Origin of the sequence: Kineococcus halophytocola (assembly GCF_041276425.1) — a bacterium.
GTDB classification, from domain to species: Bacteria; Actinomycetota; Actinomycetes; order Actinomycetales; family Kineococcaceae; genus Kineococcus; species Kineococcus halophytocola.
Genome location: NZ_JBGFTU010000004.1, coordinates 114,322 through 171,992 on the forward strand (window position 1 = coordinate 114,322; position 57,671 = coordinate 171,992).

Consider the following 57,671-nt stretch of genomic DNA (forward strand, 5'->3'; position numbering starts at 1 on the left):
CGTTCGTCCTCGGCCCGGTACACCACCCCCATGCCCCCGCGCCCGACGCGCCCCAGGACGTGGTAACGCCCGTCCAGGCGTCGTCCGACGAGCGGGTCGGAGAGGGTGGCGTCCACGGTCAGCGAGTCTAGGTCGACTCCGCGCCCGAACCGGCGAGCGACTCAGCGGAAGCGGGCCTGCAGCGTCTGGACGTTGGCCACGTAGCGCCGGGTGTCGTCGTACATGCCGCGCGAGCGCACCGAGGCCTGCCCCTGGTAGTACGACGCGATCGCCACGTCCGGCGGGTTGTTGGCCACGAGCGTGCGCAGGATCGCGACGCCGGCCTTGGCGTTGTCGCGGGCGTCGAACAGGTCGATCGGCTCACCCAGCAGGTTCGAGGCCCACTCCCCGGAGGTGGGGATGACCTGCATGGCGCCGATGGCGTTCGCGTGCGAGACGACCTTCATCTGGAAGCCGGACTCCTGCATCCCGACCGCCAGGGCCAGGGAGGGGTCCACGCCCAGGCGCACGGCCGTGGAGCGGATGATCTCGCGCATCTCGGCCTTGCCCGGCTGGTCGCTGGCCTGGATGCGGGCGCGGTTGACCGAGACGGCGTCGGAGACGGTGGGGGCCTGGGTGCTCGGCCGGGCGGGCTGGGCCGCGCGCTCGGCGGTGCCCGTGCGCAGCGTCTGGCCCTCGACGATGAAGCCGGTCTCGTCCAGGCCGTTGAGCGCCACCAGGTCCACCACGCTCGTCCCGGTGGCCTGGGCGATGTGCGACAGCGTGTCCCCGGCCCGCACGGTGTGGGTGCCGCCACCCGAGGGCGTGCCCGACGACGACGCGGACGACGACGCGGAGGAGGGCGCCGCGCCGGGCAGCGTCAGGACCTGGCCGGCGCGGATGACGCCGCCGGCGCTGAGCCCGTTGGCCTCGCGCAGCGCGCCCACGGTCGTGCCCTGCGCCAGGGCGATGTGGGACAGGGTGTCCCCGTCCTGCACCGTGTACGAGCCGCCCGCGGACGTGCTCTGCGGGCCCGGCACGCGCAGTTGCCGGCCCTCCAGGACGAAGGCGTCCTGGCCCAGGCCGTTGGCCGCCACGACGGCCTCGACGGTGGTGCCGTGCGCGGCCGCGATGGCCCCGACGGTGTCCCCGGCCTGGACGGTCACCACGGTCTCACCCGGCGCGGCGGCCGCGTGGGCGGCCGGGACGAGGGCGGTGGGGGCGGCGGCCCCGACGAGCGCGGCGGCCAGCCACCGGCCGCGACGCGAGCTCGGGGTGGGGGTGTCAGTGGTCTCGTCGGCCATGGCGTCCCTCGCTGGTCGTGACGGGTGGTGCGGAAGTGCACCGGTGGGGCGGTCCGAACCTATCCGACCCGCTCCGGGGGAGTGTCGTCCCACGATCTCCCACCATCTCCCACGAGGTCCCACGATGTCCGAGGCGGGGGCCCGGGTGCGGGAGGTGACCGGGCGAGTCGCGGGGTGGGCCCCTGCGCCGTGGCCCGGTGGTGGCCCGGTGGTGGCCTGCTCGTGCCGGTGCCGGGGACACGGCAGACTGGAGGGGTGGTTGCACCGCTGAGAGCAGAGATCGCCCGGGAGACGAGCACCGAGGAGCTCGACGCCCTCGTCCCGGCCTGGCTGACCGTGCCCGACATCGCCGCGCAGACCGGCCAGGACCAGCGCGTCGTGCGCCGCTGGCTGCAGGAGCGCGAACTCGTCGCCGTCCGCCGCGGGGAGCGGTCGGTGGCCCAGGTCCCGGCGGCGTTCGTCACCACCGAGGGGCCGCTGAACCACCTCAAGGGGACCCTGTCGGTCCTGGGGGACTCCGGGTACACCGACGTGGAGGCGCTGGCCTGGCTGTTCACGCCCGACGACACGCTGCCCGGCACGCCCGTGGACGCCCTGCGGGCCAACCGCAAGACCGAGGTCCGGCGGCGGGCCCAGGCCCTCAGCTTCTGAGGGCCCCTCGGCGCCGGCCCCCGCGGGTCAGGACGCCGTCGTCCAGCGCGCCTCGTCCCAGCGGGCGAGGCGCGCCCGGACCAGGCCCGGCACGGCCACGGCCAGCCGCCGGCCCATCCCGACCTTGACCCGGCGCGCGAGCACGTCGAACCCGGCGGCCTCGACCTCGTCGAGGATGCCGCCGTAGAGCAGGTACGCCGTGCGCAGGCAGTCCCGCGACGTGGGGTGGACCATGTCGATCCCCGGCTCGGCGTAGGCGTACAGCTCCCGCGTCCGGGCGGCCTCGAAGGCGAGCACGTCGCGCACCGCCTGCGGGGTCGTGCCCGCGGCCCGCGCCGCGAACAGGTCCTCGCGGGTCAGGCCGAAGCGGGTCAGGTCCTCCTCGGGGACGTACACGCGGCCCCGGTCCAGGTCCTCCCCGACGTCGCGGACGAAGTTCGTCAGCTGGAACGCCTCTCCCAGGGCCCGGGCCCGCGGTGCCGCCTCCGGGGTCAGCGGTTCCAGGACGGGCAGCATCTCCAGCCCGATGACGGCCGCCGAGCCGTACACGTAGTGGCGCAGGTCCTCGTACGTGGCGTACCCGGTCGTGGTGATGTCCATCCGCATGGACTCCAGGAACGCCTCGACGTGCGCCCGCGGCAGGTCCCAGCGCCGCATGGTCGCCGCCATCGCGCGGCCGACGGGCTCGGGCGCGTCGCGGGAGTCCAGGGAGGCGAGGAACTCCTCCGACCAGCGCACGAGGGCGTCCGGGTCCGGGTCGGTGAGGGAGTCCACGAACTCGTCGGCGTACCGGGCGAAGCCGTACAGCGCCCAGACGTACGGGCGCTTGGCCGGGGGCAGCAGGAGCGTGGCGAGGTAGTACGTCTTGCCGTGCTCGGCGTGCAGGAGGCGGCACGCTTCGAACGCCTCGCGCAGGTCCTCCTCCAGCAGGGCCGGGTCGTCCCGGGCGGCGGCGTCGAGGCAGACCGCGCTGCTGCGGGGGATCACGCGCTCCGCCACGCGCGCGAGCGGTAGGCGCGGTCCCGGCCGGTGACGCGCTCGGCGGCCAGGCGCCCGGAGACCAGGACCATCGGGACCCCCACCCCGGGCTGGGTGCCCGAGCCGGTGAACACGACGTTCTCCCCCCACAGGTTGCCGGGCCGGAACGGGCCGGTCTGGCGGAAGGAGTGCGCGGCCGCGAAGGGGGCGCCGTCGGCCATGCCGCGGCGTTCCCAGTCGGCCGGGGTCGTCACGTCCTCGACCTCGACGCCCTCGGCGAACCCGGGGTACCCGCGCTGCTCCAGCACCTCCATGACGTGCTCGCGGTAGCGCGGCCCGATGCGGTCCCAGTCCAGCCGGGACGAGCCCGCCGACAGCGACGGGGTCGGGAACAGCACGTAGTAGATGTGCTTGCCCGCCGGCGCCAGCGACGGGTCCGAGACCGTCGGGCGGGACACGAGCACCGACGGGTCGCTCATGAGGCGCCCGTCGAGCAGCTCGGCGAACACCTCCTTCCACGCGGTCCCGAAGTGGATCGAGTGGTGCACCGGGTCCGGGTAGTCCTTCGAGGACCCGGCCAGCAGCAGGTAGCAGCTGGGGGAGTAGGACAGGGTGCGGCGCACCGGCTTCCCGAGCAGCTCCTCGCGCGCCACGGGCAGGTCGGGGTTGAGGACGACGACGTCGGCCGGGAACCGGCGCCCGTCCGTCGTGGTGACGGCCCTCGCGCGCCCGCCCTCGCGCTCCACGCGGTCCACCGTGGCGCCGTAGTGGAACTGCACACCGTGCTTCTCGGCGGCCGCCGCCATCGCCGTCGGCAGGGCGTGCATGCCGCCCTTGGGGAAGAACACCCCGGCCACGGAGTCCATGTACGCGATGACCGCGTACAGGGCCAGGGCGTCGTAGGGCGACAACCCCGCGTAGAGGGCCTGGAAGGAGAACATCCGCTGGGTGCGGGGGTCCTTGAGGAACGTGCCGACCTCGGGCGCCAGCTTCTTGAACCCCCCGGCGGCCAGCAGCCGCACGAGGTTCGGCTTGAGCAGGTCCAGCGGGGTGTCGATGTTGCTGTCGATGAAGTCGCGGATCTCCCAGCGGTACAGGTTCGCGACGTGGTCGACGAAGCGCCGGTAGCCGTCGGCCTCCGCGGGCCCGCACAGCTCACCGATCGCCACCGCCGTGCGCTCCACGTCCGCCGAGACGTGCAGCGCGGTGCCGTCGGCGAAGTTGCCCCGGTACAGCGGGTCCACCGGGTGCAGGTCCAGCCAGTCGTGCATGTCCTCACCGAGCGCGTCGAAGCAGTCGGCGATGAGGTCGGGCATCGTCAGGACCGTCGGGCCGGTGTCGAAGCGGTACCCGTCCTTGACGACCAGGCCCGCCCGGCCGCCCGGGACGTCCTCGCGCTCGAGCACCGTGACGTTGCGGCCGGCCCCGGCCAGCCGCATCGCGGCGGACAGCCCGGCCAGGCCCGCCCCGACGACCACGACGTCGTCCGTGCGCCCGGTCACGTGCCGGGTCCGGCCCGGCAGCCAGTCCAGGGCGTTCTGCAGGGCGCTCACGAGCGCCTGCTCGTGGCCGCCACGACCAGGGCGTGCAGCGCCCCGCGCGCGTCCTCGGTGAGGTCGGCGCCGTCGAGGGTCCGGCACGCCACCTCGACCTGCCGGCCGATCAGCTCCTCCACCCCCGCCAGGGCACCGGTGTCCGTCAGGACGTCTCGCAACGTGTCCACACCTTCCGTCGTCAGGTCGGGGTCCCCCAGCAGCCGGCGCACCGTCTCGGCCTGCGCGGGGGTCGCGTGCTGCACGGCCAGTCCGACGAGGACGGTCCGCTTGCCCTCGCGCAGGTCGTCACCGGCCGGCTTGCCCGTCTCGGACGGGTCGCCGAACACGCCCAGCACGTCGTCGCGCAGCTGGAAGGCCTCGCCCAGGGCCAGGCCGAACCGGGAGTAGTCCGCCAACAGGTCCGTCGAGGCGCCGGCCAGGGAGCCGCCGAGCAGCAGCGGGTGCTCGATGGAGTACTTGGCGCTCTTGAACGTCAGGACGCGGCGCGCGCGGTCGACCGCACCGTCGCTGCCGCGCTGGGAGGAGGACGCCTGCTCCAGCATGTCGAGGTACTGCCCGCCCATGAGCTGGGTGCGCATCGTGTTGAAGACGCGGCGCCCGCGCAGCACGGCCTCGGCGGGCAGCCCGCTGCGGGAGAACAGCTCATCGCTCCAGCCCAGGCACAGGTCCCCGGCCAGGACCGCGCCGGCGAGCCCGAAGCGGCTGCGGCTGCCCTCCCAGTCCTGCTCGCGGTGCAGCGCCTCGAACCGGCGGTGCACGGCCGGCTGGCCGCGGCGCGTGTCGGAGTCGTCCATGACGTCGTCGTGGATCAGCGCCGCGGCCTGGAACAGCTCCAGGGCGGCGGCCGCGGTCACGACCCCCTCCTGCGGCGGGGCGCCGGGCACGCCGTGGTAGCCCCAGAAGCAGAACGCGGGCCGCAACCGCTTGCCCCCGCGCAGCAGGGACGAGATCGCGTCCAGGACGGGGTCGCACTCGGCGCCCACCTCCCGCAGGACGGCGGCCTGGTCGTGCAGGAACTCCTCGAGGACCGTCGACACGGCGGTCCGCAGCTCGGCCGTCGTCCGGAGGGCGGCCGTGGTCTCGACACTGGGGGTGGGCGGCACAGGGGGCACTCTAGGCACCACCACCGGCACGGGCGAACGCACGTCGTCGCTGGTCACCGGCAGGTCACGGGGGGTCGTCTCCTACCGTGGGGACCGTGGTGATGGACCGGGAGGCGTACCTGCAGCGCTGGAGCGCGCTGCACGGCGGCACGCACGCCAACGCGCTCGTGCGCGGCTGGCTCAGCGGTACCCACGCCCTCGCCCGCCCGCTGGCCGTGGCCGGCGCACCCCCCTCGGTGGTCACGCTGGCCGGGACCGCCCTGGCCCTCGCCGCCGCCGCGCTCGCGGTCGCCGGGGGGCGCGGCGGGGCCGCCGCCGTCGGGGCCGGGGTGCTGCTCGCCCTCGCGGGGGTCTTCGACAACCTCGACGGCGCCGTGGCCGTGATGACCGGCCGCACCTCGCGCCGCGGTGCCCTGCTCGACGCCACCTCCGACCGGGTCGGTGACGCCGCGTGCGCGGTCGTGCTGTGGGCCTGCGGGGCCCCCGCCTGGCTGGCCCTGCTCGCCGGCGGGCTGGCGCAGCTGCAGGAGTACGTCCGGGCCCGCGCCCAGGGCCTGGGCGTGGAGGACGTCACCATCGTGTCGGTGGCCGAACGCCCCGTCCGCCTCGCCGTCGCGGCCAGCTGCTCCATCGCCACCGCCATCGTCGTCTGGCTCGACTGGGCCACCCTGGGGGCCGGCGTCTGGGCCGTGCTCGGCCTCATCGGCCTCCTCCAGGTGGCCGGGGCCGTCAACCGCCGGCTCTGACCCGCCTGCAGCACCTCACGCGGGGCCGACGAGGTCGGTGACGATGCGCGCCGACAGGCCCACCAGCGGCAGCCCGCCGCCGGGGTGTGAGGACCCGCCCACGAGGAACAGCCCCGGCACGGGGGAGCGGTTGGCCGGGCGCAGGAACGCCGAGCGCGCCCCGTTGCTGGCCGTCCCGTAGATCGCGCCGCCGTCGCTGCCGGTGCGCTCCTCCAGGTCGGCGGGCGTGCGGACCTCCGCCCAGCGCAGCCGGGAGCGCACGTCCAGCCCGCGGCGGGCGAGCGCGTCCAGCACGACGTCGGTGTGCCGGCGCACGAGGTCGCCCGAGCGCCAGTCGGTCCCGCCGTGCTCCGGGTCGTGCACCGGTGCGTTGACCAGCACGAACCACGCCTCGGTGTCCTCCGAGGGGCGCAGCGCGGGATCGTCGGGGGCGCTCACGTAGACGGTCGGGTCCGCCACGGGCCGCCCCGCGGCCAGGTCGGCGAACTCGGCGTCGTAGTCGTCGGGGAACAGCACGGTGTGGTGGCGCAGGCCCGGCGTGCGCCCGTCCAGGGCCAGCAGCAGCACGAACCCCGAGCTGGACCGCAGCCGGCGCGGCGGCCGCAACCGGGGCCGCGGCAGCAGGTCGCCGTAGAGCCGGGCCGCGTCCACCGCCGAGACGACGACGTCGGCGCGCACCTGCGTGCCGTCGGCCAGCCGCACACCCGCGGCCCGGCCACCCTCCTCCAGCACCCGGTCCACGGGGGCGCCCGTCGTGATGCGCGCCCCGCGCTCGCGGGCGCGGTCGGCCACCGCCTGCGCCAGCAGGTGCAGGCCCCCGCGCACGTACCAGGCCCCGAAGGTCTGCTCGACGAACGGGACGGTGGCCAGCGCCGCCGGCGCCCGGCCCGGGTCGGACCCGGAGTAGGTGGCGTAGCGGTCCAGCAGCGTCCGCAGCCGCGGATCGCGCAGGTACTGCCGGCCCACGCCCCGCAGCGAGGACCACGGCGCGACCGTCCGCAGCCCGCCCACGTCCCGCGCCAGCCGCAGCAGCGTCCGCGGGCCCTGGAGCGCCGACTCCAGGAACGGTTCGCGGGCGACGTCCCAGATCTGCGCCGCGCGGCGCTGGAAGGCCGTCCACTGCGCGCCCGTACCCGCCCCGAGCGCGTCGTCCAGGGCGCGGGCGACCTGCGGCAGCCCGCCCCCGGGCAGGTCCAGCTCGGTCCCGTCGGCGAACCGGTAGTGCGCCACCGGGTCCAGCTGCACGACGTCGAGCACGGACTCCACCGGGTCCCCGGTCTTGAGGAAGAGGTCGCGCTGGACCGCCGGCAGCGTCAGCAACGACGGGCCGGTGTCGAAGGAGAAGCCGTCCCGGCTGAACCAGCCGAGCTTGCCGCCCACCTCCGGGCCCTGCTCGAAGACCTCGACGGTGTGCCCCTGCGCGGCCAGGCGCGCCGCGACCGACAACCCGCCGAACCCGGCGCCGACGACGACCACTCGGCTCACAGCGACCGCCCCTTCCACACCAGGCCGCCGCGGCGCCGACGGCGCCAGGAGTCACCGAGCAACCCCAGCAGCAACGCCACCGAGACGGGGTGCCAGAACGCGTCGGGGACCGACCGCCCCCCGGTGCGCTCGGCCGCCGCGTACCGGCCCACCACCCCGGCGAGGTAGCCGACCGCGCCGACCGGGGAGCCGGTCAGGGCCGCGGCCGGCGGGACGAGGTACGTCACCGCGAGCCCGGCCCCCACCACCGCGGCCGCCGGTGCCGAGCCGAACGCGGACCACAACGACTTCACGTACCCCGCCCGCAGGTCACCCCAGCCGTCGTACATCCGGCACGTGGCCAGGGTCGTCCCGTCGGTGACCCCACCGCGCCCGCCGACGGCCTTGACCGCCCGCAGCAGCGCCAGGTCGTCGAGCACCTCGGCGCGCACGCCCCCGTGCCCGCCGGCCCGGTGGTAGGCCGCGGCGTCCACGACGAGGAACTGCCCGTTCGCCGCCGTCAGCGACGGCCGCGGGGAGACCTCCGCCGCCCGCAGGGGCAGCGTCGTCAACCACGACCACTGCAGCAGCGGCTGCACGAGGCGTTCGCTCCACGTCAACGCGAGCTGACGGGGGTAGGGGCACACCACGTCCAGCCCCGCGCGACGCAGCAGGTCCACCGCGGCGGCCACCGCGTGCGGGGCCAGGACGACGTCGGCGTCGACGAAGACGAGGACCCCACCGGTGGCCTGCCCGGCCGCCCGCTCGCACGCCGAGGTCTTGCCCAGCCACCCCGGCGGCGGCCCGGCGCTGCGCACCAGCCGCACCCGCGGGTCGGCCGCCGCGAACGCCTCGACCACCTCCGCCGTCCGGTCGGTGGAGGCGTCGTCGACGACGACGACCTCGTAGTCGGGGACCTGGACCTGGTCCAGCAGGGACGTCAGGCACGCCGGCAGGTCCACCTCCTCGTCGCGCGCGGGCACGAGCACGCTGACCCGCCCCGGCGCCGGCGGCGGGTCCAGCACCGGGACCCGCAGCCCCCGGGCGTTGAGCAGGGAGTGCACGGTCAGCGCCACGGCGCTCGCGGACCCGGCCCAGGTCAGGGCGCGCCAGACCCTCACGGGCGGGTGCCCCGCCCGGGCAGGACCGAGCGCAGGTACGGCAGGACGGTCAGACCCATGGCGACCCCGCCGTAGGCCGCGACCACCGGCCGCCGGAAGAACACGGCGTTGCCGAGCGTGGAACCCAGCCACGTCCAGCCCAGCAGGACGGCCGGGACCGTCTGCGGCGGGACCTCCCCGGTGCCGGGGGTGTCCCGGGTGGTGGCGTGCACGGCCCCGCAGATGGCCGCGGCCGTCAGCAGCCAGCCGGCGTAGTTGCTCAGCGGGATCCCGGGGACCCCCGGCAGGTGCGGTCGCGGCGTCTGGAACGCCCAGTGCCCGGCGGCGGTCATCTGCGGGTCCAGGAAGAGGTCCCAGGAGGCGAGGGTCCACGCCGCGGTGGCGACGGTGGCCACGTCCCGGGTGCCGGCGGGCAGGTCCCGCGCGAGGTGCCGGCCCAGCCGCACCGCGGGGTGGGCCAGCATCGTCCACGCCAGCGGCACCACGACGGGCACGTCGAGCACCTGCGGCCCCAGCGTCCCGGCGTAGCGGTACCGCCCGAACGGCCGGCCCGTGCGCGTCCCCACGGCCTCGGCGAGCAGCCCGAGCCCCCCGGCGACGGCGAGCGTCGTCGCGGCCGCGCGCGGCCCGCCCCGGCGCGCGGCGTCGGTCACCGACGCCGCGGCGAAGGTGACGACCGACCCGATCGTGGTCCGGCGCAGGCTCTCCCCGCGCAGCAGCGGGTGGGCGACCTGGGACAGCACGGCCCCGGCCGTGAAGGCGCCGCTGAGCGTCCGGGACCAGGAGGTGGGCACGTCGAGCACTCTAGGAGCGGGGTCGGACACGGGCTCTCCGGGGCCCGGGCGGCCCGGGCGGGGTCACGGGGTGCGGCCGTCGAGGGTGCCGCGGACCTCCAGCACCGCGAACCGGGCGAACAGCTCCTCGGCGTACCAGCCCTCGGTCGGCGTGCGCCGCATGACGTCGCGGTGGGCGGCCCGCCCGTGGGCGAACCCGCGCAGCGCGTCGGTGGAGTCCCACACCGAGAACGTCCCCTGGTAGCCCAGCGGCGCCTCCCCGATCCCGAACGCGCACCGCAGGCCGGGGACCGTGTGCAGCTCCCGGGCCACCGGCGGCACCGCCCGCCAGAACGAGGCCGCCCTCGCCGGTCGCAGCCGGGCCCGGGTGATGGAGGCGACGGGCCCGTCCTGCGGGGGGTGGGGGGCCGGGCCGAAGGGTTCGCGCCCGGACCACCGTCCCCGGCTGCCGGCCGGGGCGAGGCGGAACTGGGCGTGCTCACGCGCGATCCGGCCCCAGGCCCGTGCCGGGGCCGAGGTGTCGAAGCGGTCGGCGTCGGCGGCGCGGTCCCACGCCACCAGGGCCGCCCAGCGCAGCGGATCGGCGTCGCGGACGGTGAAGGTCGTGCCGTCCCCGGTGCCCAGGAGCTTGGCGAACCCCGCCCCGGGCAACCGCCGCAGCGCGCGGCGGTCGGCCGCCATCCGCCACACGGCGCGCGGAACATCGTGCGCTGCAACGGTCCAGACGTCCAGCGTCACGAGTTCGGGGGGTCTCACGCGGTGAGGCTATCCGCGGTCGGGTCCGTCCACCTGCTCGCGCACCACCCGGGCGCACTCGGCCGGGTGGTCCCACGTCGGGACGTGCCCGCAGTCCGGCCACTCGATCCACCGCGTGTGCGCGGGGGCGGCCTCGCGCCGGCAGAACGACGGGGGCAGCACGCGGTCGCGCCCGCCGGCCACCACGGTCACGGGGACGGTGACCTCGGACGCGCGGGTGAAGGCGGCCGCCGCGATGCCCGCGTCGGCGGCCACGTACCCGGGGGCGGTGGCGATGGCGCTGAGCGCGTCCCGGACCACCGCGACGGGCAGGCTGCGGGGCGCGGTGCTCGTGGCCCCCAGCGCGAGGGTGACACCGAGCCGGGTCGTGACCACCCGGGGTGGCAGCCGGCCGGCCCACCGGGCGAACTGCTGGCCGGTGGGCAGCAACGGGGGCCGGCGGCGGGGCGTGGTCCACAGGCCCGCCGGGGCGAACGCCGTGACGTCGGCCACGACACCGTCCCGGTCCCCGGCCGCGGCCTCCAGCGTCACCCACCCGCCCAGGGAGTGACCCACGAGGTGCACGCCCCCACCCTGCGCCGCGGCGAAGCGGCGCAGGCGCTCACCCAGCGCCCGCGGCGTCATCGAGGCCGGGGGGAGCGGCGGGGCCTGACCGTGCCCGGGCAGGTCGAGCAGCAGGAGACGGTGGTCGGCGGCCAGGTGGGGCACGAGCAGCGACCAGGCGGTCCCGGCGCCACCCAGCCCGTGCACGAGCACGAGCAGCGGGTCCGCGGGGTCGGCCGACCCGGCCCGCCGGACGGCGAACCCCTCGAGCAGTTCGGGCATCCCCGTCCCGTCACCCCAGTTCGACGGGGTGCCCGCCCGTCAGGCGCAGGAGCTCGTCGTAGCGGGTGCGGAAGACCGCGTGCGGGTGGCCCGCCGGCACCCAGACCTCGGGGTGGGGGGCCAAGGCGACGTCGACGAAGGTCGGCAGCGGGTCGGCCAGACCCAGCGGGGAGGCCGCGCCCAGGACCGAACCGGTGCGCCGCAGCACGTCCGCGTCGTCGCCGCGGAACAGCTCGGGTTCGCACAGCACGGCCGCCAGCGCCGGCGCGACCAGCGGGTGCGTCGCGGAGGAGATGACGAACAGGTGCCGGTCCTCGCGCGTGCGCAGCACCGCGGTGGCCGCCACCGCGGCCAAGGGGACCCCCAGGTGCCGGGCCAGCTCCGCCGGGCCCCGCAGGGTGGGAGGGACCTCCACGACCTCGCCGGCCGCGTCGAGGTCGAGCAGGGCCTCCGCCGTGCTCTCCACGGCGGGGACGTCCAGCACGGGGAGGTGGGTGCTCGCGGGCGTGGTCGCCACGGCACCACCCTCGGGGGGGTCCTGGCGCACCGTCCACCTCATGCACCCTCACCGTAGAACCGTTCTCGACCCCCGTCGCGCCGAACGGCCCGCCGGTGTGACGTTCCACCGTCGTGGTCCGCCGGGTCAGCCGTCCGGGTCAGCCGTCCGGGTCAGCCGTCCGGGTCAGCCGTCCGGGTCAGCCGTCCGGGACGGTCAGGACGTTGCGCCCGGCGAGGACGTGGACGCCGACCCCGGGGGAGACCGTGGTGGCCGTGCCCTCGATGGGCCGGTAGGGCAGCCCGGCGATCGTGTACTCCCCGGTCCACGTGGTCGTCAGGGTCACCGCCCGGTCCCCGGGGGTGGTGTAGGTGTGGGTGAGGGTCTGCTGCGGGTAGGGGCGGCCGGGGTCGCTCGTGGGCCCGAGGCGGGTGCCGTCGCCCAGGTCCCACGTCCAGCTCGACGGGGTGGCGCGGATGCGGACGGGGAAGCCGAGGACGGTGGTGTCGCGGACCACCGTCCCGCCCGTGGTGCGCAGGACGAGGGGGACGTTGAGCAGGGCCTGGCCGTCGCCCGGTTGCAGGTGCACGGGGCTGGCCGGCAGGCCCACCCGTCGCAGGTCCGCGACGGTCACGGCGGGCAGGGCCACGGGAGCGGCGTCCGCGGCCTCGGCCGTGCAGCGTGAGCCCTGGTTGATCCACCGGGGATCGGCACCGGTCTGGGTCCAGGTGGTGAGGAGCGCTTGGCCGGGTGGGCAGTTGCTGCGCGAGGCTCTGCAGTCGTTGTCGGTGAATCCTGCTTCCGGTCCGTTGCGGCTGCAGGCGGGGAGTCGGACGACGGTGGTGGGCGGGGATTCTTTTTGGCGCGAACCCTGCTGTGGTGTTGCGGCAGTGGGCTTCGTGGTTCTTCTTGCACCGATCGAAACCTTGTCGTCGGTGGCGATCGCAGACGAGTTTTGCGGGGGGTTCGCTGCTGTCGCGGGTCTTGTGTCGAGTGCTAGGACAAAAAGAAAAGTCAGCAAGGCCAGTGTGAAGACATGGACCCAGGGGCGGGTGAGGAACCAGGTCATTCGACCTCCAGTACCATCCAGTGTTCATCGCGCCAGGCGACTTCAATCCAAAATTCTGCGCCTGGGTCAGCTTCGTCGGAACTAATAAGCGACCCACTTCGGTCGAATGTGCTGTAGCCCGGTCGGTCAACTGTGACGGTGAGTCTCGCGTACCCGGATTCAGGGTCCCAGGCATCGACACTCGTACCGATGAACTGCAGCACGAACTCAGGGGTTGTGTAACCCCTCTTTTGGTACTCGTCGACAACGTCAGCGTAGAATTTGCACCCGGTGCACGAATCAATCGAAATCGAGTGCAGCGTCGAGGAGTCGCCGGTCGCTCGAGCATGGTTGAGGACACGAAGAAAATATGCTGCAAAGAGGCTGGCGCCGGTTTCATCGTGCACATCGATGAGTTCGTCTCGCGCGGGAGGTGGCGGCTGCGAAATGGTCGCCGCGGGGGTTCGGCTACTTGTCGCCTTGAGCGTTCCCGCATCGTGCTCGTGGCGGGTTCCCCCGGTGGCCGTCGCAGTGGCCGGGGCGGCGGGTTCCGGGGCCGGCGGGGTCGCGTTCGAACAGCTCGCGAGCAGACCCGCGAGGGCGAGTCCGGCGGCGGTCGCGACGAGGGGGCGGGCGGGGGTCACGCCTCGCACGGTCGCACGTCGGGGGAGGCGTGCGGAGCCGCTGGACGGGCTGCTGTGGACAGGTGCTGGGCCGTCCGGGTGACGCCTCGCGACTGCTGACCCTCCGTCGCTGGCGCTCGACTCTGCGTCGTGTGGACAACCCGGTTCGCCGTTGACGTGTCCTGAGGTCGGTGGTGTAGCTTCGAGATGTGTTCGAACCGGTGTTCGAACACGATGAGACCGCTCGAGGCGCGGTCCGGGGGGAGGGGAAGCCCCGCGGGCCGCGCCCCGAGTGCGTTCTCGCGGGCCGCTTCCCCCGGCTCGCCGCACCGCGCGCTCCGTCGCGGTGCCGGCTCGAGAGAGGGGAAGGGTGAGCGCGGTGCGACGGTTCTCCGACGAGGTGCACGTCCGCTACGACGACGCGGACGGGGGGCGGGCCCCGGTGCAGTTCATCTGGCGCGGACGGCTCTACGTGGTGCGCGAGGTGCTCTCCCGCTGGCGCGAGCGCAGCGCCTGGTGGGAGCACGCGGCCGTGGCCGCCGTCCACGGCGACGCCGCTGAGGAGGCCGGCCCCGGACCCGCCGGACGCCCAGCCCGCCGGGGCCTGACGGTCGGCGACCTCGAACGGGAGGTCTTCCGCGTCGAGGCCAGCGTCGGCCGGGTCGGCGGGGCCGGCGTCTACGACCTCGCGCGCGCCGTCACCCCGGGGACGGCGGCCGTGTCGGAGGTCGCTGGTACCTCTTCCCCCAGGACGTCGGAGGACTGGCAGCTGCTGCGCGTCAGCGACTGAGGCCGACGGCGACCACCGATCGACCCGACCTGCAGTCCAGACCGCACGACCTGAAGGAGAACGCGATGTCCACCACCGTCGCCGTCCCTGCGGGCGTCCCGCGCCCGCTGACGACGGCCGCCCTCGACCTCCTCGCCCGCTGCGAGGACGAGCTGGTCGCGGCGCTGCGCACCCAGGACGCGGCCGAGCGGTACGTCCACGCCCACCTGGCCGCGCTGCGGGCCGGGGCCGCGATCGTCGCCGTGCACGGCCGGCCCGCCCGCGGCCGGCGCAGCGGGGGCCCCCGCAGCGTCTGGGAGATGCTGCCCGCCCTCGACCCGGCCCTGCAGGAGTGGGCCGACCGGTTCGCCGCGACCGCCGCGGCCCGCTCGGCGGTCGAGGCCGGCCGCACCGGGGTCGTGGACGCCGCGGCCGCCGACGACCTGCTCGTCCACGCCGAGCGGTTCCACCGCGTCGTCGAGACCGCGCTCGGGCTCAGCGCCCTGCCACCGCTCGCCGGCTGACCCCGCCTGCGCGGGCCCCCGCGCAGGCCCAGAACCCCGCACCACCCGGTCTTCCCCACGGGCGCGTTCCGAAGGACGTCCCATGACCACCGCACCACCCGCAGCACCGTTCCCGCACCTGCACGTCGCCTCGGGGTACTCCCTGCGGTACGGCACCTGCACCCCCACCGCCCTCGTCGCCCGGGCCGCCGACCTCGGGATGCCGGTCCTGGCCCTGACCGACCGCGACGGCCTGTACGGCGCGGTGAAGTTCGTCCGCGCCTGCGGCGAGGCGGGGCTGGCCCCCGTCCTCGGGGTCGACCTCGCCACGCGCCCGACGGGGCTGGCGGGCGGTCTGCCCGCCTGGGCCGACCCCTCGGTCGCGGTGCGCCGCAGGGCCTCCCGCGCCCCGGCCCGCGGTGGTGCGGTGGTCGACCCGCGGCTCCCGCGCGTCACCGTCCTGGCCCTCGGCGCCGACGACGCCGGCGCCGGCCGGGGGTGGGCGGCGCTGTGCCGGCTGGTCAGCGCCACCCACCTGGGCGGGGTGCGGGGCACCCCCGTCAGCAGTCCCGACCTCGTCGGCGCCCACGCCGCCGGCGCCGAGGGCCGGCCCGCGCTGGCGGTCCTGCTGGGGCCGGGGTCCGAGCTCGGCCGGGCCCTGCTGGCCCGCCGCGACGACCTCGCCCACGCGGTCCTGCGCCGCTGGCGCGCGGTGCTGCCGCCCGGCTCCCCGCACGTGGAGGTGGTCTGCCACCACGCCCCGCCGGGAACGGCCGGCAGCGTCGAGCACGCCGCCCGGATGCTCTCCTTCGCCCGTGCCGCCGGGGTCCCGGCCGTCCTGACGGCCGCCGCCCGGTCCGCCGGGCCCGAGGGCGCTCCGACGGCCGACCTGCTCGACGCCGTCCGCCGCCTGGTGCCGCTGGACACCCGGCACACCGACCGACTCAGCGGGCAGGGCCACCTCCTGCCCACCGCCGACATGGTCCGCACCGCGGCCGACGTCGCCCACGCCGCCGGCGACCCCTCAGCGGCCGCCGACCTGCTCGCCGCGACCACCGCCCTGGCCCACCGGGCCGTGCAGGACCCGGCGGCCGACCTCGGCATCGGCAGGCACCACCTGCCCGACCCCGAGGCGCTCGGGTTGACCCGCGACACCGACCAGGACGCGGTCCTGCGCGCACGCTGCGAGGCGGGGATCGCCCGCCGCTACCCGGGGGCCGCCCGCACGCTGGAGGCGAAGGTCCGGCGCCGCCTCGACGACGAGCTCGACACCATCACCACGGTCGGGTTCGCCGGCTACTTCCTCACCGTCGCCGACGTCTGCGACCTCACCCGGGCGATGGACGTGCGGGTCGCCGCCCGCGGCTCGGGGGCCGGCAGCCTGGTCAACCACCTGCTGGGCATCTCCGACGTCGAACCCCTCGGGCACCGGCTGCTCATGGAACGGTTCCTCAACCCGCGGCGCGCCCAGCTGCCCGACATCGACCTCGACGTCGAGTCCGCCCGCCGCGAGGACGTCTACGCGGCCGTCCTCGACCGGTTCGGCGGCGACCGCGTCACGTGCGTGTCGATGATGGACACCTACCGGGTCCGGCACGCCGTGCGGGACGTCGGGGCGGCGCTGGGCCTGCCCCCGGTGGAGGTGGACGCCATCGCCACCGCGTTCCCGCACCTGCGGGCCCGCGACGCCCGCAGCGCCGTCGCCGACCTGCCCGAGCTGCGGCGCAGCGGGCTGGGCGAGGAACGTCTCGACGTGTTCTTCGACCTCGTCGAACGCCTCGACGGCCTCCCGCGCCACATCGCCCTGCACCCCTGCGGCGTCGTGCTGTCCAACCCGGCGCTGCTGGACCGGACCCCGGTGGAGGCCAGCTGGAAGGGCTTCCCCGTGAGCCAGTTCGACAAGGACGACGTGGAGGACATGGGGCTGCTCAAGCTCGACGTCCTCGGCATCCGGATGCAGTCCGCGATGGCCCACGCGGTGCGGGAGATCGCCCGCGTCGAGGACGTCGTCGTCGACCTCGACGACCGGTCCCAGGTCCCGCTCGACGACCCGGCGACCTACGCGCTGATCCGCTCCACCCGCACCCTCGGCTGCTTCCAGATCGAGTCACCGGGCCAGCGCGAGCTCGTCGGCAAGTTCGGGCCCCGGACCTTCGACGACATCATCGTCGACATCTCCCTGTTCCGGCCCGGGCCGGTGAAGTCGGACATGGTCACGCCCTTCCTCCAGGCCCGACAGGGCTGGACCGAGCCGCAGTACCTCGACGAACGGCTCAGGCACGTCCTCGAACCCACCTGCGGGGTCGTGGTGTTCCACGAGCAGGTCATCGAGCTGATCCAGGCCACGACCGGCCACGACCTCGCCCTGGCCGACGAGTACCGGCGTCACCTCGGCACCCGGCGCGGGCAGGAGGAGATGGAACCGCAGTTCCGCCGCCGCGCCCTCGAGCGCGGCTACCCCGCCGCGACGGTGGACCGGATCTGGGACGTCCTCACGGCGTTCGCCTCCTTCGGCTTCTGCAAGGCGCACGCCGCCGCCTTCGCCCTGCCGACCTACCAGTCGGCCTGGCTCAAGACCCACCACCCGGCGGCGTTTCTGGCCGGGGTCCTGACCCACGACCCCGGCATGTACCCCAAGCGGCTGATCCTCGACGACGCCCGCAACCTCGGGATCACCGTGCTCGGCCTGGACGTCAACGACTCCGGGGACACCTACCGGGTGGAGCGGGTCGACCCGCCCGACCCGCACGTCACCGGGCACGCGACCGGGGGCGCCGGGACCTGCGACCCCTGGCTCGGCGGCCGGGGCGTGCGCAACCCCGACGGGCTCGGCGCCGGGGTCGCCGACGGCACCGGGTTCGGCATCCGCCTCTCGCTCACCGACGTCAAGGGGATCTCCACGGCCGAGGTGGCACGCATCGTCGCCGGTCAGCCCTACCGGTCGCTGGCCGACCTGTGGCAGCGGGCCCGACCGTCCCGACCGGTCGCCGAACGCCTCGTCCTGGCCGGTGGGCTGGACTCCCTGCACGGGATGCGCCCGGTCGGCCGGGCCGGGCACGCCGCGGTGCGGCGCGGCCGGACCACCCGGCGCGACCTGCTGCTGCAGGTCGCCGAGCTGGACCGCTGGAGCCGGTCCGCCGGTGCCCCGCCCGCCCGCGTGAGCCCCCGGCAGGTCGGCGGGAGGCCGGAGGGGAGGCCGGAGGGCCGGGACCTCGACGTCCGGGCGGCCGCGGCCGCCCAGTCGCGGGCCGCGCGGCCCGTCGCCGGCTCCGCCGGCACGGTGCAGCTGGCCCTCGACCTCGGCGACGCCCTCGAGGAGGTCACGCTCAGCGGGCTGCCCGAGATGACCGGGCCCGAGCGGGTCCGCGCCGAGCTGGACGTGCTCGGGCTGGACGCCAGCGCCCACGTCGTCGACTTCTACACCCCGCTGCTGCGGGCGCTGCGGGTCACCCCCGCCCGGGACCTGCGTTCCCGGCGCAGCCGCGCCGAGCTCCTCGTCGCCGGGGTGAAGGTCGCGACCCAGACCCCGCCGGTCCGCTCCGGGCGCCGGGTCGTCTTCCTCACCCTCGACGACACCACCGGGCCGCTGGACGCCACCTTCTTCGAGGACGTCCAGGGGCCCTACGCCGCGACGGTGTTCCGCTCCTGGCTCCTGCTGGTGCGGGGCGTCCTGCGCCGGACCGGCCCGCGCGGGGTGTCGCTGCGGGCCACCGGCGCCTGGGAACTGCCCGCGCTGTGGGACACCTGGACGGCCGGCGGGGTCGAGGCCGTGCACGAGGTCCTCGCCACCGCCCCGGACCCGCGGTACTCTCGCGCCGCGACGCGGGGCGCGGCCGCGAGCCGGTCCAGCCGGCCCGTCGTGGCCTCCCCTCCCACGCACCCGCCCGTGCACCCGTCCCCCGGGGAACCCGGGGGACCCGAACAACCCGGGCCGGCGGACGGCGGGCCGGACCGGCGGCGCGTCCTCGTGCACGCCAGCGGCTTCCGGCAGTCGCCGTACGCCGACCTCGCCCCGGCGGGGGAGGACAGCCGCAACTCCCGGTCCATCGGCCGGGCCCCGGCCGGGCCGCCGTCCGACGGCGTCCCCGGGCGCAAGGTCTGGCACTCCAGCTCCGGCAGTTCGGGACGGTGACGGCGGTGGTGCACGGACGGGCCGGCACGGGGTGTCTAGGGTGGAGGCGCGCAGCACGAGGACCCGCACGAGGCTGGAGGAACCAGTGGCGAAGGAACGCGGCCGCCCCCGCACGTCGACGGTCCTCTGGGAGGGGGTCCAGCGCCTGCTCGCCGCCGCGAGCGCGGACCTGGGTGCCCCGGAGCTCACCGTCGTCGACCTCGGCGGTGGCACCGGTGGCCTGGCCGTGCGCGTGGCGGCCCTGGGGCACCGCGTCGTGGTCGTCGACCCTTCGCCCGACGCGCTCGCCGCGCTGGAACGGCGCACCGTCGAGGCCGGCCTGTCCGACCGGGTCCGCCCGCTGCAGGGCGACGCGACCGAGCTGTCCGCCCTCCTGGCCCCCGGCAGCGTCGACGTGCTCCTGTGCCACGGCGTCCTGGAGGTGGTCGAGGACCCCGCCGCCGCCGTCCGCGCCGCCCACGAGACCCTGCGTCCGGGGGGCCGGCTCAGCCTCCTCGTCGCGCAATGGCCGGCCAGCGTCCTGGCCCGCGCCCTGGCCGGTCAGCTCGGGCAGGCTCTGCACGTCCTGTCCACCGAGGAGCACCGCTGGGGCCCGAGCGACCCGCTGCGCCGCCGGTTCGACCGGGCCGGCGCCACGGCGCTGGTCGAGGAGAACGGCTTCACCGTCACCGCGGTCGACGGCACCCGCACGTTCAGCGACGTCGTGCCCTCGACCGTCACCGAGTCCGACGACGCCCTGGCGCTGCTGCGCGAGCTGGAGTCGCGGGCCGCGGGCACCGGGGAACTGCTGGACCTGGCCGGGCACCTGCACCTGCACGCCACCCGCTGACCGCACCGCCGGGCCCGCCGCACCGGTGGCCCGGGGCGGTGGCCGGTGAGCCGCCGGCAGCTGGTGCGCCCCGATGCCGGCGGCTGGGGCCTGGACGACGACGACACCGGGTGCACGGTGCTGCACGTCGACATGGACGCGTTCTACGCCTCGGTCGAGCTGCTGCGCCGGCCCGACCTGGCCGGCACCCCCGTCATCGTCGGCGGTGGCGAGCGCGGGGTCGTGCTGTCGGCCACCTACGAGGCCCGCCGGTACGGCGTGCACGCGGCGATGCCGATGGCCCGCGCCCGCCGGCTGTGCCCGCCCGCGACCGTCCTGGTGCCCCACCACGAGGACTACGCGCGGATCTCCGCCGGGGTCATGGAGGTGTTCCGCTCGGTCACGCCCCTCGTCGAACCCCTCAGCCTCGACGAGGCCTTCCTCGACGTGTCCGGGGCGGTCCGCCGGCTCGGCAGCCCCACCCGGATCGGGGAGCTGCTGCGCGACCGGGTCGCCGACGAGCAGGGCATCACCTGCTCGGTCGGGGTGGCCTCGACGAAGTTCGTCGCCAAGCTCGCCTCCGGCGGGGCCAAGCCCGACGGGCTGCTGGTCGTCCCGCACGCCCAGACGGTCGCCTTCCTGCACGCCCTGCCCGTCGAGGCGCTGTGGGGGGTGGGGGACCGCACGGCCGAGGCGCTGGGGCGGCTCGGGCTGCGCACGGTCGCCGACATCGCCCACACCCCCCTCACCACGCTGGTCCGCGGGCTGGGGGAGGCGACCGGCCGGCACCTGCACGCCCTGGCCTGGGGCCGGGACGCCCGCCGCGTCCTCGCCTCGGTGCCCGAACGCAGCATCGGCGCGGAGGAGACGTTCCCCCGCGACGTCGACGACCCCCGGTACGTGCACCGGGAGCTGCTGCGCCTGGCCGGGCGGACCGCCTCGCGCGCCCGGGCCCAGGGCCTGGCGGGGCGCACGGTCGTCCTGAAGGTCCGGTTCGCCGACTTCACGACGATCACCCGCTCACGCACCCTGCGCGAACGCACCGACGTGACGCAGGAGATCCACGCCACCGCCCGGGACCTGTTCGACGCCCTGGCCCTGGACCGGGCCCGGCTGCGGCTCGTCGGGGTCCGGCTGGAGGGGCTGGCGGACTCGGCGACCGCACCGCGCCAGCTGCTCCTGGGCGAGCGCACCCACGGCTGGCGCGAGGCCGACGGGGCCGTGGACCGGGCGGGTGCCCGCTTCGGCGCCGGGAGTGTGAGACCGGCCACCCTGCTGCCCCGCCGGTGAGGGGGCGCCGGCCTCCCACCCGGGCGGCGCAGGCCCCTGACCTGCGGTGGAACCGGTGTCGACCCTGCGTCGTTCTCCCGTTCGAGGGACGAGACACGCCAACCGAGCCGCAGCACGACCTCCGGTGAGAGACGATGTGGTAAGTCGAGTTTCGCCCATCGCTGCAGGGACATATCCTTGGACAACATCGTGCGCACGCCAGGAGGTACAGGTGCCGCTCTCGGAACATGAGCAGCGTCTGCTCGAGCAGATGGAACGTGCGCTGTCCGCGGACGATCCCAAGTTCGCCAACGCCATGAAGGGTTCCCGCCACGGACGCGCCGCCAAGCGCCGTCTCCTCGTCGGCACCGCTGCCGTCGTGGTGGGTCTCGTGCTCCTCATCATCGGAGCCAGCACGAGCCAGATCTGGCTGGGGGCGGGCGGTTTCATCGTCATGCTCGCCGGCGCGATCTGGGCCTTCTCACCGGCCCGGGGGACGGACGGCACGGCCGGCGGGCAGCCTCCCACCAAGGGCGCTCCGCGCCCGCCGCGAGCGGGGAAGTCGCGGCGCAGCGGATCGTTCATGGAACGGCTCGAGCAGCGCTGGGACCGCAGACGCGGTCAGTGGTGAACTCGTCCTCACCGCCGCGACGGCGGTGAGCTCAGAACGGGCGTCGTGGGACCTCCCACCGCGCCCGTTCCACGTCCGGGCCCCGCCGCGGGCGCCGGGACCGCCCCCGAGACCGGTGCCGGGGACAGGAGCCGACCTCAGTCCCGGTCCCACCAGTCCAGCACGCGCCGCACCCCCGCCGTGGGGAAGAGCCGGGCCCGCCACCGCACCCAGCGCGGCCGGGCCGCGGCGACGGCCTCGACGACCACGTCCACGTCCGCGCGGACCAGTCGGCCCGCCTGCCGGCCGGTGCGCCGGCCCACCAGCACCGCGCCCGCCGAACCCGCGCCCGCCGAACCCGCGCCCGCCGAACCCGCGCCCGCCGGCGGCGTCCCCGCCCCGAAGCGCGCGCTCTCCACCGCCGCCCGCATCCGGGTGAGCCGGTCGGCGGCCGCCGACCCGGACCCGGTGAACTCCGACAGGCTCCCCGCCCGCTGCCGGGGGGTCGCCGACGACGGCCAGGAGATCCCGAGGTCGCGGACCCGGTCGTCGAGCTCGGCCCAGGCCGCCTCCGCCGACGACGGCTCGTGCGTCACCCGCGACCACCTGCGCCGGGTCAGCAGCAGCGTGGACGCCCAGGGGGTCAGCAGGGCCACGACGAGCAGCAGCGCCCCCAGGACCCAGCCCCACGGCAGGGCCAGGACGCGGTCCCACCCGGTGGGCGCCGCCGCGGCGGCGGGGTCGGTCGCGCTCGGCGTGCTCGCGCTGGCCGACGCGCTGGGCGCGGCGGTCGCGGCGGGCGGGGGAGTCGCCCCCGTCTGCCCCTGGACCGGGGGTGCCGGGGCGACCTGCGGCACGGAGTACCCGGGGGACTGCCCGGTGCGGGTGGCCGGCGTCGGCTCGAACCGCACCCAGCCCACGCCCTCGAAGAACAGCTCCGGCCAGGCGTGGGCGTCCTGGGCGCTGATGCGCCACTGGCTCAGGTCCCCGGCCCGCCCGGCCTGGCGCTCCCGGCCCGGCAGGAAGCCGATGGCCACGCGGGCCGGGATGCCCAGCGAGCGCGCCATCACCGCCATGGCCGAGGCGAACTGCACGCAGAAGCCCGACTTCTCCGACAGGAACGTCGCGACCGCGTCGGTCCCGCCGTCGTTGGGGGCCGTGGTGGAGTAGGTGAACCCACCGCTGGAGCGGAAGTAGCGCTGCAGCAGCGCCGCCCGCTCGTAGTCGTCGCTCGCACCGGCCGTCACCTGCAGCGCCGTGTCGGCCACGACCGCCGGCATCGGCGGCAGCTCGGTGTAGCGGTCCCGGAGGTCACCGGGAGCCTGCGGGGCCTCCCGCAGCTGCTGCTCGGTCGGCTGCACGTCCAGGTGCTCGACCCGGTACTGCCGTCCCCGGGTCGTCTCCCCGTCCCCGACGACGTTGAGGCTGTCGGTCTCGTACAGCCAGTTCCCGGGGATGTCCACGCGCAGCGCCGGGTAGGGCAGCGGCAGGTAGGTCTGGTCCAGACCGCGGATCGAGATGCTGGTGGTCCGCACGACCGAGGCGTCCCGGACCGCCTGCGACAGGCCCGGGGCCGGGGGCAGGCCGTCCTGCACCCGCTGCCGGCGGGGGATGTCCGCGCCGGTGCTCGGCGCCCAGGTCTGGCCGTCGAAGACGTCGGCCGTCACGATCCGCAGCGGCGCGGGGTCCGGTTCGTCCGTGGTGTACGTGACGATCGTCGCGTCCGAGCGGGCCCCGAGCGAGGCCTTGAGGTTCAGGATCGGGTTGATGACGGCGATGGTGTCGCCGGACCCGGTGTCGATCGTCAGCGGACGCTCGTCCAGCCCGGGCACGGCCGCCGGCACGGCGACGGCGGCGACGAGGGCGACGGCCGCCGTGGCGCTCGCGGTGACCCCGGCCACCGACCGACCGCCCCGGGTGCCCCGCCCCCGGCCGGCCGAGCGGCGCTCGCCGGCGAGCAGGACGAGGTAGGGCACCCCCGCCAGGACGAAGACGACCGCGCCGGACCCTCCCGGGGCGAGGGCGAGGGGGATGGCCATGACCCCCAGCAGCGGCAGCCCGGCCAGGGCCGGGCTCCGCAGCGTGACGGCGAAGAGGTCCACGGCGAGCGCGACGAGCCCGGCCCCGGCCACCAGCAGCAGGCGCAGACCGCGCAGGTCGACGGCGGGGACGCTGTAGCGCTGGATGACCTGGACCCCGTCGGTGGCCAGTTGCGCGATCCGGTCCACCGTCGCGGGGGTGGGGACCACCCCGAGCAGCGCCGTCCCGCCGCCGAACAGGACGACGACCACGACCAGCACCACCAGCGCCTGGACGGCCACGGCCAGCCCCGGCCGGTGGAACAGGCCCCGGACGACCAGGCCGGCGCCGGCGACGGCGCAGACGGTGCCGAGCGCGCCGACGATCCAGCCGGAGGAGACGACGAGCGGGTGCAGCGTGAGGACGGCGGCGGCGCTGGCGGCGGCGGCCCACAGGGTGGTCCGGGCACTGCGGGTCACGACGGGACCTCCCGGGAGGGTGGGGGTGGTGAGGCGTGGTGGCCGTGGCCGTCCGCGCGGGTCAGGCGCGCCCAGACGTCGGGCACGGACTCGCCCGGACCGGCGACGGCGGTGCGCCAGCCCGCGCGGGCCAGCACCAGCCGCACGCGCTCCAGGGGGTGCGCGGCGCCGGGCCCGCCGGCCGCCTCGTCCCGGCCGCGGGGGGCCGGTGTCCCGGCCCACTCCCGGGTCCGCAGCAGCACGGCCAGCGCCGGCACCCCCAGGGGGCGGGCGGCCAGCAGGGGGGCGACGTCGTCCTCGTCGACGTCCCCGAGGACGGCGACGAGCAGCGCCGCCTCGGTGCGGCCCAGCTGGGCCACCGACCGGGCCAGGCCGTCGGCCCCGCCGGGGCGCAGCCGGGCCAGCGAGCGCAGCAGTCCCCGCGCCGCGGAGGTCTCGTCCAGCTCGCGCGGGGGGTCGTAGGCGCCGTCGTGCAGCAACCGGACGCGGTGGCGGCGGCGCTGCAGGTGGGCCGACGCGGAGGCGGCCGCGCTGACGGCCCACTCCAGCGAGGAACCGGCTCCCCGTCCCGCGTGCGCGTCCTCGCGGGTGTCGAGCAGGACGACGACGTCGGGGCGTCCGGGGTGCTCGTCCGAACGCACCATGACCGCACCCCGCCGGGCGGTGGACCGCCAGTGCACGCGGCGCAGGTCGTCCCCGACGCGGTACTCGCGGATGGAGACGTCGTCGGGCTCGGCGGCGGCGGCCGCCCCGGCCGAGGACCCGCGGGCGCCGCCGACCTCGCCCAGCCCGAGCTCGCCCAGGGGGTGGACCCGGGGCAGGACGTCCAGGACGCCGGAGGTCCCCAGCGTCCGGCGGGAGCGGACGAGCCCGAAGACGTCGTCGGCGACGACGTCGGCGGGGCCGAGGGCGTAGGACCCCCTCGTCTCCGGTCTCACCCTGTACTCCAGGTCGAGGGTCTCACCCGCCCGCAGCCGCGGGACGGGCAGCCGCGTGGTCCCCCCGAGCGCCAGGGGGGCCGCGTCCTCCACGACGAGCCGGACCCCGGCGCGTGCCCGGCCCAGGACGGACAGCCGCACCGTGGCGGCCCCCCCGGCCTCGACGAGCTCGTCCTTCGACCTCGACACCAGCTCCAGGGTCCTTGCGGCCCGGCCGGTGGACCACGCCGCGACCAGGACGAGGGCGAGCAGGAGCACCCCCAGGCGCAGGACGTCGCGCTGGCCCAGGGCGGGGGCGCCGACGAGCACGACCAGGCCCACGGCGGTGAACACCCACCCGCGGGCCGTGGGCCGGGTGCCGGTCCTCACCGGGACCCGCTCACCGCGGCGAGGGCAGTGCCGTCGAGCGGAGCACGTCCATCACCACGTCCGCACCGTCGCGGCCGGCGAGCAGCGCGTCGGCCGTCAGCAGCAGGCGGTGGGCGACGACGGGGACCGCCAGGGCCTGGACGTCGTCCGGCAGGACGTGGTCGCGCCCCTCCAGCGCCGCCCGCGAGCGGGCCGCGCGCAGCAGGTGCAGGGCGGCGCGGGGGGAGGCGCCGAGCCGGAGGTCGGGGTGGGCGCGGGTGCGGCGCACCAGGTCGACCACGTACTGCTTGAGCGCCTCGGCGGCGTGGACCCCGCGCACGGCCGCGGACAGGTCCCGCACCTGCGCGACATCGACGACGGGGGTCACCGCGTCCAGGGGCTCGGTGACCCCGTGCTCGCTGAGCATCGTCAGCTCGGCCGCGGCCGAGGGGTAGCCCATGGAGACCCTGGCCGTGAAGCGGTCGCGCTGGGCCTCGGGCAGCGGGTAGGTGCCGTCCATCTCCACGGGGTTCTGCGTGGCGAAGACGATGAAGGGACGCTCCAGCGGCCAGGTCCTGCCGTCGACGGTGACCTGGCCCTCCTCCATGCACTCCAGCAGCGCCGACTGCGTCTTGGGCGAGGCCCGGTTGATCTCGTCGCCGATGACGACGTTGGCGAAGACCGCGCCGGGCCGGAACTCGAAGGCGGCGCGCTCCTGGTTCCAGATGCTGGAGCCGGTGACGTCGCTGGGCAGCAGGTCCGGGGTGAACTGGATGCGTCGCACGCTGCCGTCGATGGCGCGGGCCAGCGACTTGGCGAGCATCGTCTTGCCGACCCCGGGCACGTCCTCGACGAGCAGGTGCCCCCCGGAGAACAGGACCGTCAGCGCGAGCCGCACGGTCTCGTCCTTGCCCTGGATGACGCGGTCGACGGCGGCGGCCAGGTCGTCGGCGGCGGCGCGCAACCTCTCCAGCGCGGCGGGCAGGTCCTGGGGGTCCAGCGCCACGGGCTCAGCGGGGTGGCTGCCGGGGAGTGCGCTCGTCGTGGTCACGTGCCCTCGTCTCGGTCGGCGGACGTCGGGAGGTCGAACGCCCGGTGCCGGCCACCGGTGCCGGGCGCGGGCCGCGGGCGACCGGCGTCCGGGCACCGGTGCCGGACCCCTCCCACTCTGCCCCACGACACACCCCCCGCGCCCGTCCACCGGTGCGGCCGGCGGCCCGCGCGGGCCCGGTGTGCCCCACGTCCCCCCACCACTTCCCCCCACCGGGTCCCCGCGCGGCTGCCCGGGTGCCGCCGGGGCGGCCGCGCGGGCCGGTCCGGGTCGGGGAGGGAGCGTGTGCGCTGCGTGACGGGCTCGTGGGGCCCCGAGGGCCCCCCACCGCGCCCCACCCCCTCTGACCTGCATCGACACCGCATTCAAGCGATCACTCAGAGTCGATTGACGTTGACGGTGGAGGAAAGTGGAGTACCGTGGAGGAGCGCGGTCCACAGGGGGTCGTGCACGAGGACTCGACGACCGATGACAGACGTGTCCGGTGGGGGTGCGCGGTGTTCCTGGGCACCCACACACCCCGACTGGACGACAAGGGCCGGCTGATCCTCCCGGCTCGCTTCCGGGACCAGCTGCTCGACGGTCTGGTCATCACCAGGGGGCAGGACCGCTGCCTCTACATCTTCCCCATGCAGGAGTTCCAGCGGATGCACGAGGAGCTGCGGCAGGCGCCGCTCACCAACAAGGAGGCGCGCGACTACCAGCGCGTCTTCCTGTCCGGTGCCTCGAGCGAGGTGCCCGACAAGCAGGGCCGGTTCACCGTCCCGCCGTTGCTGCGCCAGTACGCCGGGCTCGACCGCGACGTCGCCGTCATCGGTGCCGGCAGCCGGGTCGAGCTGTGGGACCTGCCGACCTGGGACACCTACCTGCAGGGTGCGGAGTCCGCCTTCGCCGAACGCAGTGAGGAGGTCCTCCCGGGGATCCTCTGATCCCCACCCCCGAGCCGGTCCAGGTTCGGGGGGCGCCGTCGGTCGCGGCCTCCAGCCGCCCGGACCCGACGGTCCTGACACCACTTCCCCGGTGCCAGGGCCGACGGGCACGAGCGGATGGGGACCACGTCCGACGGCGGGACCGGTGGGGGACCACCGGGGACCGGCAGGCAGGTGGCGACGGTGCGGACGGCAGGGCGAGCGGCAGGGCAGGGGGTGGGACGGGTGGGTGGACAGCACCCCGCTGCCGACGACCCCCTGGACACCCTGGAGCGCGCGGGCCACCGGGCGGCCGAGGCCGCCGGGCGGCACGTCCCCGTCCTGCTCGAGCGCTGCACCGCCGTGCTCTCGCCCGCCCTGCAGCACCCCGGCGCCGTCAGCGTCGACCTCACCCTGGGCATGGGCGGTCACGCCGCCGAACTCCTGCGCCGCCACCCGGGCCTGCGGCTCGTGGGTGTGGACCGCGACCCGGCGGCCCTCGAACTCGCCGCCCACCGGCTGCACGAGTTCGGCGACCGGGTGACCCTCGTGCACGCGGTGTCCGACCACGTCGGGCAGGCCCTGAACGACCTCGGCCTGCAGACCGTCGACGCCGTCTTCCTCGACCTCGGGGTGTCCTCCTTCCAGCTCGACGAGGACGAGCGGGGTTTCTCCTACGCCCGCGACACCCCGCTGGACATGCGGATGGACCCGACGACGGGACCCACCGCGGCCGACGTCCTGAACTCCTACTCCCACGGCGAGCTGACCCGGTTGCTGCGGACGTGGGGCGAGGAGCGGTTCGCCCCCCGCATCGCCTCGGCGGTCGTGCGCGAGCGCGAGCGCGAGCCGTTCCAGAACTCCGCCCGGCTGGTGGACCTGGTGCGCGCCAACGTTCCCGCGGCCACGCGGCGCACGGGTGGGAACCCGGCCAAGCGCACGTTCCAGGCCCTGCGCATCGCCGTGAACGACGAACTCGGCGTCGTGGAGCGGACGCTGCCGGCGGCGTTCGAACGGCTCGCGCCGGACGGTCGGCTGGCCGTCCTGACGTTCCACTCCCTCGAGGACCGCATCACCAAGAACGTCTTGCGGGAGTTGTCCTCGAGTTCGGCGCCGCCGGACCTGCCGTTCGTGCCGGCCGGTTCGGGTCCGCGCGCGGAACTGCTGACCCGCGGCGGGGAACAGGCCGGTGACACCGAACTCGCCGAGAATGCCCGCGCGGCGTCGGCGCGCCTCCGCGCCGTGCGCCGACTGCCCGAGCAGGATCGTTCCCGTTCCAGCGGTCGGGCCCCGACGCCCGACACCCGGCAGCGGGAACGACCCAGCAGCACCCGTCAGACCACCCAGTTCGGGCCGGACCGCGGCACGACCGACGGAAGGACGCCGTGATGAGCCAGCCCCTGATCGCGGCCCGGAACGCTCCGGTCCGCCACCCCGCGACGCCGGCGGAGAACCGTCCCGAACTCCAGGTCGTCACCCCGCCGGTCACCCGGCGGGTGCGCCTGCCGCTGCCCGTGGCCTGCGTCCTGCTGCTGACCGCCGGTCTGCTCGGGCTGCTCCTGACGAACATCGCCATCGCCGGGGACGCCTACGAGATCACCGACCTGCAGGTCAGCAGCGGGCGCCTGGCCGACCAGCAGCAGGCCGTGGCCGAGGACCTCGCCCAGCAGGCGTCCCCGGAGCACCTCGCGGCCCGCGCCGGTCAGCTCGGCATGGTCCCCGCCCCCGACGCGGTCCACCTGACCGGCAGCGGTGCCGTCGGTGAGGCGACCCCGGCACCCCGCCCGTCCAGCACCCCGTCCGACACCCCGTCCACCGCCCCGTCCACCACCCGGGCGTCGGACCGCTGAGACCGCGCCCCGTCCAGAGGTCGAAGAGGTAACCCCGCGTGTCCCGTCGCCGCCCCCGTCCCGACGAGCCGGACCCCCGCCCGCGTCCCGACATGCGGATGCGCGTCTACACCCTCGGGGTGCTCGGCGGGCTGACCGTCCTCGGCGGCCGCCTGGTCCAGCTGCAGGGGGCCGACGCCAGCAAGCTCGCCGACCGGGCGCTGAAGCAGCGCACGTCGACGGCGACGCTGTACGCCAAGCGCGGGGACATCCTCGACGTCCGGGGCGTCGTGCTCGCCACGTCCGTCGAACGCCGCGACGTGATCGCCGACCCGAAGACCATCGCCTCCTTCAACCTGCGCAACGGGAAGCGGTGGAAGGAGGGTCGCGGCACCGGCCCGGCGGGGGCGGCGGCGGAACTGGCCCCCCTGCTCGGCATCGACGAGAGCACCCTCACGGACAAGCTCACCGGCGAGAACCGGTACGCCGTCGTGGCCCTGGGCATCGTGCCGGAACTGTGGCAGCGGGTCTCGGACCTGGGGATCCCCGGCATCACCTCCCAGCGCCAGACCCAGCGCATCTACCCCACGGGGGCCGCCTCCTCCACCCTCGTCGGCGTCCTCGGAACCCCCGAGCAGGACCCGGACACCAAGGCGTTCCACGACCGGCCGCTGTCCGGTCTGGAGCTGGCCCGGAACTCCCTGCTGCTGGGCGAGGACGGGTCGATGCGCTACGAGCGCAGCGCCGGCGGCCAGGAGATCCCGCTGGGGGACCGCGAGACCGTCGATCCCGTCGACGGCACCTCCCTGCACCTGACCATCGACTCGGACCTGCAGTGGAAGGCGCAGTCGGCCATCGCCGCCAAGGTCGCCGAGACGGGTGCGGAGTCCGGCACCGTCGTCATCATGGACAAGGAGCAGCGCCTGCTCGCCCTGGCGAGCGCGCCGAGCCTGGACCCGACGAACCTCGTCAAGCTCACGAACGACCAGCTGCAGAACACCGCGCTGACCAAGGTCTTCGAACCCGGGTCGACGGCCAAGGTCGTGACCCTCGCCGCCGCCCTGGAGGAGGGCGTGGTGACGGCAGGCAGCCGGTTCGTCGTCCCGGGTGAACTCCTGCGCTACGACAAGACCTTCCACGACTCCCACCCGCACGGTGACGAGAAGCTCACGCTCGCAGGCGTCCTGGCCCAGTCCAGCAACATCGGGACGATCTTCGCGGGGGAGGCGCTGGACGCCGACCTGAACCGGACCTCCCAGATCCTGCACGACTACCACCTGGCGTTCGGGTTCGGGGCCAAGACGACGCTGGACTTCCCCGGCGAGAGCGGCGGGATCCTCGGGGACCCGGCGAAGTACTCCGGCACCCAGCGGTACACCGTCATGTTCGGGCAGGGGTTGTCGGTCACCGCCGTGCAGGCCGCGTCCGTGTTCGCCACCATCGCCAACGACGGGGTCCGCGTCGAACCCACGCTCATCGCCGGGACGTCGGACCCGAACGGCGACTACCGCACCGAACCGGCCGGGGCCGCTTCCCGCGTCGTGAGCGCGGCCACGGCCACGACGTTGCGGGACATGATGCAGGCCGTCGTCAGCGAGGCCGGGACGGCCGCGGCCGCCGAGATCCCGGGGTACCTCGTGGCCGGCAAGACGGGGACGGCGAACCGGTACGACGTCGACCTCGGCCGCTACGACGGGTACACCGCCTCCTTCATCGGGCTCGCCCCCGCCGACGACCCCGAACTCGTCGTCGCGGTGATCCTGCAGGACCCCAGGACGAACTACTACGGGGGTTCGGCGGCGGGTCCGGTGTTCAAGGACGTCATGACCTACGCCCTGGCCCAGCGCGGCATCGCACCGTCCGCGCAACCCCCGGCGGACCTGCCGCTGACGTGGGGCGGGGACACCGAGGCCGAGCAGGACGTCAGCGCCGGCGCGGCCGGCGACGCGGCCGGTCGGTGACACACGCCCCGGGTGGTTCGGAACTCACGCACCGGACGGGTAACCTCCCACCGTGCCGATGACCGACGGCGGACGACCCACCCTCGCGGACCTGGCCCAGGTCCTCGGCACGGTCGCCCCCTCGAACCCCCTCACCCCCGTCACCGGCGTCACCCTCGACTCGCGCCGGGTCGCGCCCGGTGACCTGTACGCCGCGCTGCCCGGGGCCAACGTCCACGGCGCGCGCTTCGCCGCCCAGGCGGCCGCGGCCGGTGCCGTCGCGGTCCTCACCGACCCGGCCGGTCGCGCCGACGCCGGGGCCACCGGGCTGCCCCTGCTCGTGGTGGACCGCCCGCGGGCCGTCCTGGGCGACCTCGCCCGCCGGGTCCACGCCGACCCCGGCAGCCGGCTCACGTCGTTCGGCGTGACCGGGACGAACGGGAAGACCACGACGGCGTACCTGCTGGAGTCGCTGTGGCGCCGCGCCGGGTGGACCACGGGTCTGCTGGGCACCGTCGAGACGCGCATCGCCGGGGAGCGCGTCGGCAGCGTCCGCACGACCCCGGAGGCACCGGACCTGCACGCCCTGCTGGCGCGGATGGTCGCCGCCGGGGTGCGCGGCTGCGCGCTGGAGGTGTCCTCGCACGCCCTGGCCCAGCACCGCGTGGACGGTCTCGTCCTCGACGTCGCCGCCTTCACCAACCTGTCCCAGGACCACCTGGACTTCCACGGGACGATGGAGGCCTACCTCGCGGCCAAGGCCCGCCTGTTCACCCCCGAGCACTCCCGCCGCGGGGTCGTGTGGATCGACCCCGCCGACGCCGGGGGCTGGGGCCGGCGCGTGGTGGACCTGGCGACCGTCCCGGTCGAGACCGTCGGCCCGGCCGGCGCCGGCGCGGACTGGTCCGTCGGGGACGTCGTCCCCGGCCGGGCCGCGAGCGGCTTCCGCCTCAGCGGGCCGGACGCCGAGCTGCACCTGACGTGCCCGCTGCCGGGGGGGTTCAACGTCGCCAACGCGGCCGTGGCCGCCGTCGCCGCGCTGCGGCTGGGGCTGAGCGCCGGTGAGGTCGAGACCGGCCTGGCGCAGGCCGAGGGCGTGCCCGGGCGCATGCAGCCGGTGGTGCGCGAGGGCGCCCCGCTCGTCGTCGTCGACTACGCCCACACCCCCGACGCCCTCGAGCGCGTGCTGGGCACCCTGCGCACCGGCACCCCCGGCCGGCTCGTCGCCGTCGTCGGCGCCGGCGGGGACCGCGACCGCGGCAAGCGACCCCTCATGGGCGCGGCGGTGGCCCGGATGGCCGACGTCGCCGTCGTCACCGACGACAACCCCCGCTCGGAGGACCCGGCCGCGGTGCGCGCGCAGGTGCTGGCCGGGGCCCGCGCCGCCGGCGGGTCCGCGCAGGTCCTCGAGGTCGGCGACCGCCGCGCCGCCGTGGCCGCCGCCCTGGCCCGCTGCGCCGGGCCGCAGGACACGGTGCTGCTCGCCGGCAAGGGCCACGAGACCGGTCAGGAGGTCGCCGGCCGCGTGAGCCCCTTCGACGACCGCGCCGTGGCCGCCGAGGAGCTGCGGGCGTGGCGGCCCCGGGGCACCGAGCCCGTGAGGGACCAGGACGAGGACGGGGCGCGCAGCGCCCGGGGAGGTGCCCAGTGATCGCGCTGACCGCGACCGAGGTCGCGGAGCTGACCGGAGGACGGCTGGAGGTCCCCGGCCCGCCGGACCTGCGCACCGAGGGGCCGGTGGTCGTGGACTCCCGGGCCGTCGTGCCGGGGGCGCTGTTCGTGGCCCTGCCCGGAAAACGGGCCGACGGGGCCGACCACGCCGCCGCCGCCGTGGCCGCGGGCGCGCGCGTCGTCCTGGCCGAGCGCGCGGTCGAGCTGCCCGCCGGTGCCGCGCTCGTGCGCGTGGAGGACGGAGTCGCCGCCCTGGGGCGCCTGGCCACCGCCGTCCTGGAGCGGCTGCGCAGCGGGGCCGACGGTGCCGGGACGGGCCCCCTGGTCGTCGGGATCACCGGCTCGCAGGGCAAGACGACGACCAAGGACCTGCTGGCCGCCGTCCTCGGGGACGTGCTCGACGGTCCGGTGGTCGTCCCGCCGGGCAGCTTCAACAACGAGATCGGCGCCCCGCTGACGGTGCTGCGCGCCGAGGCCGGCACCCGGGCCCTCGTGGTGGAGATGGGCGCCCGCGGCCCCGGCCACATCGCCCACCTGTGCGCCATCGCCCGCCCCGACGTCGGGGTGGAACTGGTCGTCGGCGCCGCGCACGCGGGGGAGTTCGGCTCCCTGGAGGCCACCGCCCGGGCCAAGGGCGAGCTCGTCGAGGCGCTGCCGGCCGAGGGCCTGGCCGTCCTGAACGCCGACGACGACCGCGTCGCGGCCATGGCCTCGCGCACCCGGGCGCGCGTGCTGACCTTCGGCCGCGGCCCCCGCGCCGACGTGCGGGCCCTCGACGTCGCGCTCGACGCCCGGGCCCGGGCCCGGTTCCGCCTCGAGCACGACGGGGCCGGCGCCGACGTGGCGCTGCGCCTGCACGGGGAGCACCAGGTGACCAACGCGCTGGCCGCGGCGGCCGTCGCGCTGAGCACCGGCGCCGGCGTCGCCGACGTCGCCGCCGCCCTGTCCCGCGCCGAACCGGCCAGCCCCGGCCGCATGCAGGTCATCGACCGCCCCGACGGCGTCACCGTCGTCCACGACGCCTACAACGCCAACCCCGACTCCGTGCGCGCCGCCCTCAAGGCGCTCGTCGGGATGGCCGCCGTGGCCGACGGGGGCCCGCGGCGCACGTGGGCGGTCCTGGGGGAGATGCTCGAGCTGGGCGCGGCCTCCCGCGACGAGCACGACGTCGTCGGGCGCACCGTCGTCCGCCTCGACGTCGACCAGCTCCTCGTCGTGGGCGCCGGCGCCCGCCCCGTCTACACCGGCGCGGTCATGGAGGGGTCCTGGGGCGAGGAGGCGGCGTTCGTCCCGGACGTCGAGCGCGCCCTGGAGTTCCTGCGCCCGCGCCTGCGGCCGGGGGACGTGGTGCTCGTGAAGTCGTCGAACGGAGCCGGGCTGGCCCGGCTCGCGGAGGAACTCGTGCAGGAAAGCACCCAGCAGGCAGCGGAGGCGTCGGACACGTGAGGACCGTCCTCATCGCGGGAGCGTTCTCCCTCGTCGTCGCCCTCTTCGGGACACCGCTGTACATCCGCTGGCTCGTCCGGCGCGGGTACGGCCAGTTCGTGCGCGACGACGGGCCCACGACCCACCACACCAAGCGCGGCACGCCCACCATGGGCGGGGTCGTCATCATCCTCGCCGCCCTGCTCGCCTACGGCGCCGCGCACGTGTTCACGGGCCGGGCCCCGACGGCGTCGGGACTGCTCGTGCTGTTCCTCATGTCGGGGCTGGGGATCGTCGGCTTCCTCGACGACTTCCTGAAGATCTCCAAGCAGCGCAGCCTGGGCCTGACCGCCCGGGCCAAGCTCATCGGCCAGGGGGTGGTGGGCATCGCCTTCGCCGTCCTGGCCCTGCAGTTCCCCTCCGCGGACAGGGACGGGGCGACACCCGCCTCCACGCACATCTCGGTGCTGCGCGACACCCCGCTGGACCTGGCCTGGTTCGGCGCGGTCGGCGGCACCATCGCCTTCGTCGTGTGGGTGCTGCTCATCACCTCCGCGGTCAGCAACGGCGTGAACCTCACCGACGGCCTCGACGGCCTCGCGACGGGCGCGACGACGATGGTCCTGGCCGCCTACGTCCTCATCTGCACGTTCCAGTCCAACCAGAGCTGCTACTCCCTGACCGAGGTCGAGTCCCGCTGCTACGAGGTCCGCGACCCGCGCGACCTGGCCGTCGTGGCCGCCGCCGTCATGGGGGCCTGCTTCGGGTTCCTGTGGTGGAACGCCAGTCCCGCGAAGATCTTCATGGGGGACACCGGCTCCCTGGCCCTGGGCGGCGCGCTGGCCGGGCTGGCCATCCTCTCGCGCACCCAGATCCTGCTCGTCGTCCTCGGCGGGCTGTTCGTCATCATCACGCTGTCGGTCATCCTGCAGGTCGGCGGCTTCAAGCTCACGAGGAAGCGCATCTTCCGGATGGCCCCGCTGCAGCACCACTTCGAACTCGCCGGCTGGGGTGAGGTCACCATCGTCATCCGGTTCTGGATCATCGCCGGGTTGTTCGTCTCCCTCGGCCTGGGCATCTTCTACGCGGAGTGGGTGACCGGTGCCTGAGCCCCGCGTGTTCGACTCCTGGCTCGGCAACCCCAACCCCCGCGCCGACGACACCGACCGCGTCCGCGAGCTGCGCCACCTCACCTCCCGCTGGTCGGGTCTGCGCACGCTCGTCACCGGCATCGGGGTGTCCGGCTTCGCCGCCGCCGACGCCCTCCTGGAGGTCGGGGCCGAGGTCGTCGTCGTGGACGCCGCCACGGGGGAGTCCCAGCGCGAGAAGGCCCAGCTCCTGGAGGTGCTCGGCGCCACGGTCCTGCTCGGGCCCGAGCACGTCGGTGCCCCGCCGCACCCCTGGGACGGGTTCGACCTCGTCGTCACCTCCCCGGGCTGGCACCCCGACGCCCCGCTGCTGGTGTCCGCGGCGCTGGCCGGCGTGCCCGTGTGGGGCGACGTGGAACTGGCCTGGCGGATGCGCCCGGAGACGGGGGCGGCGCCCTGGCTGACCCTGACGGGCACCAACGGCAAGACGACGGTCGTGGAGATGCTGGCCTCGATGCTGCGCGCCGCCGGGCTGCGGGCCACGAGCGCCGGTAACGTCGGCACCCCGCTGGTGGAGGCGCTGCGGCACCCGCACGCCTTCGAGGTGCTCGCGGTGGAGCTGTCGAGCTACCAGCTGCACTGGCTGTCCACCGACGTCGAGGCCTCGGTGCGCCCGCGGGCCGCGGCGGTGCTCAACCTCGCCCCCGACCACCTGGACTGGCACGGCTCGCTGGAGGCCTACGCCCTGGCCAAGGGCCGGATCTACCAGGGCACCGAGGTCGCCTGCGTCTACAACGTCGCCGACCCCCGGACCGAGGACCTCGTCCGCGAGGCCGACGTCGTCGAGGGCGCCCGCGCGATCGGGTTCACCCGGGCCGCGCCGGGGCTGTCGATGCTCGGCCTCGTCGAGGACGTCCTGTGCGACCGCGCGTTCCTCGAGCAGCGGCAGTCCCACGCCGCGGAGCTGTGCTCCCTGGCCGACCTGCGCCCGGAGGGGACCGACGACCCGGTCCCGCCGCACACCGTGGAGAACGTCCTGGCCGCGGCGGCCCTGGCCCGCGCGCACGGCGTGCCGCAGGTCGCCGTCCGCAACGGCGTGCTCGCCTTCCGCCCCGCACCGCACCGGGTCGCGACCGTCCTGGACCCCGCCCGCACCGGCGGGGTCCGCTGGGTGGACGACTCCAAGGCCACCAACGCCCACGCCGCCAACGCCTCCCTGGCCACCTTCGAGCCCGTCGTGTGGATCGCCGGCGGCGACGCCAAGGGCGCCTCCTTCGACGACCTCGTGCAGGCCAACGCGGGCCGGCTGCGGGCCGCGGTGCTCATCGGCCGCGACCGCGCCCTGGTCGCGGACGCGCTGCGGCGACACGCACCCCAGGTCCCCGTCGTCGAGGTCGACCTCGCGCAGGATGGGGACGTGACCACCGACACCGCCGACCTCATGGACCTCGTGGTGGCGCGCGCCGCGGACCTCGCCGCGCCCGGTGACACCGTGCTGCTCGCCCCCGCCTGCGCGTCCTGGGACCAGTTCCGCTCCTACGGCCACCGCGGCGAGGAGTTCGCCGCCGCCGTGACGCGCCGGTTCCCGGGGGCCTGAGCGTGGCCGTCGAGGGAGCGCGCCAGCGCGTCCCGGGCTGGGACCGCTGGCGCCGGCCCGCCGTGCTCGACGCGGTCGGGGAGTGGGTCCGGGAGCGGACCCGGTTGCTGGACTCCCCGCTCGCGACGCACCACGTGCTGCTGGCCACCACGTCCGTGCTCGTGGTCATCGGGCTCGTCATGGTCCTGTCCAGCTCCAGCGTCGAGGCGCTGACGAGGTACGGGAGCCCGTTCTCGATCTTCAAGAACCAGGCGACGTTCGCCGTCCTGGGCGCGGTCGTGCTCACGGTCGCCAGCCGGGTCCCGGCCCGGACCTGGCAACGGCTGGCCCTGCCCGCCCTCGCGGGGGCCGCGGTCCTGCAGCTCCTGGTCTTCGTGCCGGGCGTCGGCAAGGTCGTCAACGGCAACCGGAACTGGATCGTCATCGGCGGGTTCCAGGCCCAGCCCTCCGAGGCCGCCAAGGTCGCCCTGGTCCTCGCCCTCGCCCTCGCCCTGACGCGCCGCCGCGACTGCCTGGGGGAGCCGGTCAAGCTCCTGGGCGCCATGGCGCTGCCCGTCGGGCTCACCGTCGGCATCGTCCTGCTGACCCGCGACCTCGGGACCGCGCTCATCATGATGGCCGTCGTCGTCGTCATGCTGTGGGTGGCCGGCATCCCCGGCCGCTGGTTCGCCCTGGCCGGCGCGGTGACCGCGGCGGTCGCCGTCCTCGCCGTCGTCACCAGCGACAACCGCATGAACCGCGTGCAGCACTGGATCTCCGGCGCCGCGTCCGCCGACGACATCCGCGGCCTGGCCTGGCAGCCGGTGCAGGGCCAGTACGCCCTGGCCTCCGGCGGGTTCTGGGGCCTGGGCCTGGGCGCGTCCCGGGAGAAGTGGTCGTGGCTGCCCGAGGCCCACAACGACTTCATCTTCGCGATCATCGGCGAGGAGCTGGGCCTGCCCGGCACCCTGACCATCCTCGTGCTCTTCGGGGTCATCGCCCTGGCGGTGATGCGGCTCGTGCGGCGCTCGCAGGACCTCTACACCAAGCTCGCCGTCGCGGGCATCGGCGCGTGGATCATCGGGCAGGCCCTCATCAACATGGGCGTGGTCCTCAGCCTGCTGCCCGTCATCGGGGTCCCGCTGCCGCTCATCTCCGCCGGGGGGTCCGCGCTCGTGCTCACCCTGCTCGGCATCGGCATCCTGCTGTCCTTCGCGCGCGCCGAACCCGGGGCCCCGGAGGCGATCCGGGCCCGGGAGTCGGTCGTGGCGCGGTCGCTGGCGGTGCTGCCGCAGCGCGGCTCCGCCCGCCGGCGCACCCGGCGCACCCGCACCGGGACGGTGGCGCGGTGAACGTCCTGCTCGCCGGCGGGGGGTCGACCGGGCACGTCGCCCCGCTGCTGGCCACCGCCGACCGCCTGCGCCGGCGCGACCCCGCCACCGGGGTCCTCGTCCTGGGGACCGCCCAGGGGCTGGAGGCGCGCCTGGTGCCCGAGCGCGGCTACGAGCTCGTGGTCGTCCCGCGGGTGCCGCTGCCGCGCAAGCCCTCCGGTGACCTGCTGCGCCTGCCGGCCCGGCTGCGGGCGGCCGTGGCCGGTGCGGCCCGGGCGATCCGGCAGGTGCAGGCCGACGTCGTCGTGGGGTTCGGCGGCTACGTGGCCGTCCCCGCCTACCTCGCGGCCCGCCGCGCGGGGGTGCCCGTCGTCGTCCACGAGCAGAACGCCCTGCCCGGGGTGGCCAACCGCCTCGGCGCGCGCTGGGCGCGCAGCACGGCCGTCACGTTCCCCGGCACCCCCCTGCGCGCGGCCGTCCACACGGGCATGCCGCTGCGCTCGGAGGTCGTGGCCCTGGCCCGGGCCGCCGACCGCGACGCCCTGCGCCGCACCGCCCGCCGCGAGCTGGGCCTGGACCCGGACACCCCGACCCTGCTCGTGACCGGCGGGTCGCTGGGGGCCCAGCGCATCAACGACGTCCTCGGCGCGTGCGCCCCCGACCTGCTGGGGGCGGGGTTCCAGGTGCTGCACGCGTGCGGGCGCGGCAAGTCCGTGCCGCTGCCGGCGGGCACCGACACCACGCGGTACGTGGTGCGGGACTACCTCGACGGCATGGACACCGCCTACGCCGCGGCCGACCTCGTCGTCGGGCGCAGCGGCGCCGGGACCGTCAGCGAGCTGACCGCCCTGGGGCTGCCCGGGGTCTACGTCCCGCTGCCCATCGGCAACGGCGAGCAGCGCCGCAACGCCGAGTCCGTCGTGGCCGCCGGCGGGGGCGTGCTCGTCGCCGACGCCGACCTCGACACCGCGTTCGTCCGCGCCCGCGTGCTGCCCCTGCTGTCCGACCGCGCCGCCCTCGCCGACGCGGCCCGCGCCGCGGCCGGGTTCGGCGTCCTGGACGGCGACGAGCGGCTCGCCGACCTGGTCGAGGCGGCGGCCCGGTGACCGGCTCGCCCGCGCTGAGCGACCTCGGGCGCGTGCACCTGCTGGGACTGGGGGGTGTCGGGGTCTCGGGCGTCGCCCGGCTCCTGGCCGCCCGCGGCGTGCAGGTCTCCGGCACCGACGCCGTGGACTCCCCGACGCTGCACCGGCTGGCCGAGCTCGGGGTCCGCACGTGCGTGGGCCACGACCCGGCCAACCTCGCCGACCTCGGCGCCGGTGACACCCTCGTCGTGAGCTCGGCCGTCCGCGAGGGCAACCCCGAGCTCCTCGCCGCGCGCGAGCGCGGGATGCGCGTGCTGCACCGCTCCCAAGCCCTGGCCGCGCTCATGGCCGGCCGCCGGGGGGTAGCCGTGGCCGGCACGCACGGCAAGACGACGACCACCTCGATGCTCGCGGTCGCGCTCGTCGCCGCCGGTCTGGACCCCTCCTACGCCATCGGCGGGGAGCTGACCGGGGGCACCGACGGCGGGGCCCGCGACGGGTCCGGCCCCTTCGTGGCCGAGGCCGACGAGTCCGACGGCTCCTTCCGCGCGTACGCCCCCGTCCTCGACGTCGTCACCAACGTCGAACCCGACCACCTCGACCACTACGGGACCGCCGAGGCGTACACGGCCGCGTTCGAGGAGTTCCTGGCCCGGTTGCAGCCCGGTGGCCTGCTCGTCGCCTGCCTCGACGACCGCGGGTCCGCCGCCCTGGCCGCCCACGCCCGCGAGCGGGGGGTCCGGGTCCGCACCTACGGCACGTCCGCCACCGCCGACGTCGTGCTGACCGACGTGCGGCTCGGCCCGGCCCCCACCGCCCGGATCGACGACGGGACCGGGCCGCGGGAGCTGCGGCTCGCCGTCCCGGGCGAGCACAACCTGCGCAACGCCGCCGCGGCGTTCTGCGCCGCCGTCGAGCTCGGCGCCGACCCCGGTGCCGTGCTGGCCGGGCTGGCCTCCTTCGGGGGGGCCCGCCGCCGGTTCGAGCTCAAGGGCGAGGCCGCCGGGGTGCGCGTCGTGGACGACTACAGCCACCACCCGACCGAGGTCGAGGCCCTGCTGCGGGCCGCCCGGCCCGTCGCGGGGGAGGGCCGCGTGGTGGTCGTCTTCCAGCCGCACCTGGTCAGCCGCACCCGGACCTTCGCCCGGGAGTTCGCCCGGGCGCTGGCCCTGGCCGACGAGGTCGTCCTGCTCGACGTGTACGTGGCGCGCGAGGACCCCGACCCCGCCGTCACCGGGGCTCTGATCGCGGACGCCGTGCCGCTGGAGGCCGGGCACGTCCGGTACGTGCCGCGCCTGGAGGACGCGACCGCCGTCCTGGCCGACCTGGTGCGCCCCGGCGACCTCCTGCTCACCGTCGGCGCCGGAAACGTCACGACCCTGGGCCCGCAGGTGCTCGAGACCCTGGGGCGGCGCTGATGGCGCGCCCCACCCGGCCCCGCCAGCCGTCCCCGCCGCCGGTGCCGCCGGCACCGAAGACGAGCGGGGCCCCGCAGCGGCGCCGGGCCACCCGCGCCACCCCCTCCGCCGCGTCCCCCGCCGCGCGCGCCGTCCGCCCGGCCCGGCCCGCCCGGCCGGCCCGTCCCGCGCGTCCGGAGCCACCGGCGCGGCCCACCACGTCCCGCCAGCGGCCGGCCGGTGGTGCCCGGGCCCGGGTCGCCGACCTCGCCGGGGCTCGCCGCGCCCGCCGCTGGCGTCCCGGTCGCCGCTCCCTGGCCGCCCTCGGGGTGCTGCTGGTGCTGGCCGTGGCGGCCGGGTGGCTGCTGCTGGCCTCCCCGTGGCTGCGCGTGGAGCAGGTCCGCACCACCGGCGTCGAGCGCACCGACCCGGCCGCGGTCCAGCGCGTCCTGCGCGGTGTCGAGGGCACCCCGCTGGCCGGGGTGGACACCCGGTCGCTGACCCGGTCCCTCACGGCGCTGCCGCTGGTCCAGGGGGCCGACGTGTCCCGGTCCTGGCCGCACACGCTCGTCGTGGCGGTGCACGAGCGGCAGGCCGTGGCGGCCGTGCCCTCGACCGCCGGGGGTGTCGACCTCGTCGACGGGGAGGGCAACGTCCTCGTCCACGCCGACGCCGCGCCGGCGGGCGTGCCGACGCTCGACGTCGACGTCGACCGGGCCGGCAACGACGCCCTGCAGGCCGCGATCACCGTCAACGCCTCCCTCGGCGAGGAGCTGCGCAGCCAGGTCGCCTCCATCTCCGCGACCGGCCCGGACGCGGTGACCTTCCGGCTGGCCGAGGGGCCGGAGGTCGTCTGGGGCGACGAGGGCCGGCCCGAGCGCAAGACCGAGGTGCTGCTGCGGATGCTCGCCGACCCGGCCGTCGCGGCGGCCACGTCGGTCGACGTCTCCGCCCCCGACGCCCCCGCCGCCACCCCCTGACGCCTTACCCACCGATCCCCCCCGCCGCTCGGAGCCTATCGGCGCTCCGCGTCAACGACCCCGACCCCGCCGCCCGCAGTGGCAACCGCAAGTCGTTCCCTCATCACTCAAAGTGACAGCGGCCCTCGGATCCGCGTCCGAACGACGTGTTGCCGCGACACGCCGGGGCTGTGGTTGCCTCAACCCCGTTCCGATCCCTACGGTCACCACCCAGCAGCACGTGACATAACGTTGACCCTCTACTTGAGGGTCAGGGTTTTGCAGCACAGACGGACCAGGCGAAAGAGGCGAGAGGCAACCACCGTGGCAGCTCCGCAGAACTACCTAGCGGTCATCAAGGTCGTCGGCGTCGGCGGCGGTGGTGTGAACGCGGTCAACCGGATGATCGAGGTCGGCCTCAAGGGCGTCGAGTTCATCGCGGTGAACACCGACGCGCAGGCGCTTCTGATGTCGGACGCCGACGTCAAGCTCGACGTCGGCCGCGAACTCACCCGCGGGCTCGGCGCCGGCGCCGACCCCGAGGTCGGCCGCAAGGCCGCCGAGGACCACGCCGAGGAGATCGAGGAGGTGCTCAAGGGCGCCGACATGGTCTTCGTCACCGCCGGCGAGGGCGGTGGCACCGGCACCGGCGGCGCACCCGTCGTGGCCCGCATCGCCCGGTCCCTGGGCGCCCTGACGATCGGTGTGGTCACCCGCCCGTTCGTCTTCGAGGGCCGCCGCCGCGCGAACTCCGCCGAGAGCGGCATCGCCGAGCTGCGCGACGAGGTCGACACGCTCATCGTCATCCCCAACGACCGGCTGCTGTCGATCTCCGACAAGCAGGTCAGCATCCTGGACGCCTTCAAGTCGGCCGACCAGGTCCTGCTGTCCGGTGTCCAGGGCATTACCGACCTCATCACCACCCCGGGTCTGATCAACCTCGACTTCGCCGACGTGAAGTCGGTCATGCAGGGCGCGGGGTCCGCCCTCATGGGCATCGGTTCCGCGCGCGGGGACGACCGCGCCATCCACGCCGCCGAGGCCGCGGTGAACTCCCCGCTGCTGGAGGCCAGCATCGACGGCGCCCACGGCGTCCTGCTGTCGATCCAGGGCGGGTCCGACCTCGGCCTGTACGAGATCAACGAGGCCGCGCGCCTGGTCCAGGAGGCCGCGCACCCCGAGGCGAACATCATCTTCGGCACGGTCATCGACGACGCCCTCGGCGACGAGGTGCGCGTCACCGTCATCGCCGCCGGGTTCGACGCCGGCACCCCCAAGAGCCGCCGCGACGAGCGCGCCCTGGGGCAGGTCTCGGGCCGCCCGGTGCCCGCCAGCGCCGTCCCGCCGCGCACCACGCGCCCCGCGACGCCCGAACCGTCCTACTCCGAGCCGCAGCAGCAGCAGTACCAGCAGCCGCAGCAGCCCGCCCCGTCCTACGCGGCCCCGGCGCCGCAGTACGCGCAGACCCAGCAGCCGGCCGAGCCGCAGTACCAGCAGCAGCACGAGCAGCAGCCGCAGCACCAGCAGCCGCAGCACCAGCAGTCGCAGCAGCCGCAGCACCAGCAGTCGCAGTACGCCCAGCAGGCCCCCCAGGTCGTGCCCTCGCCGGACCCGGTGCAGGTGCCCCGCATCATCGAGCTGCCGCAGGACACCACGGCCTCGCGTCGCCCGAGCCGGCCCCGGCCCGAGGAGGACGACCTGGACGTGCCCGACTTCCTCAAGTGAGCCCCGCGGGTTCCTGAGGTGGGCATCCACGGTCCCCTGAGCACGCTCCCGCTGCTGGACGCCGGCCTGCCGGCCGGCGTCCGCGGCGGGTTCACCACCCGCGCGGGCGGGCGCAGCCGCACCCCGTACGCCGGTCTCAACCTCGGCGACCACGTCGGGGACGACCCGGCGCTCGTCGCCGCCCACCGCGAGGCCCTGCGCCGCGCCCTGGCCGCCGACGCGCTCGTCGTGCCCCGGCAGGTGCACGGCGCCGACGTCGTCGAGGTCGTCAGCCCGCCGGCGACGGCCCCGCAGGCCGACGCCCTGTTCACCCGGGTCCCCGGCATCGCCGTGGCCGTCGTCGTGGCCGACTGCGTCCCGGTCCTGCTCACCGACCCCCGGGCCGGTCTGGTCGGGGTGGCCCACGCCGGTCGTCCGGGCCTGGTCGCCGGGGTCGTGCCGGCGCTGGTCGCCGCGATGCGCGCGGCCGGGGCCCGCGACCTCCACGCCGCTCTGGGGCCCTCGGTCTGCGGGGGCTGCTACGAGGTGCCCGCGGGCATGGCCGAGGACGTGGTCGCCCTCGTCCCGGCGGCCCGGGCCCGCACCCGTCGCGGCACCCCGGCCGTCGACGTGGCCGCGGGCGTGCGGGCGCAACTGGCCGGGCTCGGGGTCCCCTCCCGCGACGTGGCCCGCTGCACGGCCGAGGACGCGGACCTGTACTCCTACCGCCGCGACGGCACCACGGGCCGCTCGGCCGGGGCGGTGGTGCTGGCGTGAGCCGCACCGAGGAGCTGGCGGCGGCCCTGGCTCGCACCACGCACCGCGTGCGGGCCGCGGCCCGCGCCGCCGGCCGGGACCCGGCCGGGCTGACGCTCGTCGTGGTGACGAAGTTCTTCCCCGCCGACGACGTGCGGCACCTCGCCGGTCTCGGCGTCCGCGACGTGGGGGAGAGCCGCGACCAGGAGGCGTCGGCCAAGGCGGCCGAGCTGGGCGACCTCGCCCTGCGCTGGCACTTCATCGGCCAGCTGCAGACGAACAAGGCGCGCTCGGCGGCTCGGTACGCCGACGTCGTGCACTCCGTGGACCGGACCCGGCTGGCCACCGCGCTGCAGGCCGGGGCCGCTCACGCCGGCCGGCGGATCGGCTGCTTCGTGCAGGTCGACCTCGCCGCCGGGCTGGGCCTGGACGCCGACGCCGGGCGCGGCGGGGCCGGCGGGGACGACGTGCTGCGGGTGGCCGAGGCGGTCGCGGCCGGTGACGACCTCGACCTGCTCGGGGTCATGGCCGTGGCACCGCAGGACGTCGAGCCCGAGCGCGCCTTCGCCGAGCTGGCCCGCACCGCGCAGCGGCTGCGGGCCGAGCACCCGGGCGCCGTGCAGGTCTCGGCCGGCATGAGCGGTGACCTGGAGGCGGCCGTGGCGGCCGGGGCGACACACCTGCGTGTCGGCAGTGCGATCCTCGGATCTCGTCCACCCGCGCGGTAGCGTCCGACACCGGGCCGCGTCCCCCGCGACCGGCCGCGTGCACCACCACAGCACCACCCGAGCAGCACCACCGCACCACTTCAGAACCGCCCGACGACCCACGAGCACGATCCCGAGGAGCCTGCGATGGCCGGCGCGCTGCGCAATGCGATGGTCTACCTCGGCCTCGCCGAGGACGACCGCTACGCCGAGGACGCGGAGGTCGAGCAGACCCGGCCGCGGACCGAGACGACGTCCGCGGCGCGTCCGGAACCACGGGAGCAGCCGCGTCCCGAACCGCGCCTGGAGGTGCGGCACGATCCCCGTCCGGAGCCGGCGGCCGAGCGTCGTCCCGCCGCGACGACGGCCCAGGTGACCCCGATCAGGAAGCAGGTGGCCCACGTGGTCTCCCAGACCTCCAGCTCCGCGACCTCCTCGGCGTCGGCGGAGCTGCACCGCATCACGACGATCCACCCGCGCACGTACAACGAGGCCAAGATCATCGGTGAGTCGTTCCGCGAGGGCGTGCCGGTCATCATGAACCTCACGGACATGGACGACTCCGACGCCAAGCGGCTCGTCGACTTCTCCGCCGGGCTGGTCTTCGGGCTGCACGGGGCCATCGAGCGCGTCACCAACAAGGTCTTCCTGCTCTCCCCGCAGAACGTCGAGGTCGCGACGCAGGAGGAGGAGCGTCCGGTGGAACGGACCTTCTTCAACCAGTCCTGACGGGTGGCGCCGGACCCCGCCAGGCGTCCCGATCAGGCAGGATGATGACGTGGCCGTGGTCTTCAAGCTCCTCGAAATCGTCGTCCTGCTCTTCTTCATCTGCCTCATCGGGCGCCTGGTCCTGGACTGGGTCCAGGCCCTGTCGCGCGAGTGGCGCCCCCGCGGGGTCGTGCTCGTGCTCGCCGAGGTCGTCTACACCGTGACCGACCCGCCGTTGAAGGCGTTGCGCCGGATCCTGCCGCCGCTGCGGCTGGGGGCGGTCCAGCTCGACCTGGCCTTCCTGGTCCTGGCGATCCTGTGCTCGATCCTCATGCCCACGTTCGACGGCCTGTCCCAGCGCGCGGCCCTGGCGGCCTGACCCGGGCACGGCCGCCGGGCCGCCCCGGCTGTCCGGGCCGGGCACGATCACGTCCGCTACGGTGTGGCCGAACCGCCGTCCGCCCGGGCGGTCCGCCGGAACCCGCTCGTCAGCAGAGGTGTTGAAGATGCCGCTCACTCCCGAAGACGTCGTCGAGAAGCGTTTCAACCCCACGCGCGTGCGGGAGGGGTACGCCCAGGACGAGGTCGACGACTTCCTCGACGAGGTCGTCGCCGAGCTGCGCCGCCTCAACGCGGAGAACGCCGAGCTGCGCGGGCAGCTGAACCAGTGCCAGTCCCGCGTCGCCGAGCTCACCCGCTCCGGTGCGGCGGGCGCCCCCAGCGAGACCACGGGAACCACGGGAACCGCCGGGACCACGGGAACCACCGGGACCTCGGAGGCCACGGGGTCGGCGCCGGCCCCGACCCGGGCCCCGTCGCTGGACAAGGCCCCCGAGTCGGAGCCGGAGCCCGCGCCCGAACCGGTGCGTGAGCCCGAGCCGCAGCCGGCCCTGGTCGCGGCCGCCGCGGCCCAGCCGGCCGGGGACGACGCCGCCGCCCGCGCCGCCGGGGTCATCGCCCTGGCCCAGCGCCTGCACGACGAGTACGTCCGCGAGGGCGAGTCCCAGCGCGACGCGCTCGTCCTGGCCGCGCAGGAGCAGGCCGAGCGGGTCGTCGCCGACGCCGAGGAGCGTCGGGACCGCACGCTGGGGGAGCTGGAGGGCCGGCGGGTCGCGCTGGAGCAGACCATCACCCAGTTGCACGGCCGCGAGAGCACCTACCGCGAGCAGCTCGAGCACTTCATCGCCTCCCAGCTGGAGGACCTGCGGCGCGTGGCCCGCGTCGTCCCGGACGACGCCCTGCCGCGCTGACCGGACCTGTCTGCCCGCAGCCGCCGCCCCGTCCGGGGCGGCGGCTGTCGTCGTTCCGGCCCGTGCTCCGGGGGGTCCCGGACGGACCACGTGTGACAACTTTCTGTTTCCGGTTGCTCACTATGGGTGATTGTCTTTAGTGTCTCCCGCACGCGGCAGCACAGCCGCGCAGGACGAGAGGGGGGACCACGGTGCACGGAGTGTCGGCGGGGACGACGGAGACCACCACGACGGCGGGCGCGGCGGTCGAGGCCGCGACGGGCCGGGCCGCGCGGGCCGCGGCGGTGCGCGAGCTGCCGGTGAAGGAGTCCGAGGAGGCGTGGACCCCCCGGGAGCTGGCCGAGGTCCGCGCCGAGCTCATGAGCGAGGTCGACCGGCTGACCCGCCAGCTCGACGACGCCACCTCCTCCTTCTCCGCCCTGGTGCGCTCCAGCGGTGAGGGGTCCGGGGACGACCAGGTCGACCACGGCGCCACCACCGCCGGGCGCGAGCACGAGATGACGATCGTCAACAACGCCCGCGACCTGCTCGAGCAGACCCAGCGCGCGCTGGTCCGGATGTCCTCGGGCGCCTACGGCGTCTGCGAGTCCTGCAGCGGCGCCGTCGGCAAGGCCCGCCTGCAGGCCTTCCCCCGGGTCACCCTCTGCATGCCCTGCAAGTCGCGCGCCGAGCGTCGCTGACCCGCCGACGAGCCGTCGCCGACGGGTTCCCCCTCCCGGGCCTCGCGGGCCCGGGGGAGGGACCGGTCGTGGGAGACTGGGCCGGCCATGAGCCCAGCCCAGACACCCCCCGAGCACCCCGCCGCGCCCGAGCCCCCGCGTCCCCGGCGCGCCCTGTGGACCCTGGTGGTCTGGGCCGTCGTCTACGCGCTGGACCAGGTGACCAAGGTCCTGGCCGTGGCGAACCTCGAACCGGGGGTCGCGCGGCCCTTCGTCGGTGAGGTGCTGCAGTTCCACCTCATCCGCAACCCCGGCGCCGCCTTCAGCTTCGCCACCGGCGCCACCTGGATCTTCACGGTCCTCGCGGCCGTCGTGGTCGTGGTCGTGGTGCGCATGGCCCGCAGGCTGCGCAGCCTGCCATGGGCCCTGGCCCTGGGGTTCCTGCTCGCCGGGGCCACGGGCAACCTCACCGACCGCCTGCTGCGCCAGCCCGGCGTCGCGCGCGGGCACGTCGTGGACTTCCTGCAGCTGCCGCACTGGCCGATCTTCAACGTCGCCGACGCCAGCATCTGCGTCGCCGCGGTGTTCATCGTCGTGCTGGCCGTCCGGGGCACCGGGCTGGACGGCACCCGGGAGACCCGCCCGGCCTCCTCCCGGACCACGCCGGCGCGCAGCGAGGCCGACGGTGCCTGAGGTCCGCAGCCTGCCCGTGCCCGACGGCCTGGAGGGCGAGCGCGTCGACGCCGCCCTGTCCCGCCTGCTGGGCCTGTCCCGCACCCGCATCGCCGAGCTGGCCGCCGACGGCCTCGTCGTCGTCGACGGCGCCGCCGTCGGCAAGTCCGACCGGCTGCGCGCCGGGTCGTGGCTGGAGGTCGAGGTCCCCGACCCGCCGGCGGCGCCGGCCCTGGTGGCCGAGACGGTCGAGGGCCTGACGATCGTCCACGACGACGACGACCTCGTCGTCGTCGACAAGCCCGTGGGCGTCGCGGCGCACCCCAGCCCGGGCTGGACGGGACCGACCGTCGTGGGCGGGCTGGCCGGCGCGGGGTACCGCATCGCCACCTCCGGGGCCGCCGAGCGTCAGGGCGTGGTGCACCGCCTCGACGTGGGCACGTCGGGCCTCATGGTCGTGGCCAAGAGCGAGCACGCCTACACCGCGCTGAAGGCCGCCTTCAAGGAGCGCACGGTCGAGAAGGTCTACCACACGCTCGTCCAGGGCCACCCGGACCCGTTGCGCGGCACCATCGACGCCCCCATCGGCCGCCACCCCGGCAGCGCGTGGAAGTTCGCAGTCACCGCCGAGGGCAAGCCCAGCGTCACCCACTACGAGGTGCTGGAGGCCTTCCGGGCCGCCGCGCTGGCCGAGGTGCACCTGGAGACGGGCCGCACCCACCAGATCCGCGTGCACTTCTCCGCGCTGCGCCACCCGTGCGTGGGGGACCTCACCTACGGGGCGGACCCGACGCTGGCGGCCCGCCTCGGCCTCACCCGGCAGTGGCTGCACGCCGTCCGGCTCGGCTTCGCCCACCCCGGCACGGGGCAGCCCGTGGAGTTCACCAGCTCCTACCCGGCCGACCTCGCCACGGCCCTGGAGCGCCTCGCCGACTGACCCGTCTCCGGGCGGGTGTCGGGCCCCGTCGGTGTCCGACCCGGCGCCTACCATCGACACGCACCTCGACCCACCCGGCTCGTCCCCGCCGCCTGATCCACTTGGAGGCCCGCCCCCATGGCGTCCCCGTCCTCGTCAGCGGACTCGTTCGTCCACCTGCACGTCCACACCGAGTACTCGATGCTGGACGGCGCGGCCAAGGTGGACGACCTGTTCGCCACCGCCGCCGAGATGGGCATGCCCGCCGTCGCGACGACCGACCACGGCTTCGTCTTCGGCGCCTACGACTTCTGGAAGACGGCCAAGAAGCACGGGGTCAAGCCGATCGTCGGCGTCGAGGCGTACCTGACGCCGGGGACGGCGCGCCAGGACAAGACCCGCGTGAAGTGGGGCGACCCCAACGGCCGCTCCGGCGACGACGTGTCCGGGGCCGGGTCGTACACGCACATGACGATGCTGGCCAGCACCACCCGGGGCATGCACAACCTGTTCAAGATGAGCAGCCTGGCCAGCCTGGAGGGCTTCCTCTACAAGCCCCGCATGGACCGCGAGCTGCTCTCGCAGTACGCCGAGGGGCTCATCGCCACCACCGGCTGCCCCTCGGGGGAGGTGCAGACCCGCCTGCGCCTGGGCCAGTACGACGAGGCGCGCCGGGCCGCGGCCGACTACCGCGACATCTTCGGGGCCGAGAACTTCTTCGTCGAGCTCATGGACCACGGCCTGGACATCGAGCGCCGCGTCCAGGACGACCTGCTCAAGCTGGCCAAGGACCTCGACCTGCCCCTGGTGGCGACGAACGACCTGCACTACACGCACGCGCAGGACGCCCGCGCCCACGAGGCGCTGCTGTGCGTGCAGTCCGGCTCGACGCTGGCCGACCCCAAGCGGTTCAAGTTCGACTCCACCGACTTCTACCTCAAGAGCCCGGCCGAGATGCGCCACCTGTGGCGCGACCACCCCGAGGCCTGCGACAACACCCTGCTCATCGCCGAGCGGTGCGAGGTGGGGTTCACCGAGTCCACCGGCGCCTACATGCCGCGCTTCCCCTGCCCACCGGGGGAGGACGAGGAGAGCTGGTTCGTCAAGGAGGTCTGGTCGGGCCTGAACTACCGCTACGGCGGCGCCATCCCCGACGACGTCCGCAAGCAGGCCGACTACGAGATCGAGGTCATCACCTCCAAGGGGTACGCCGGGTACTTCCTCGTCGTCGCCGACTTCATCAACTGGTCCAAGGCCAACGGCATCCGCGTGGGTCCGGGCCGCGGGTCCGGGGCCGGGTCGATGGCGGCGTACGCCATGAAGATCACCGACCTGGACCCGTTGCGCCACGGCCTGTTCTTCGAGCGGTTCCTCAACCCCGAGCGCATGTCGATGCCCGACTTCGACGTCGACTTCGACGAGCGCCGCCGCGGTGAGGTCATCCAGTACGTCGTGGACAAGTACGGCACCGACCGCGTCGCCCAGATCGTCACCTACGGCACGATCAAGGCCAAGCAGGCCGTCAAGGACTCCTCGCGCGTCCTGGGCTTCCCCTTCTCGATGGGCGACCGGATCACCAAGACGATGCCGCCGGCCGTCATGGGCAAGGACATCCCGCTGTCGGGCATCTTCGACCCGAACCACAAGCGGTACTCCGAGGCGGGGGAGTTCCGCGACCTCTACAAGGCCGACCCCGAGGTCGTGAAGGTCGTCGACACCGCGCGCGGCCTGGAGGGCCTGAAGCGGCAGTGGGGCGTGCACGCGGCCGGCGTCATCATGTCCAGCGACCCGCTCATCGACCTCATCCCGATCATGAAGCGCGAGGCCGACGGCGCGATCATCACCCAGTTCGACTACCCGACGTGCGAGACGCTCGGGCTGGTCAAGATGGACTTCCTGGGTCTGCGGAACCTCACGATCCTCGACGACGCGCTGAAGAACGTCGTGGCCAACGGCAAGGAGGAGGTCGACCTCGAGAAGCTCGACCTCGACGACCAGGCCACGTTCGACCTGCTCGGCCGGGGCGACACCCTCGGCGTCTTCCAGTTCGACGGCGGCCCGATGCGCTCGCTGCTGCGCCTCATGCGCCCGGACAACTTCGAGGACATCTCCGCGGTCGGCGCCCTCTACCGCCCCGGCCCGATGGGCGCGGGTTCGCACACCGCGTACGCGCGGCGCAAGAACGGCCAGGAGCCGATCACCCCGATCCACCCCGAGCTCGAGGAACCGCTGAAGGACATCCTCGGCACGACGTACGGCCTGATCGTGTACCAGGAGCAGGTCATGTCGATCGCGCAGAAGGTCGCCGGGTACTCCCTGGGGTCGGCCGACCTGCTGCGCCGGGCGATGGGCAAGAAGAAGCGCGAGGTCCTTGACGCCGAGTTCGTCGGCTTCGAGAAGGGGATGCTGGACAACGGGTTCAGCAAGGAGTGCGTCAAGGCGCTGTGGGACATCCTCGTCCCCTTCTCCGACTACGCCTTCAACAAGGCGCACTCGGCGGCCTACGGCCTCGTCTCCTACTGGACGGCCTACCTCAAGGCCAACTACCCGGCCGAGTACATGGCCGCGGTGCTCACCTCGGTGCGCGACGACAAGGACAAGTCGGCGCTGTACCTCAACGAGTGCCGCCGCATGGGCATCAAGGTGCTGCCCCCGGACGTCAACGAGTCCAGCGCGAACTTCACCGCCGTCGGCACCGACATCCGCTTCGGCCTCACCGCCATCCGCAACGTCGGCGCCAACGTCGTCGAGGCGGTCGTGGAGGCCCGCACCGGCAAGGGCCGCTACGAGTCCTTCCAGGACTTCCTCACCAAGGTGCCGGCGGTGGTGTGCAACAAGCGCACGATCGAGTCGCTCATCAAGGCCGGCGCCTTCGACTCCCTCGGGCACCGGCGCCGGGCCCTGGTGGCCAAGCACGAGGACGCCGTCGACGCCGTCGTGGACGTCAAGCGCAACGAGGCCATCGGCCAGTTCGACCTGTTCGCCGGTCTCGGCGGCGGGGAGGAGGCCCCCGGTGGCGGGTTCGAGGTCGTCATCCCCGACCTGCCGGAGTGGGAGAAGGCCGAGCTGCTCGCCCACGAGCGGCAGATGCTGGGCCTGTACGTCTCCGACCACCCGTTGTTCGGGCTGGAACGGCTGCTGCAGAACGCCTCCGACGTCTCGATCTCGGCGCTGCTGGAGGACGAGTCCCGCCCCGACGGCTCGCAGATCACCATCGCGGGCATGATCACGGGCCTGCAGCGCAAGACGACCAAGCAGGGCAACTACTGGGCGATCGTCACCGTCGAGGACCTCGCCGGGGCCATCGAGTGCCTGTTCTTCCCCCAGAGCTACACCGACGTCGCCCAGTTGCTGGCCGAGGACCTCGTCGTCGTGGTCAAGGGCCGGCTCAACCGGCGCGACGAGGTCCCGACGATCTACGCCTCGGGTCTGACGGTGCCGGACGTCTCCAGCACCGACGGGGTGCCGGTGACGGTGACGCTGCCCACGGCGCGGTGCACCTCCGGTGTCGTCGAGCAGCTCAAGACGGTCCTGGAGACGCACCGGGGCTCCACCGAGGTCCGGTTGCGGCTGACGAGGAACGGGGGCGGCTCGGGCACCCTCATGCGCCTTGACGACTCCCTGCGCGTCACCCCGAGCCCGGCCCTGTTCGGCGACCTGAAGCAGTTGCTCGGCGCCTCGTGCCTGGTGTGAGGCGGTCCCCGGGCGGGGACGGGCCGGGGACCCGCCGGACGGGGTTCGCGCTGCTGTTCGGTCAGGCCGGGGCCGGCCTCGTCGTGGGCGTGCTCTGGTGGGCCCTGACCCGGCGCCCGGCGACCGCGCTCGTCGGTGAACCCGTCGTGACCTCGGCGGCGGTGTACCCGATGGCCCGGGACGGGGTCTTCAGCGTGCTCACGGGCCTGGTGGGCCTGGCCGCCGCCGTGGTCGTCCTGCGCCGGGCCCGGCAGGCTCCGGTGACGGTCTTCGTCGCCGCCCTCGCCGGGGCCCTGACCTCCAGCCTGCTGGCGGCCGGGACGGGCAGCGCCCTGCCGCCGACGGGGCCGGCCGAGGCGGCGCACGTGACGCTCACGGCCTGGGTCGCGGTCCTGGTCCAGCCGTTCGTCGTCTCCGCCGCTGTGGCCCTGGTCACACTGGGTGACGTCCTGGCCCGGTGGGTCCGGACCCCCTGACGCGGGGGTGACTTCACCCGTTCGGTCCCACCGCGCCGAGGTCGCGCCGCAGGTCACACGCTGCGTGACCGCCGGCCGGGCTGCCGGCCGGGACGGCCGCCCAGAACGTCACGGAGGGTGAAATCTGAGCCCGACGACGGGCGAGGGCGGACGGGTGATCGGCGGCGGGCGGCTCAAGGGGATCTGACACGGGCCCGATCCCTACATCGTGACCCCCTCCACGATCGTTACGAAGCCCTCCCGTCGCCTCGTCGCTGCCCTCGGCGTCGTGGCCGCCACCTGCACCTTCCTCGTGACCTCCGGTGCGAGCGCCGACGCCGCCGCCCCCGCCGCCGCCCCCGCCGCCGCCCCCGCAGCCGCCGGGTCCACCACGCGGACCACCAGCGAGGTCGTCGCCAAGGACACCTTCGGCGGTGCCACTCGCGCCGTCGGCAACGCCGAGATCGGTGGCCGCTGGGCGGTGCAGTCCCCCCGCGGCCGCACCGTCACCACGGGCGGTCACGAGCTGACCTTCCCCTCGGTGCCCAAGGGCGCCAGCTTCGCCGCCTCGCTGCCCGCGGTCGCCGCCGCCGACGTCACCGTCACCCACGGGGTCAAGCTCCCGTCCGTGGGCTCGGCCAAGATCGGCCTGTACGAGACCACCGAGCTGCGCCGCCAGTCCGACGGCGACCGCTACGGCACGACCCTGACGGTCGGCGCCCGCGGTGCCCTCACCCTCAGCGCCGACCGCGTCGTCGACGGCCGCTCCACCCAGCTGTCGAAGACCGCCCTGAAGGTCACCGCGCGCTCGGGGGCCTGGCTCAGCGTCGAGACGAAGGTCTCGGGCACCTCCCCGGTCACCGTCCAGGCCCGCGTCTGGACCGCCGGTCAGCCCGTGCCGGACTGGCAGGTCGTGGCCAGGGACTCCAGCGGCTCGGCCGTGAAGAAGGCCGGCGCGGTGGGCGTCAACGGGTACCTCTCCAGCAGCGGCACCCCGACGACCGTGTCCCTCAACAGCTTCCAGGCCGTGGCCACGACCACGACGACGGTGGCCGCGGCCCCCGCGCCGGCGCCGGCGACGACGCCCAAGCCGCGCCCGACGACCCCCACGCCGACCCCCACGGCGACGACGAACCCGCCCAAGCCCGCCCCGCAGCCGAGCGCGTCCGCCACGCCGGGTCTGCCGGCCCTGCAGCGCGTGAGCACCAACGGGTTCGTCCACCCGGGCATCCTCAACGGCACCACGACCCTGGAGGCCGCCCGCGCCGCGGCCCTGGCGGGCGAAGCGCCGCAGAAGCCGGCGTTCGACAAGATGAAGGGCAGCCGCTTCGCCAGCCTGTCCTGGACGCCGCGCCCGACCGCCTACGTCGGCTGCGGTTCGTACAACACCGTCGACGAGGGCTGCACGGCCGAGACCGACGACGCGCAGGCTGCCTACACCCACGCGCTCCTGTGGTACTTCACCGGCGACCAGCGCCACGCCGACAAGGCCAAGCAGATCCTCAACGCCTACTCCGGCACCCTGAAGGACCACAAGTTCGACACCAAGGTCTACAAGAACGGTCTGCTGCAGGCCGGGTGGGCCGGGCAGACGTTCACCAAGGCCGCCGAGCTCATCCGCTACAGCGGTGCCGGCTGGAGCGGTGCGGACGTCGCCCGCTTCGAGACGATGCTCAAGACCGCCTTCCTGCCCCGCGTCATCGACGGCTGGACCTGGACCTCGGCGAACTGGCAGCTCACCATGGCCGAGGCGACGATGAACATCGGCGTGTTCACCAACGACCGCGCGACCTGGGAGAACGGCCTGGGCGACTGGCGCAACCACGTCAAGGGGTCGTTCTACCTGTCCTCCGACGGCAGCAAGCCGAACTTCCCGGCGAACACCATCATGAAGGACAGCAACTACCTCGAGTACTGGTCGAACCCGAAGAAGTACGTCGACGGCCTGGCTGCCGAGACGTGCCGTGACGCGTCCCACACCGCGATGGGCCTGGCCTCCGCGCTGGACGCCGCCGAGACCGCGCGGATCCAGGGGCTGGACCTGTACGGCGAGCAGCGCACCCGCCTGGTCGCGGCCATGGAGTACAACCTGAAGTTCGTCAACGACCCCTCGGCCTCGGGCTGGGTCTGCCCCAAGCCGCTGAACCTCGGCGGCAACGGCTACAAGATGACGTACGCGCTGGGCTACAACGCCTTCGCCACCCGGATGGGCGTGTCCATGCCGCAGACCAAGCGGTTCCTCGGCACGGTCAGCCCGACCGGCAGCGGCATCTTCATGAACTGGGAGACGCTGACGCACTCGGCCGGCTGAGGCCGGACGCAGCACCGGAAGACCAGCGGGGGACACCGCCGACGCCCCGGGACCGACAGGTCCCGGGGCGTCGTGCGTCCGGGCTCCCACCGGGTCCTCACCGGGGCCTCCTGGGGTCCTCACCGGGTTCTCGTGGGGTCCTCGTGGGGTCTTCAGGGGTCGCGACACGCGCGGGCTCGCGCCGGACCCTCCCGCCACCCGCCCGATTGGGCTACCGTCATCACTCCGCGTACAGGGGTGACCGCGGTTGGGGGGACAACTCGATGATCAGACACGCCCGCGGACCGTCGACCGACGGCCTGCGCATCGCTCTGCTCGGGACCCGTGGGGTCCCGGCACGCTACGGGGGCTTCGAGACCTGCGTCGAGGAGGTCGGCTCCCGGCTCGTCGAGCGCGGGCACCGCGTCGTCGTCTACGGCGCCCGGCCCGAACCCGACGGGACCACGGACGGGACCACCACCGGGGCCCCGCACGAGCCGCTGCGCGAGCACCGGGGCATGGAGCTCGTGCCGCTGCCCGCCGTGCGGCGCCGGTCGCTGGAGACCCTCAGCCGGTCGGCGCTGGCCGTCGCCCACCTGGGCGCCGGGCGGCTGCGCTCCCGGCTGGGCCGGCGGGGCGGGGCCGACGTCGACGCCGCGATCGTCTTCAACGCGGCCAACGCGCCCTTCCTGCCGGTCTTGCGCGCCGTCGGGGTCCCCGTGGCCACCCACGTCGACGGCCTGGAGTGGAAGCGGGCCAAGTGGGGACCGGCCGGGCAGGGGTACTACCGCTGGGCCGAGGCGTTCGCCGTGCGCCACTCCGACGCCCTCATCGCCGACGCGCAGGGCATCGCCGACCACTACCGCGCCCGCTTCGACGCCGACACCACGCTCATCCGCTACGGCGCCCCCGTGGTCGAGGGCGGCGGGGACCCGCGGAAGCTGGCGACCCTGGGGCTGACCCCGGGCGGCTACCACCTCGTCGTGGCCCGCTTCGAGCCGGAGAACCACGTCGACGTGATCGTGGAGGGGTACGCCGCCTCCCGGGCGCGCACACCGCTCGTCGTCGTCGGGTCCGCGCCCTACTCCGACGCCTACACCGCCCGCGTGCACGCCCTGGCCGACCACCGCGTGCGGCTCGTGGGCGGGGTCTGGGACCAAGACCTGCTCGACCAGCTCTACGCGGGCGCGACCACCTACCTGCACGGTCACAGCGTCGGCGGGACGAACCCCTCGCTGCTGCGGGCCATCGGCGCCGGCACCGCCGTGGACGCCTTCGACGTCGACTTCAACCGCGAGGTGCTCGGCGCGGCCGGCACCTACTGGCGCACGCCCGCCGACGTGGCGGCCGCCGTGGAGGCGGCCGAGGCCGACGAGGCCCAGGTGCGCGACCGGGGGCGGGCCAGCCGGTTCCGCGCCGCGAGCTACGACTGGGACGACGTCGCCGACGGCTACGAGGACCTGTGCCTGCGGCTGGCGGGCCGGCCCACGCCGGTCCGCCACGCCCGCGAGGCCGCGGTCGTCGACCTCGGAGCGACGTCTCGGGCCCACGCGCGCGACGGCGTCGACCCCGGCGCTCTGGAGCTCGACCTCGACGCCGCGAGCGTCCGGGAGTCCGCCCTGGAACCGCGAGCGCGCTGGAGCAGCCGGTGAACCGCCCGCAGGACCCCCGTCCCCTCCGCCGGTTCCTCACGGCCTCCGGCACGGTCGGGGTCGTGTGCCTGGCCACGCTGGCCGCGTGCTCGGCCCCCGGCAGCACGACGACGGACCTGGGGGCCGGGCAGAGCACCACCGCGCCCTCCACCACCCCGGGCACCACCCCGGGCACCACCCCCGGCACCACCCCGGGCACCACCCCGGACCCCGCGCGGAGCACCGACCCCCCGCCGAGCCCGGGCCCGGCGCCCACCCCGGAGGACGGGCCCGGGCCCGAGGACGCGGCCACCGCCGCCGTCATCGGCACCCGCACCCTGGAGCCGGTGCCGGTGCGCACCCCCGCCCGCTTCAGCGAGGGCCTGACGGTCACGGTGACCTCGGTGCGCGAGACGACGGTCACCGCCGTGAACCCCGGTGAGATCAGCGGCCCGGGCATGGTCGTGCAGCTCACCTTCACCAACGGCTCGCCCGAGCCCGTCGACCTCGACGGGGTCCGCGTCAGCGCGACCCGGGCCGACGGTTCCCCGGCCACGGCGATGGAGGGCCCGCCGTACCAGGCCCCCGCCGGGGTCCTGGACCTCGGGGAGTCCGCCACGGCCACGCTCGTGTACGCGATCCCGCAGGGCA

The 57,671-nt window shown here is 75.2% G+C and carries 50 protein-coding genes (2 of these 50 only partly in view); 34 read left to right on the plus strand and 16 right to left on the minus strand.

Annotated features, from left to right (window positions below):
* Positions 1–116, minus strand: the 5' portion of a protein-coding gene (pknB, locus tag AB2L27_RS04620) for a Stk1 family PASTA domain-containing Ser/Thr kinase (RefSeq protein ID WP_370440297.1). 1,762 nt of this gene lie to the left of the window's left edge; 116 of the gene's 1,878 nt are visible here — the first part of the coding sequence; it begins with the start codon at positions 114–116; its stop codon lies beyond the left edge, outside the window.
* Positions 117–161: 45 nt separating this feature from the next.
* Complete coding sequence (locus AB2L27_RS04625; protein ID WP_370440298.1) at positions 162–1,283, minus strand: LysM peptidoglycan-binding domain-containing protein; 1,122 nt, start codon at positions 1,281–1,283, stop codon at positions 162–164.
* Between the two features lie 255 nt (positions 1,284–1,538).
* On the opposite strand from AB2L27_RS04625, the gene AB2L27_RS04630 reads away from it, so the two are divergent.
* Positions 1,539–1,934, plus strand: a complete 396-nt coding sequence (locus tag AB2L27_RS04630; RefSeq protein WP_370440299.1) for an Rv2175c family DNA-binding protein — start codon at positions 1,539–1,541, stop codon at positions 1,932–1,934.
* Positions 1,935–1,961: 27 nt separating this feature from the next.
* Here AB2L27_RS04630 and AB2L27_RS04635 read toward each other — a convergent pair whose 3' ends face one another.
* From AB2L27_RS04635 to AB2L27_RS04645, 3 genes are read right to left on the minus strand one after another with little or no spacing between them, the layout of a single operon-like run.
* The gene (locus AB2L27_RS04635; RefSeq protein WP_370440300.1) at positions 1,962–2,933 is read right to left on the minus strand and encodes a phytoene/squalene synthase family protein; all 972 of its coding nucleotides are present in this window, start codon (positions 2,931–2,933) and stop codon (positions 1,962–1,964) included.
* Positions 2,918–4,465, minus strand: a complete 1,548-nt coding sequence (gene crtI / locus AB2L27_RS04640; RefSeq protein ID WP_370440301.1) for a phytoene desaturase family protein — start codon at positions 4,463–4,465, stop codon at positions 2,918–2,920. The genes AB2L27_RS04635 and crtI overlap by 16 nt, the downstream gene beginning before the upstream one ends.
* Positions 4,462–5,571, minus strand: coding sequence for a polyprenyl synthetase family protein (locus AB2L27_RS04645; protein ID WP_370440302.1), 1,110 nt, complete (start codon positions 5,569–5,571; stop codon positions 4,462–4,464). Before AB2L27_RS04645 ends, crtI begins: the two co-directional genes overlap by 4 nt.
* A 101-nt stretch (positions 5,572–5,672) precedes the next feature.
* Here AB2L27_RS04645 and AB2L27_RS04650 point away from each other — a divergent pair, with 101 nt between their 5' ends.
* Entirely contained in the window at positions 5,673–6,317 is a 645-nt protein-coding gene (locus AB2L27_RS04650; protein WP_370440410.1) for a CDP-alcohol phosphatidyltransferase family protein, read from the plus strand.
* A 15-nt stretch (positions 6,318–6,332) separates the two neighbouring features.
* Here the strand turns inward: AB2L27_RS04650 and AB2L27_RS04655 are convergent, their stop codons facing one another.
* From AB2L27_RS04655 to AB2L27_RS04690, 8 genes are all read right to left on the minus strand, one after another.
* A complete protein-coding gene (locus AB2L27_RS04655) occupies positions 6,333–7,802 on the minus strand; it encodes a phytoene desaturase family protein (RefSeq protein WP_370440303.1) in 1,470 nt (489 codons plus the stop codon).
* Positions 7,799–8,902, minus strand: coding sequence for a glycosyltransferase family 2 protein (locus AB2L27_RS04660; protein ID WP_370440304.1), 1,104 nt, complete (start codon positions 8,900–8,902; stop codon positions 7,799–7,801). The genes AB2L27_RS04655 and AB2L27_RS04660 overlap by 4 nt, the downstream gene beginning before the upstream one ends.
* On the minus strand, positions 8,899–9,696 hold the full coding sequence (locus AB2L27_RS04665; protein WP_370440305.1) for a carotenoid biosynthesis protein: 798 nt from the start codon (positions 9,694–9,696) through the stop codon (positions 8,899–8,901). Before AB2L27_RS04665 ends, AB2L27_RS04660 begins: the two co-directional genes overlap by 4 nt.
* A gap of 63 nt (positions 9,697–9,759) precedes the next feature.
* The gene (locus AB2L27_RS04670) at positions 9,760–10,452 is read right to left on the minus strand and encodes a monooxygenase (RefSeq protein ID WP_370440306.1); all 693 of its coding nucleotides are present in this window, start codon (positions 10,450–10,452) and stop codon (positions 9,760–9,762) included.
* Between the two features lie 9 nt (positions 10,453–10,461).
* Positions 10,462–11,277 (minus strand): alpha/beta fold hydrolase, encoded by an 816-nt coding sequence (locus tag AB2L27_RS04675; protein ID WP_370440307.1) that lies wholly within the window; start codon positions 11,275–11,277, stop codon positions 10,462–10,464.
* Between the two features lie 10 nt (positions 11,278–11,287).
* Complete coding sequence (locus tag AB2L27_RS04680) at positions 11,288–11,794, minus strand: aminoacyl-tRNA deacylase (protein WP_370440308.1); 507 nt, start codon at positions 11,792–11,794, stop codon at positions 11,288–11,290.
* Positions 11,795–11,972: 178 nt separating this feature from the next.
* Positions 11,973–12,422 (minus strand): PKD domain-containing protein, encoded by a 450-nt coding sequence (locus AB2L27_RS04685; RefSeq protein WP_370440309.1) that lies wholly within the window; start codon positions 12,420–12,422, stop codon positions 11,973–11,975.
* 416 nt (positions 12,423–12,838) lie between these two features.
* Complete coding sequence (locus tag AB2L27_RS04690; protein WP_370440310.1) at positions 12,839–13,465, minus strand: DUF6318 family protein; 627 nt, start codon at positions 13,463–13,465, stop codon at positions 12,839–12,841.
* Positions 13,466–13,814: 349 nt separating this feature from the next.
* Between AB2L27_RS04690 and AB2L27_RS04695 the strand changes: the two genes are divergently transcribed.
* The 6 genes from AB2L27_RS04695 (at position 13,815) to AB2L27_RS04720 (ending at position 21,556) form a co-directional block, all read left to right on the plus strand.
* A complete protein-coding gene (locus AB2L27_RS04695) occupies positions 13,815–14,234 on the plus strand; it encodes a DUF6504 family protein (RefSeq protein ID WP_370440311.1) in 420 nt (139 codons plus the stop codon).
* Between the two features lie 65 nt (positions 14,235–14,299).
* Positions 14,300–14,737: an SAV_6107 family HEPN domain-containing protein gene (locus AB2L27_RS04700; RefSeq protein ID WP_370440312.1), complete on the plus strand. Its 438-nt coding sequence runs from the start codon at positions 14,300–14,302 to the stop codon at positions 14,735–14,737.
* Between the two features lie 82 nt (positions 14,738–14,819).
* Positions 14,820–18,848 carry a DNA polymerase III subunit alpha gene (locus tag AB2L27_RS04705; protein ID WP_370440313.1) on the plus strand — a complete coding sequence of 1,343 codons (4,029 nt, stop codon included), beginning with the start codon at positions 14,820–14,822 and terminating at the stop codon, positions 18,846–18,848.
* A gap of 85 nt (positions 18,849–18,933) precedes the next feature.
* Positions 18,934–19,677, plus strand: coding sequence for a methyltransferase domain-containing protein (locus AB2L27_RS04710; protein WP_370440314.1), 744 nt, complete (start codon positions 18,934–18,936; stop codon positions 19,675–19,677).
* A gap of 45 nt (positions 19,678–19,722) precedes the next feature.
* On the plus strand, positions 19,723–20,946 hold the full coding sequence (gene dinB, locus AB2L27_RS04715) for a DNA polymerase IV (protein WP_370440315.1): 1,224 nt from the start codon (positions 19,723–19,725) through the stop codon (positions 20,944–20,946).
* Between the two features lie 211 nt (positions 20,947–21,157).
* On the plus strand, positions 21,158–21,556 hold the full coding sequence (locus AB2L27_RS04720; RefSeq protein ID WP_370440316.1) for a DUF3040 domain-containing protein: 399 nt from the start codon (positions 21,158–21,160) through the stop codon (positions 21,554–21,556).
* Positions 21,557–21,693: 137 nt separating this feature from the next.
* On the opposite strand, the gene AB2L27_RS04725 is transcribed toward AB2L27_RS04720, so the two are convergent.
* The 3 genes from AB2L27_RS04725 to AB2L27_RS04735 are packed head-to-tail and all read right to left on the minus strand — an operon-like array spanning position 21,694 to position 26,325.
* On the minus strand, positions 21,694–24,033 hold the full coding sequence (locus AB2L27_RS04725) for a transglutaminase TgpA family protein (RefSeq protein WP_370440317.1): 2,340 nt from the start codon (positions 24,031–24,033) through the stop codon (positions 21,694–21,696).
* The gene (locus AB2L27_RS04730; protein WP_370440318.1) at positions 24,030–25,340 is read right to left on the minus strand and encodes a DUF58 domain-containing protein; all 1,311 of its coding nucleotides are present in this window, start codon (positions 25,338–25,340) and stop codon (positions 24,030–24,032) included. The genes AB2L27_RS04725 and AB2L27_RS04730 overlap by 4 nt, the downstream gene beginning before the upstream one ends.
* A 10-nt stretch (positions 25,341–25,350) precedes the next feature.
* Positions 25,351–26,325 (minus strand): AAA family ATPase, encoded by a 975-nt coding sequence (locus AB2L27_RS04735; protein ID WP_370440411.1) that lies wholly within the window; start codon positions 26,323–26,325, stop codon positions 25,351–25,353.
* A gap of 542 nt (positions 26,326–26,867) precedes the next feature.
* Here AB2L27_RS04735 and mraZ point away from each other — a divergent pair.
* From mraZ to AB2L27_RS04865, 26 genes are all read left to right on the plus strand, one after another.
* A complete protein-coding gene (mraZ, locus tag AB2L27_RS04740; RefSeq protein WP_370440319.1) occupies positions 26,868–27,299 on the plus strand; it encodes a division/cell wall cluster transcriptional repressor MraZ in 432 nt (143 codons plus the stop codon).
* A gap of 267 nt (positions 27,300–27,566) precedes the next feature.
* Positions 27,567–28,667: a 16S rRNA (cytosine(1402)-N(4))-methyltransferase RsmH gene (gene rsmH / locus AB2L27_RS04745; RefSeq protein WP_370440412.1), complete on the plus strand. Its 1,101-nt coding sequence runs from the start codon at positions 27,567–27,569 to the stop codon at positions 28,665–28,667.
* The gene (ftsL, locus tag AB2L27_RS04750) at positions 28,667–29,128 is read left to right on the plus strand and encodes a cell division protein FtsL (protein WP_370440320.1); all 462 of its coding nucleotides are present in this window, start codon (positions 28,667–28,669) and stop codon (positions 29,126–29,128) included. Before rsmH ends, ftsL begins: the two co-directional genes overlap by 1 nt.
* A gap of 38 nt (positions 29,129–29,166) precedes the next feature.
* On the plus strand, positions 29,167–31,068 hold the full coding sequence (locus AB2L27_RS04755; RefSeq protein ID WP_370440321.1) for a peptidoglycan D,D-transpeptidase FtsI family protein: 1,902 nt from the start codon (positions 29,167–29,169) through the stop codon (positions 31,066–31,068).
* 58 nt (positions 31,069–31,126) lie between these two features.
* Complete coding sequence (locus AB2L27_RS04760) at positions 31,127–32,698, plus strand: UDP-N-acetylmuramoyl-L-alanyl-D-glutamate--2,6-diaminopimelate ligase (RefSeq protein ID WP_370440413.1); 1,572 nt, start codon at positions 31,127–31,129, stop codon at positions 32,696–32,698.
* Complete coding sequence (locus AB2L27_RS04765; protein WP_370440322.1) at positions 32,695–34,164, plus strand: UDP-N-acetylmuramoyl-tripeptide--D-alanyl-D-alanine ligase; 1,470 nt, start codon at positions 32,695–32,697, stop codon at positions 34,162–34,164. The genes AB2L27_RS04760 and AB2L27_RS04765 overlap by 4 nt, the downstream gene beginning before the upstream one ends.
* Complete coding sequence (gene mraY / locus AB2L27_RS04770) at positions 34,161–35,252, plus strand: phospho-N-acetylmuramoyl-pentapeptide-transferase (RefSeq protein WP_370440323.1); 1,092 nt, start codon at positions 34,161–34,163, stop codon at positions 35,250–35,252. The genes AB2L27_RS04765 and mraY overlap by 4 nt, the downstream gene beginning before the upstream one ends.
* The gene (gene murD, locus AB2L27_RS04775) at positions 35,245–36,828 is read left to right on the plus strand and encodes a UDP-N-acetylmuramoyl-L-alanine--D-glutamate ligase (protein ID WP_370440324.1); all 1,584 of its coding nucleotides are present in this window, start codon (positions 35,245–35,247) and stop codon (positions 36,826–36,828) included. Before mraY ends, murD begins: the two co-directional genes overlap by 8 nt.
* 2 nt (positions 36,829–36,830) lie before the next feature.
* The gene (gene ftsW, locus AB2L27_RS04780; protein WP_370440325.1) at positions 36,831–38,159 is read left to right on the plus strand and encodes a putative lipid II flippase FtsW; all 1,329 of its coding nucleotides are present in this window, start codon (positions 36,831–36,833) and stop codon (positions 38,157–38,159) included.
* The gene (gene murG / locus AB2L27_RS04785) at positions 38,156–39,244 is read left to right on the plus strand and encodes an undecaprenyldiphospho-muramoylpentapeptide beta-N-acetylglucosaminyltransferase (protein ID WP_370440326.1); all 1,089 of its coding nucleotides are present in this window, start codon (positions 38,156–38,158) and stop codon (positions 39,242–39,244) included. Before ftsW ends, murG begins: the two co-directional genes overlap by 4 nt.
* Positions 39,241–40,641 (plus strand): UDP-N-acetylmuramate--L-alanine ligase, encoded by a 1,401-nt coding sequence (murC, locus tag AB2L27_RS04790; protein WP_370440327.1) that lies wholly within the window; start codon positions 39,241–39,243, stop codon positions 40,639–40,641. Before murG ends, murC begins: the two co-directional genes overlap by 4 nt.
* A complete protein-coding gene (locus tag AB2L27_RS04795; protein WP_370440328.1) occupies positions 40,641–41,600 on the plus strand; it encodes a cell division protein FtsQ/DivIB in 960 nt (319 codons plus the stop codon). Before murC ends, AB2L27_RS04795 begins: the two co-directional genes overlap by 1 nt.
* A 303-nt stretch (positions 41,601–41,903) precedes the next feature.
* Positions 41,904–43,304 carry a cell division protein FtsZ gene (gene ftsZ, locus AB2L27_RS04800; RefSeq protein ID WP_370440329.1) on the plus strand — a complete coding sequence of 467 codons (1,401 nt, stop codon included), beginning with the start codon at positions 41,904–41,906 and terminating at the stop codon, positions 43,302–43,304.
* A gap of 18 nt (positions 43,305–43,322) precedes the next feature.
* Positions 43,323–44,060, plus strand: a complete 738-nt coding sequence (gene pgeF, locus AB2L27_RS04805; protein ID WP_370440330.1) for a peptidoglycan editing factor PgeF — start codon at positions 43,323–43,325, stop codon at positions 44,058–44,060.
* A complete protein-coding gene (locus AB2L27_RS04810) occupies positions 44,057–44,767 on the plus strand; it encodes a YggS family pyridoxal phosphate-dependent enzyme (RefSeq protein ID WP_370440331.1) in 711 nt (236 codons plus the stop codon). Before pgeF ends, AB2L27_RS04810 begins: the two co-directional genes overlap by 4 nt.
* A 126-nt stretch (positions 44,768–44,893) precedes the next feature.
* Complete coding sequence (locus AB2L27_RS04815; RefSeq protein ID WP_370440332.1) at positions 44,894–45,475, plus strand: cell division protein SepF; 582 nt, start codon at positions 44,894–44,896, stop codon at positions 45,473–45,475.
* Between the two features lie 49 nt (positions 45,476–45,524).
* Positions 45,525–45,833, plus strand: a complete 309-nt coding sequence (locus tag AB2L27_RS04820) for a YggT family protein (protein ID WP_370440333.1) — start codon at positions 45,525–45,527, stop codon at positions 45,831–45,833.
* A 127-nt stretch (positions 45,834–45,960) separates the two neighbouring features.
* Complete coding sequence (locus AB2L27_RS04825) at positions 45,961–46,704, plus strand: DivIVA domain-containing protein (protein ID WP_370440334.1); 744 nt, start codon at positions 45,961–45,963, stop codon at positions 46,702–46,704.
* Between the two features lie 191 nt (positions 46,705–46,895).
* On the plus strand, positions 46,896–47,384 hold the full coding sequence (locus AB2L27_RS04830) for a TraR/DksA family transcriptional regulator (protein WP_370440335.1): 489 nt from the start codon (positions 46,896–46,898) through the stop codon (positions 47,382–47,384).
* Positions 47,385–47,471: 87 nt separating this feature from the next.
* Positions 47,472–48,056, plus strand: a complete 585-nt coding sequence (lspA, locus tag AB2L27_RS04835) for a signal peptidase II (RefSeq protein ID WP_370440336.1) — start codon at positions 47,472–47,474, stop codon at positions 48,054–48,056.
* Positions 48,049–48,972 carry an RluA family pseudouridine synthase gene (locus AB2L27_RS04840; RefSeq protein WP_370440337.1) on the plus strand — a complete coding sequence of 308 codons (924 nt, stop codon included), beginning with the start codon at positions 48,049–48,051 and terminating at the stop codon, positions 48,970–48,972. Before lspA ends, AB2L27_RS04840 begins: the two co-directional genes overlap by 8 nt.
* Before the next feature lie 117 nt (positions 48,973–49,089).
* Positions 49,090–52,644: a DNA polymerase III subunit alpha gene (gene dnaE / locus AB2L27_RS04845; protein ID WP_370440338.1), complete on the plus strand. Its 3,555-nt coding sequence runs from the start codon at positions 49,090–49,092 to the stop codon at positions 52,642–52,644.
* The gene (locus AB2L27_RS04850; protein ID WP_370440339.1) at positions 52,641–53,120 is read left to right on the plus strand and encodes a hypothetical protein; all 480 of its coding nucleotides are present in this window, start codon (positions 52,641–52,643) and stop codon (positions 53,118–53,120) included. The genes dnaE and AB2L27_RS04850 overlap by 4 nt, the downstream gene beginning before the upstream one ends.
* Positions 53,121–53,328: 208 nt before the next feature.
* Complete coding sequence (locus AB2L27_RS04855; protein WP_370440340.1) at positions 53,329–55,410, plus strand: alginate lyase family protein; 2,082 nt, start codon at positions 53,329–53,331, stop codon at positions 55,408–55,410.
* A 263-nt stretch (positions 55,411–55,673) separates the two neighbouring features.
* On the plus strand, positions 55,674–57,041 hold the full coding sequence (locus AB2L27_RS04860; protein WP_370440341.1) for a DUF1972 domain-containing protein: 1,368 nt from the start codon (positions 55,674–55,676) through the stop codon (positions 57,039–57,041).
* Positions 57,038–57,671: the 5' portion of a hypothetical protein gene (locus AB2L27_RS04865; RefSeq protein WP_370440342.1), read on the plus strand. 68 nt of this gene lie beyond the right edge of the window; 634 of the gene's 702 nt are visible here — the first part of the coding sequence; its start codon is at positions 57,038–57,040; its stop codon lies beyond the right edge, outside the window. The genes AB2L27_RS04860 and AB2L27_RS04865 overlap by 4 nt, the downstream gene beginning before the upstream one ends.

Bases quoted from the DNA above. Each gene is read 5' to 3' on its own strand.
- AB2L27_RS04705 (WP_370440313.1), top strand. From the start codon at position 14,820: ATGACCACCGCACCACCCGCAGCACCGTTCCCGCACCTGCACGTCGCC.
- dnaE (WP_370440338.1), top strand. From the start codon at position 49,090: ATGGCGTCCCCGTCCTCGTCAGCGGACTCGTTCGTCCACCTGCACGTC.
- AB2L27_RS04700 (WP_370440312.1), top strand. From the start codon at position 14,300: ATGTCCACCACCGTCGCCGTCCCTGCGGGCGTCCCGCGCCCGCTGACG.
- AB2L27_RS04625 (WP_370440298.1), bottom strand. From the start codon at position 1,283: ATGGCCGACGAGACCACTGACACCCCCACCCCGAGCTCGCGTCGCGGC.
- lspA (WP_370440336.1), top strand. From the start codon at position 47,472: ATGAGCCCAGCCCAGACACCCCCCGAGCACCCCGCCGCGCCCGAGCCC.
- AB2L27_RS04860 (WP_370440341.1), top strand. From the start codon at position 55,674: ATGATCAGACACGCCCGCGGACCGTCGACCGACGGCCTGCGCATCGCT.
- AB2L27_RS04825 (WP_370440334.1), top strand. From the start codon at position 45,961: ATGCCGCTCACTCCCGAAGACGTCGTCGAGAAGCGTTTCAACCCCACG.
- ftsL (WP_370440320.1), top strand. From the start codon at position 28,667: ATGAGCCAGCCCCTGATCGCGGCCCGGAACGCTCCGGTCCGCCACCCC.
- AB2L27_RS04795 (WP_370440328.1), top strand. From the start codon at position 40,641: ATGGCGCGCCCCACCCGGCCCCGCCAGCCGTCCCCGCCGCCGGTGCCG.
- AB2L27_RS04815 (WP_370440332.1), top strand. From the start codon at position 44,894: ATGGCCGGCGCGCTGCGCAATGCGATGGTCTACCTCGGCCTCGCCGAG.
- AB2L27_RS04760 (WP_370440413.1), top strand. From the start codon at position 31,127: ATGACCGACGGCGGACGACCCACCCTCGCGGACCTGGCCCAGGTCCTC.
- AB2L27_RS04675 (WP_370440307.1), bottom strand. From the start codon at position 11,277: ATGCCCGAACTGCTCGAGGGGTTCGCCGTCCGGCGGGCCGGGTCGGCC.
- AB2L27_RS04650 (WP_370440410.1), top strand. From the start codon at position 5,673: ATGGACCGGGAGGCGTACCTGCAGCGCTGGAGCGCGCTGCACGGCGGC.